This is a genomic window from Deinococcus misasensis DSM 22328 (genome assembly GCF_000745915.1).
GTDB lineage: Bacteria > Deinococcota > Deinococci > Deinococcales > Deinococcaceae > Deinococcus_C > Deinococcus_C misasensis.
Genome location: NZ_JQKG01000003.1, coordinates 1 through 57,671, shown reverse-complemented (window position 1 = coordinate 57,671; position 57,671 = coordinate 1). Strand labels below are relative to the sequence as shown.

Below are 57,671 nucleotides of genomic sequence, written 5' to 3'. Positions count from 1 at the left end.
GATTATCCAGAGTTGCAAGGCTGCCTGCAAGCTTTCCGTGAACAGGGCCTCAAACTGGCCATCGACGACGCGGGGGCAGGTTATGCCAGCATGCAACACGTCCTGCAGATGCAACCCGACATCCTCAAATTGGACATTGCCCTGACCAGAGGCATTGACCAGAGCAGGCAAAAACAGGCCCTGACTTCAGCTCTGGTGATGTATGCCCAGCAAATGAACACCGATGTGATTGCAGAAGGCATCGAAACCCCTGAAGAATTGCACACCTTGCAGAAGCTTGGGGTGGTCTACGGTCAGGGTTATTTGCTGGGGCGACCCCAGCCGGTTCGGGATTTGTTGCAAACCCATCTTTCGAAATGAACCTTATGGAACGTCAGGGGCGCACCAGAGGTTCAGACGGGTTTTGCACCAACAAACGTGCATCATAGAGGTAAACGGTTTTTCCATAAGAAACCACCGTGGCCACAGGCTCGGGGCGTTTTCCAAGGTATCCCAATTGTTTGAGTCCGGAACGTGTCACCAGATGGGGAGGAACCACGTCCAGAGACGCAAAATGGGGAAACACATCAGGTGGTGTGGGGTTGTTCATGCTGGCTCCTCTGGGGTTGCAAGTTCAAACGGCTTCTTCAAAAAACTTCAAGGCAAAAGGTGATGCCCCCACAGTCCGACCTGAAGCCCAACTGAAGTGAGGTGTTCTCAGCATACGACACCTGTTGTCACAGTTTTTACAAGATGTTTTTGCAAAGCCCCAGCCGTGAGCATCATGATTGTTACAAAGGTGACCTTTCAGGGGACCACTTGTAACCGTCTTTCAAAATCCTCACAAAAAACCCCCCTGAGAAGCTCAGAGGGGTTCGAGTTGCACTCTGATGATCAACGGCGGCGTGTGCCGTCTTCGTTCAAACGTTCTGCTTCAGTGCGGTCCGTGCGGCCCAGATCGTTTTCAAGGTCACTGGTGCTGCTGCGCAAGGAACCGGTTGCGGTCTGGTCGGCGCGCACATCCACCTCACCCGTTTTGTTCACTTCCAGCACTTCTTTGCCCACCGTTTCCGTGAAACTCTGGCGTTCGGTTTCGGTGCGTTTGCCCACCTCCACTTCTTCGGTCACATAAGCGCGCTTCTCCACATCGGCACGCTCGGCTTCCAAGTCCACACGGATGCTTTCACGGTCTGAACCCAGAGTCACGTTGCCTTCCACGGGACGCTCGCCGGTGACTTTGTGACGTTCGATCACCACTTCTTCACGCTCAAGGTCCACGTTCACGTTCTCGGTGCGGGTTTCCACCCGTTTGCCCACCTCCACGCTGCCAGCCACAAAACGTTCTTTTTCGACTTCCAGACGTTCTTCACGCAGTTGCAGGCGTGCGGCCTCATCGAGGTCTCCGGTCACAGTGTGGTCCCGGTCTTGCAGGTGTCCTTCTCCAGAAGTGTGCAGGTGTGCAGTGTCACGTCCAGCGTTCATGCTGGAGGCGAGGCTTCCCTGTCCAGAGATGCCTTGACTGAGGCCCTGTCCTTCGCTGTAGCCCTGCAGGGTGCCATGGTGACGGCGCACCACATCGGCAATTTGATCCCGGTTCACGTGCGCAGGGGGTTCAATGGCCAGCAGCACACCACCTTCATTGATGGTTCTTTCGTAGTGTTCGGCTTCTGTGCGGTCGTAACCGGCATCTGCCAGTGCACCAGCAAGGGTTCCGGTCACGCCACCCACGATGGCTCCAGCAGCAGCACCCCCGGCAGCAGCACCCAGAGAGGTGGCCAGAAAGCCCGCAGTGATGAAGGGTCCCACACCGGGAATCAGGGCAGCAGCCAGACCGAACAGGGCTCCAGCACTGGCACCCACGGCCAGACCACGGGCAGCCCCTTTGCCATCGTCGTGGGCATCAGGATCGGTGTGACCTGTGACGGCCTGGTCTCCCTGACGGGCAATGAAAGACAGGTCGGATTCATGCACCCCGAGGGTGCGCAGTTCGTTTACAGCTTCTTGTGCATGTTGCTGGTTGTTGAAAAGGGCAGTCATTCGATTCATCAGAAACCTCCAAAAAGTGAGTGGACATCGGGATTTTCCCCAATGTCTTGCATTGAAACTTGGCATTCAAATGCTGAACCCACTTTATGCACAGCAAACCCCTCAAATTGGGAGAATTCCCCAACTCTTCAGGTTTTTTAGAGGCTTCGCCAAACAAATGAGTTGATCTTGGCAGTGTGCTGAGGCAAGGTGAGTACAATGTCAGGCTTTTGGCATGTCCCTTGAAAAAGCGGTCAGCATTCAGCCCTCAGCTTTCAGCGAAAAGCGGATTCAGAGGCTTTTGCTGTAGCGAACAGCAAAAAACAAAAATGACAAGTGAAAACCCACTCAGATTTGAAGCTCAAAAGGCAGCAAGCAAACTTTCCTGCTGGCTGATCGCTGACGGCTGATGGCTCTCTGTGTTGGCATGGCCCGACAGCGAATTTGCACTGACCCTGCGTGCTGAGGAACAGCAAAAACCCTCTGGCATGACCAGAGGGCAAAACACAGCACAGGGGCTTTATTTCAGGATGTCTTCGATGTGCTGGAGTTCTTCGGGACTGAATTCCAGATGGTCCAGTGCGCCCACCGCATCTGTGATCTGTTCAGCACGGCTTGCCCCGATCAGTGCAGAGGTGACCTCCTCATGCCTGAGGACCCATGCCAGAGCCATCTGGGCAAGGGTTTGACCCCTTTCACGGGCCAGTTGGTTCAGTTGGAAAATTTGCTCCAGCCGCTTTTCGCTGATGTGCTCTGGGCGCAAGAAGTGGGCTCTGGCTGCACGGGAATCCTCAGGGATGCCTTTCAGGTACTTGTCGGTGAGCATGCCCTGTGCCAGAGGGGAAAACACGATGCTGCCAATGCCTTCATCGCGCAGGGCGGTCAGCAGGTCTGCCTCAATCCAGCGGTTGAACATGCTGTACGAAGGCTGGTGGATCACAAAAGGGGTCCCCATGCTTTTGAGGATGTGGGAAGCCTGACGGGTCAGTTCGGCGGGGTAATTGGAAATCCCCACATACAGGGCACGCCCACTGCGCACAATGTGGTCCAGTGCGCGCATGGTTTCTTCCAGAGGGGTTTCGGGATCAGGACGGTGGTGGTAGAAGATGTCCACATATTCCAGACCCATGCGCTTCAGGCTCTGGTCCAGACTGGCAATCAGGTACTTTCTGGAGCCAAAATTGCCGTAAGGCCCTTCCCACATGTCGTAACCGGCCTTGGTGGAAATGATCAATTCATCGCGGTAAGGCTTGAAGTCCAGGTCCAGAATCCGGCCAAAGTTCTCTTCGGCACTGCCCGGAGGGGGACCATAATTGTTGGCAAGGTCAAAGTGGGTGATCCCGAGGTCAAAACTGGTGCGCAGCATCTCGCGACCATTCTCAAAACGGTCAATGCCGCCAAAGTTGTGCCACAGGCCAAGGGAAATGCGGGGGATTTTCAGGCCACTTCTGCCCAGACGGGCATACGCCATGCTCTGGTATCTGGCATCTGCTGCTTTGTACATGTCCTGAGCATACCAGTCTGTCTGGCCTCCCCAAAATAGGCCATTTGAACACAGGCCGAACAAAGTCCATGCAACCGGGCAACTCTGGTGTGCGTTCAAAGAACATGGCATGCTGAAGCATCACCCATGCCCGGACCAACTGCACCCCTCCCCCTCAGGCACATCCGCCACCACCTGAAACAGGCCCATGGTTTTCTGGAGCAAGAAGAGGCCATTGTGCACATCGAGACCATCCACCACCATTTGCAGATGGCCCACCTGCACCTCTGGCGCATGGTTCCTGCTGAAAAACGACCGGAAGGTCAAAACTGGAAGGCATGGTCAGCCGTGCTTTTTCATTTCCGGCTGTCTGAGGCACGCAGCACCGTCAAGGACCTGCTGGAGCAGGACACGCTGGATCCTCAGGAAGCAGCTTGGAAACTCTGGAATTTGCACCTGACGTTGCTTCCACAACCTGCCCGCAAAGCCTGAGCGGTGTGGCCTCAGATTTGCTCAATGCGAAAATGCCCCTTGAGGGTGCGCAAAAAGTCCAGAGCATGGGGCACATCGCTGCGGATGCGCACTTCAAAACCACTGTGGGTGGCAGGGTTGATGTCGTTGTATTCTTTGCGTTGCACCTCTGGCAGCATTCCGGTCAGGTCTTGCAGGTGTTTGCGCAATCGAAACGGTTCCCAATCCTGTGCATCTTGGTTGTCGGTGATCAATCGAAATCGAAAAAGCTCTGTTTCCATGCATCATATTATCCTTTTGAAGGGTCATGAAAACGGTAAAAGGTCTTGCGGTTTGCCTCTACACACCACAGATCAGGGTTGTCATCGTTCAACAACATGCTCTGGCAGGTCATCAAGTTCACAGTGGACCGTTCAAAGCAAGCCACCCAAGCCAACATCGAAATCCTGTACTTTCGCATCGCAAAGTGGATGGCCGGCAAAAAAGAAATGGCCCTGCTCGGGCCACTTCCTTTGAATGTGCTGGAGATTACTTCTGCATCCAGAAGGTGTAGCTGCCGCTTCCAGAGTAGGAAACCACCTGGAACATGTAGTAACCGCTGGTGGCGTTGTAGGTGATGGCTTCGGTGCTGGTGGTGCCTTCAGAACGGGCGACGGTGCTCCATGCACTGCCGTTCCATTTCAGGAGGAGCAGGTCAAAGTCGGTGCCAGAGGGGCCTTGCAGCCAGCCTTTCAGGGTGCCGCCAGCGTAGTTGAAGTAGGTTCCGTTGGGCTGGTACTGGCTGCCACCGCTGGTCAGGCTTCCGGTGTATTTGGTGCAGTTGGTGCCGGTGCAGGGATCGGTGGGGGTGGGTGGGGTGGTGGTGCCACCATCACCGACGTACAAGAGGCGGTTGGCGGTGCCTTTGGGATCGGTGATCTTGTTGGGGGTGCTGTTGGTCACCAGGAAGTCACGCACCTGCTGGGGGGTCCAGGTGGGGTTGGCGGCCAGCACCAGAGCAGCAGCTCCAGCGGTGTGGGGGCTGGCCATGCTGGTTCCAGAGATGGTGTTGGTGGCGGTGGTGCTGCCAATCCAGGTGGAGGTGATGTTGCTGCCGGGAGCGAAGATGTCCACGCAGCTTCCGTAGTTGCTGAAGCTGGAACGGGCATCGGTGTTGGTGCTGCTGGCCACGGTGATGGCCACAGGGGTGCGTGCCGGGCTGTAGTAGCAAGCGTCGTCATTGCTGTTGCCTGCGGCCAGCACGAAAGTGATGCCCCGGTTGGTGGCTGCGGTGATGGCGTCATCCATGGCCTGATCCACAGAGCGGCTGCGTGGCCCGAGGCTCATGTTCACCACGGCGGGTTTCTGGGCGTTGGCGGCAACCCAGTTGATGGCCTGAATGATGCCTTGGTTGCTTCCGGTGCCGTCACAGCCCAGCACGCGCACAGCCACCAGTTTCACCCCTTTGGCCACACCCCAGGTGGTGCTGCCGATGGTTCCGGCCACGTGGGTGCCGTGTCCCTGACAGTCGCGGCCGTTCTGGCCGTCGTTGATCACGTCATAACCGATGCTGGCGCGGCCACCGAAATCCACGTGGGTGGTGTTCAGACCGGTGTCCAGAATGTAAGCGGTCACGTTGGAAGCGGTGGTGTTGTACACGTAGCTGGTGTTGAGGGGCAGGTTGCGCTGGTCAATGCGGTCCAGACCCCAGGTGGCGTTGCTCTGGGTGGCGATGGCCTCGTAGGTTTGCTTGGCTTGCAGGTAAGCCACGCGGGGATCGTTGACCAGTTTTTGCACGTTGGAGGCACTCAGTTTGGCAGCAAAGCCTTGCAGGACTTCACTGTATACCGCTTGCACCTGCACACCCTGAGGCTCAAGCCCGAGGGTCTGGACCATGTTGCTGGTGCCCAGTTTGGCGATGGACTGGCCTTTGGCCTGTGCTGCTTTGCTGAACACCACAATGTACTCACCTGAGGCGCTTTCACCGTAAATGGGTGCGGTGGAAACGGTGTTTTTCTCGGTGGGCATGGGGATCACAGCTTCGGGCTTCATGGCACTGTTGCAGGAAGCCAGAACGGCAGTGAGGCTGAGCAGGGCGGTCCAGGTGACTTTTTTCATGCAATCCTCCAGCGTGCCTGTGACAGGTGGTCACAGACGGAAATGGGCTGAGTGCCCGACTTGATTTTGAAGAGATGGGATACTCTAACTGTTTTGCACCCTCAAGAAAATCAGGGAATTTACCTAAGGGTTTCAGGTGCATTTACCGGAAAAGAAAAATACTTCGTTCTCTGAATAAATGAAGTTAAGAAACGAAACCTGAGAAATTCATGATTCCTTGCAAATTTGTTACAGTATAAGCACACCTGAACCGCTCGACAAGTCCTTGACAGCCAGAGTTGGTCGGGTTATTTTTGTTGTTTGCCCTAAAAAATTAAACTGGGAGCAATTTTAAGCAGGGTAAAAGTGTATACATTTAAGATTTCAAACCGATTCGATTTAAAAAATAAGAGGATTTTGATTTAAATCTCTTGACATTATTTTGACAATTCCAAAAGAAGCCTGAGAAAAATATCATCGTTCCAGTTTCCACCTTCGGCAAAACGGACCACCACCAGACCCTGAGAGGGCAAGATGTACATGCGCTGGTTGAATGCCCCTGCTGCAAAAACCATGTCCTCTGGTGCCCCTTCAGCCAGTTTTTGCATCCCTGAAGCATTCTGAAAAGCCCGCACAGGCACCTGATCTTTTTCATCCAGTGTGCCCGCAAAGGGCACATTCAACCAGAAATTCAGACCATAGGCAGCCAGAGCTTCACTGCCCTGAAAACACCCTTGCAGGAAACCTTCAGACAACACCTCTTTTCCGTTCCACTGGCCTTTTTGCAAGATCAATTGGCCATACCTGGCCCAATCTCGGGCGGTCATGCTGGCACTGCCTGCAAGATTGGGATTTCCACTCTGGTCCCTCTGCCAGAGGGTCTTTGCACCCAGAGGATCCAGCACCTTCTGCTGCAAATACACGGCAGGGTCCATGCCGGTTTTGCGTTTGACCAGTTCCCCAAAAACCGCCAGATGGGCATTGCCATAGGTGAACACCGTTCCCGGCGGGTGCACAATGGGAGCGTTCACGGCACTCTGGTAGAGGTTCTGGTTCAATCGGACCAGTTCAGGTCCTGCTTTGCCTTCCAGTCCACTGCTGAAATGGAGCAACTGCCGCACCGTCACCTGACTTTTGAGGGGACCTTGGCGCCACTCTGGAAGGGTGTCTGCAACCTTTTCATCCAGCTTAAGCTTCCCCTCCTGCTGCAACACCACGGCCAGAGCACATCCAAAACTCTTGCTGCCACTGGCCAGAAAATGGGGTGTGCTCAAAGCAAACCCATTCTGTCCTTCTGCAAAGATTTCCTGCCCGTTTTGCAGCACCAGCAAAGCACTGCCCCGGTTTTCGCGGGAATACTGTGCAGCCTTTTGCAGGGCGATCTGATCGAGTGCCTGAGCACTGGAAAACAGCAATGTCAGCATCAAGAGTGAACGTTTCATTCTGCCCTTTGGAGTCAGAAACCACCGCAAAAGTTCCGGCGTACACTGAAGCATGAAACCGGTCATGCTTGTGCTGGGTTTGCTCTTGCTCACCTCTGGCGGAGGAAGCATGGAACGCAATGTGTTGCTCTGGCAATTCGAGGTTCAGGGTCCTGTGAAACAGATGGTCATCGACGTGGATCAGGACACCGACAGCACAGAAGAGTCCACCCATGAAACAGTGTCTTTCAATGAAGAGGGCACAAAAGCCGTGCAGACCATCGAGCAACCTCTGGGCTTTGTACACAGTGAAGGAACATATGTGTGGAATCCACAAACAGGCATCTTGAAAACCGAGATCACCGAAGACCAGAGAAAATACGGCCTGTGGACTTCACAGTTTGATGCTCAGGGTTGTGAGGTGAAAACCCAAATTCTGCTGCACATTGACGGTTCTGCATACACCCAGCTCAGAACCTGTGATGCTCAGGGGCGCATCCTGAAAATCAAAGATTACCGCAAAAATGATCCACAGGTGGAAACCACCACACTGAGTTATCGCTCTGGGGGTCTGGTGATCATCACAGTAAAGCAGCGTGGTGGGAACACCGCACAGGACTATGAAATTCGGGATGCTCGGGGGTTGCTGCTGGAAAGCGGCAGCTGGGAAAACAACACCCCAGAACCTGCCTACCGTTACCGTTATCGGTTTGACCGTCAGGGAAACTGGGTGCAGCGCGAAGATTTTGCATGGCAGGACCGCATTGAAGCGTGGGACCCTTCACCTTTCAGGACCACACACCGCAAATTGCAGTATCAGTGAACCTCCGCAATCTGCAAAATGCTTTCGTTGCCCCGCAAGACCACCACATGGATGCCTGCCTCCATCAGGATGCCTGCCCTTCTTTCCAGATCCTGCACTTCATCAGGAGGTTTGGCCCACATCTTGCGTCCGGTTTCGCCGGGGGCCAGATAAAAACCTTCTGGGAGCACCAGCAAAGTCACTTTTGCTGCCCGACCTCTGGCATGCAGGGCGGCCTCCATCAGTTCCAGAGGGGCCGTCCGGCTGATCAGAATCACGTTGCTGCCTTGCGGAACCTCTGGCAGGGTGGTTTTCTCAGGGTCAGGATGGTAACGGGCCAGAAAAAGCAGGGCCTCCTCTGGAAGAGGTGGGCTGATCTCCCCATTCCCACTCACCGAGACCGTCAGACCCGAGTGCATCGCCTCCATGATCAAACTGCTGGCCAGCACCACCCCATGCTCCGTGAACACTTCTGACACGTCAGAATGGAGGTGGATGTGCAGGTGACTGGTGGTCATGAATTCCCATTCGCGCACCATCAGGGTGCCCCAACGTGCAGTGTGTTTCCAGTGGACCCGGTTGAGGGGATCACCCGTCTGGTACGGACGGATTCCCCTGAGGCTGGAAACATCCTCCATCCCGAGGGTGGGACTGCGCTTGCCATCCAGCAAAAGGGGACGCAGCAGTTCTGGCATCAGGAGGGGGTGGCTCTGGGGGTAAACCACCAGTTCACTCGACACCTTGACATTTAAGGTGCGTGAGAACAATCCCAGAGGATCGGTGCAGCGCACGTTCAGACCTTCCCAGATGAACATTCCGCGTTTGTTGGGGCGGACCGCAGACACGATCACCTGCTCGTGTTTTCCCCAGACCAGACCGCTCCATTGCAGGAGGTGCGACAGAATCAGGGTGCGTGGGGCCTCATCCAGAAGGTCCAGACGGCAAGGCAGCAACGCGTTCACGGTGATGTGCAGTTGCACCTCCACCTCCTGCCCGAGTCCGGTCAGGTGGGCATGCTTGCGAACCACCGTGACCTGAGGTGGAAACCGGCGGTACAGCCAGAACACCCCCAGCAACAGGAGCAGCACGTACAGAAAAGTCATGCTTCGACAGGCACCGGAAGCTCTTGCAGCAGCCTTTCAATCACCTGCAAGGGGGTCACGCCACGCAAACGGGCCTCCAGACGCACCTGCACCCGATGCCCGAGCACATGCGGAGCCAGCACCTTCAGGTCGTCTGGAAGCACAAAATCCCGACCATGAATGGCAGCGTAAGCCTGCGTGCAGGACTGCAAAGCCAGAGAGGCCCTCGGGCTTGCCCCAAAAGTGAGGTCCGGGTGTGTGCGGGTGGCCTGCACCAGACGCACAAGATAATCCCGTACATCCGCCGTCAGGCGAATATTTTTGACTTCCTGCTGTGCTTTCAACAGATCTTCAGGGGTGGTGACGGGTTGCAGGGCGTCTATGGGATGCAAGCCCACCAGACGTTCCAGCATCTGGATTTCTTGCATGGGATCGGGATAACCCACCGAGAGCTTCAACAGAAAACGGTCCAGTTGCGCCTCGGGGAGGCGGTAGGTGCCTTCCTGCTCGACGGGATTCTGGGTCGCCAGCACATGAAAAGGCACAGGAAGCTTGCGGGAGTGTCCCCCTTCGGTGACCTGCCCTTCGGCCATGGCTTCGAGGAGGGCGCTCTGGGTTTTGGGGGTGGCCCGGTTGATTTCATCTGCCAGCAGAATCTGGGTGAACACCGGACCCGACTGAAAGGCAAATTGCCCCTCCTGATAAATGCTCACCCCGGTCAGGTCGCCAGGAAGCAAATCCGGGGTGAACTGAATGCGCCGGAAATCCAGCCCAAGGCTTCTGCTGACCGCTCGGGCCAGCATGGTTTTTCCGGTTCCGGGCAGGTCTTCCAAGAGCACGTGACCTCCGGCCAGCAAAGCACTGAGCACCAGAGTGGTGGCGTGTTCTTTGCCCACCAGCACGGTCCCCACATGCTGGATCACCTCTTGCGAAAAGTTTTGAATGTGTTGGGTCATGGTTGTCCTTTCTGAAGTTCAAAATGCTGCTGGAGGGTCTGAAGGGCCTTCAGAGCCCCGGCAAATTGGGTGAGTGGAGGCAAACTGCCGTACCGCACAGGCAGGTACGCTCCGGTGATGGCCTCCACCTCTGAAACAAACTGGGGAAACACCCCCAGCACCCGTCGGGAAAATTCCAGAGGGGTCATCTCGGGGGTTCTGCCGATCCCCTGCTGTTCCATGAGGTGCAGAAAATCCAGATAAACCTTGCGCACCCCTTCAAGGGTCACAGGTTCTGGAAGCAGGTCCTGTCCTGCCTTGATGGGCAAAGCCCGAGGTTCTCTGGGCTCACGGCGGTATTTGAGGAGCACCCAAAGGGTCCCTGCCACGGGCAAAGCGAACAAGGTCCACCAGAAGTTGAAGCCTTCCTGCTCGGGTTTCTCTGGGACCTCCTGCACAGGTGCAACAGGCTCAAGGGATGGCGCAGAGGGAAGCTCCTGTGGATCCCGGAGGGGCATCTGAATCTGGTCTGGGGCTTCTGCTTCCCCAGAGGTGAGGCCAGAAGACAGGGTGCTGTAAATGGTCACGGCAACCAGCACGCCCACAATGGCCAGCAAAAGGACCGCATCAGAAGGTCGCATTTTGAAGAACTGATAGGCCCTGCCTCTGAACAAATACAAACCCAGAGCAATGCCCAGAAAAGACACCAGAAACAGCCAGTAGATGTACACAGGCAAGGTGCCATCTTGAGAGCCTTTGAGGTTCAGAGAGGTGCCTCCACGGTCTGCGGGGGTCTCTGGCACATTCTTGCTGCTTCCAGAGGGTACATTTTGGGGTCCAGCAGGACCCCCAGCCTCAGTGACCCCATAAAGCACCTGCACATTCAAATGGCGTGCCCACTGTGCTGTGGGCGGTGCAGGCACCAGAGCACCCAGCAACACCACCCCTGCAGCCGCTCCGAGCAACACCGCAGGCAGGGCAGGGCTGCGGAATTGCACCTCGGATTGGGCCTCTGAACGCACAAAAGCCGCGATCAACACACCCAGCAAACCCCACCCTGAAGGAAAAAACGCCCAGAGCAAAACCAGCACAAGCAGGGAAATGCGGTTGCCTCTGGTGATGGACAGGGCAAGCCGGACCAGCAGAATTCCAGACACGGCATGCAGCAGATATGCCCCGGACATCCGAAAAACATCCGGGTACAGCAGCACGACTGGAAACACCGACAGCACGATGGGCAAACTGAAATGCAAGTGGGCATGACCTTCTGCCCTTCGCACCAGCAAAGCCACCACCAGCATGAACAGCATCACCAACCATCCGGGATAAAGCCATCCCAGACCCACCAGAGGAACCAGCACAGCAAGATCTCGGGTTTGGAATTTCAATTTGAGCATTTCACCTCAGGAATCATGCGGAAATCCATCATATTGATGTTCTGGCCCATCTTAACGGATTTTGAGGCCTGAAGGGTCAGTCGCTGGCAGGAACAGCAGAGGGTTCCCTCTGGAAATCCAGCTGCTCAAAAGCTGCCACCACTGCTGGATCAAACATGCTGCCCGAGCAGCTCTGGATCTCCTGCAGGGCTGCCTCATGGGTGAAAGGCTCTTTGTAAGGCCGCTTGGACACCAGAGCGTCATACACATCCACCACAGTAAAAACGCGTGCCAACAAAGGGATGTCCTGTCCTGCAAGACCTGAAGGATAACCCTTGCCGTCCCAGCGTTCATGGTGGTGCAAAACCAGAGCAAGGGTTTCTGAAGGCAAATTGGGGATGTGCTTCAGCAACTCATGTCCAATCTGGCTGTGTTTTTTGATGGCGTTGTATTCCTCTGGGGTCAGTTTGGCAGGCTTGAGGAGGATCTGGTCAGAGATGGCGATTTTGCCCGCATCGTGCAAATAAGCCCCCCATCTGAGGGCATTGAGGGCTTCTCGGGGCAAATCCAATTGCTGACCCAGTTTCAGGGAGAGGTCCACCACCCGGTCTGTGTGTCCTTTGGTCTCGTAATCCCGAAATTCGAGGGCCAACCCAAGTGTGCGCAAGGTTTCTTCCCGGCTGTGGTCCAGTTGTTCCAGATGGAAGGTGCGTTCCAGAGCGTGGGTGATGCGGTCTCGAATGGCCGACAGCAACCGCAAAACATCGTGACCGATGGGAATCTCTTGCTGGGTGTGCCCCAACAGCATCAAGCCATACAGGCGTCCTTCCAGCACAATGGGAACCACCAGATGGCGGCTTTCACGTACAGTACATTCTGCGGTGCAAGGCTGAAAACGCGATTCTGCCAGACAGTCAATGGCTGTTCCTTTTGCGATGACTTCCCAGAAGTGGGGTTGCTGCAGCAGGGCTTTCAGGTGGTTTTGCAAGCCCTGACAACCCGCTTCGGTCAGGTTGCCCTGCACCACAGGGGATTTCAGGCTGCCTTGTTTTTCCAGTTCAAAAAATGCAGCAAAATCGAAAGGCATGCATTTCAAGCTGTGCTTGAGGGCCACCTCCACCACATCGGTGAGTTCGTTTTTCTGCTCCAGTTCGACCACCAGCAGCAACAAATTCAGGGTGTGCTGCAGGGCTCTGGCCTTTTCCTGCTGGGCTTCAATTCGGGCAGTGATGTCCAGAGCCGTGATGATCATGCCCTGACATTCTCCCTGAGGGTTCCAGAGGAACTTGAAGGCACTTTCTACCCAGATCACATGGCCATCTTTGTGCAAGCCACGGTGTTCGGTCACCAGCATGTCTTGATGCTGCGCAATGGCGTCCTGCACAGCTTGGTTCATCCTCTGGCGGTCTTCAGGGTGCACCATGTTCAGGTTGATGCGGTCTGATTCCTCAGGTGGGTAACCATACAGTTGCTGCATGGAAGGCGAAACGTAGGTGCAATTGAACTGGGCATCCAGCACCACAATCATGTTCACGGTGTTCTGGGTGATCAGTTGCAACTGTGCTTCTTTTTCCTGCAAAGCTTTGAAGGCAATGTGCTTCTCAGAGACATCCCGCAGGATGATCACCACATTCTGGAGCACACCTGATTTGACGATGGGAATCACGCTGTATTCACACCAGAGGGGCTGCCTGTTTTTCCCATACACCACAGCCTCACCTTTTTGAGGTTGTTGCTGTGACATGACCCGTTGTCGCATCTGCTGCAATTCCTGTACATCCGTCAGTGGGCCATGCAAGGTGGTGGTGGGCTTGCCCAAAATGTCTTCACGTTCGTATCCTAGGCGCTGAACAAAAGCATCGTTGACATACTGGATGTATGGGCCGGGCCATTCATATCTGTTGTCTGCAATGTAAATCAAATCGTGGGCTTGCTGCACAGCGGTGCTGAGCAACTCCATTTCTTGCTGGTGGCTTTTTTTGCTGGTGATGTCTCTGCCAATGGCAATGCATTCGCCGTCAGGTTCCAGCACAGCATTCCATTCCAGATGCACAATGCGTCCATCTTTGTGCAATTGGCGGTTTTCAAACATCACCAGTGTCTGGGTGTGCTGCAACCGTTCAAGGGCTTCAGAAGTGATCTGAACATCCTCTGGATGAAGAAAGGCATCCATGGATTTCCCCACCATTTCCTCTGGTCTGTACCCAAAGCAATCCCAGCAACGCAGATTGACTGAAGTGATCACCTCTCCTCTGGAGGTCACAATCAGGTCCAGAGAATGGTCCAGAATGCGGTTCATGCGCTGCTGCACTTTTTCGTTTTGCTCCCTGAGGCGTTGCTGGTGAAGCCCGAGGGTCAGGGATTGGGCCACCTGTGCAGCCAGCACAATGCTGGTGGTGTCCGGGGTGAACACCTCTGGACTGGCAGCATAGAACACCCCCACAGAGCGGTCTGGAAATTTCAGGGCACAACAGAACAGTTGCTTGAGCTGGTAATGCTCCATCAGGAAGGCTTCCACAGGTCCCCACTCTGAGGGATCGGCAGTCCACACCAATTGAACTTCAGGAGTTTGCAAAGTGCGCTGCATCAAAACGCTGGTGTTCACATCAATGCGAACCTGCATCAATACGGCAGCTTCTTCAGGCGAAAGGCCCCAGTGGGACATGGGGCGCATTCGGTTGGGGTCCTCTGGAGAGTCTTGCAAGCCTACACCTGCATGGGTGCAGTGCAGGGCTTCACCAAACAATTCTGCAAAGAGGTGCAAGGCATTTTGAGGCCATTCCAGAGCCAGTTGTGTGGCCTTGAGTGCTGGAGATGTCATTGACCGGCCTCCTCTCGTGCTGCTCCATAAAAAAGGGAAGCAACTGGGCATTCCGATTGCTTCCTCTCATGTTACTTTAAGTTTCGCTTCAGCTGAAATTTTGACGATTTGAACCGGGGTTTTCCCTCACAATGCAGGGGATTTCCCCAAAAGGTGGTCACCTCTGGTCAGGCCAGCAACAAGACTGCAGATTCTGCTGGCACTTCCACCTTCTCTGAAACGGTTTCTCCTGTTAAAGCGTTCTGCCAGTGCCCCGAAGGCAACCCCAGAGCTTTCCCTTCCCTGTTCTTGTTGAGCACAAACAGGGCCATTTCCTGCTGACCGCTTTTGTGGGTGTAGCTGCGGGTGAAAGCAAAGACATCTTCTTTGGTGTACAGCAAGCGCAAATCTCCCTCTTGCAGCACCAGAGCGTTCTTGCGCACCTGAATGGCCTTTTTCACAAATGCCAGCAAGTCATGGTCCCACAGGGCTTCATCCCACGGCATGGTTTTGCGGTTGAAAGGCATGGTGCCTTTTTCAGGCTGGTCCAGACCGATTTCCGTGCCGTAATACAGACAGGGAACGCCGGGATAGGCCATCAGGCACAGCAATGCGGCTTTCAGGAGTTGCTTGTTGCCTTCCAGACGGGTGATGGCCCGCATCACATCGTGCGAATCAAGCTGGTTGAATTGGCTGAGGGCCACACTGGCAGGCAGCACATGGTACGCATCCCACATCAGTTCGGACATCTCAGTGACATCGGGCTGGAGGGGGTGGCCTTGCAAAGACTGGTCACTGAGCCAGTCCATCAGGGGGTTTTTGAACCCGTGGTAGTTCATGGCCCCATCTTCCCCGAGGCCGTCCAGGGCCCACTCCCCATCCCAGGAACGCTCTCCGAACACGTAAGCCTGAGGGTTTTCGGCTCTGGCAGCTTTCTTGAGGTTCCTGAGGTGCTGTACGTTTCCAGCATCGGTGCCTTCATTGCCGATCATGGAGGCCACATCCAGACGCCAGCCATCAATGCCCTGCCTGAGCCAGTGGCGCACCACTGAGTTTTCCGCATTCCAGAAGTAATCGGCGGGCTCTGCAGCACTGTAATTGATTTTGGGCAGGGACCGCACCCCATAAAACGCGATGTAGGGGGGTTGCTGCTCCGGGGTGAAATTGAACCAGCTGCGCTCTGGAGCCGTTTCGTCCTGCAAGGCTTTTTTGAAGATGTGGTGGTGTTCACCCACATGGTTGAAAACCCCATCCAGCACCAGCTTCATGCCGTTGTCGTGCAGGGCGTCTCTGAGGGATTCAAAGGCTTCTTGCCCTCCAAAATGGGGATCAATTTTCAGGTAATCGGAGGTGTCGTACTTGTGGGCAGAGGGGCTCTCAAAAATCGGGGTCAACCAGAGGGCGTTCACCCCAAGGTTCTTCAGGTAAGGCAGTGCCTGCTCGATGCCTTGCAGGTCTCCGCCATAATGCCCGTGGATGTCGAGGTCCTTGGAAGGGGGCTCGGACCAATCCACTTGGACCACATCCCGGCCTTCGTACTGGTATTCTCCGGTCTGCACGTCATTGGAAGGGTCTCCATTTCTGAAGCGGTCCGGGAAAATCTGGTAGAACACTGACTTCCATGCCCATTTGGGGGCCACATGCCCGAATTCATACTGGAACCAGTCCCGAAAGGGCCTGCGCGTGTGCCCGAGGCGTGCAGCCGTGTATTCCAGCCGGTCCTCAATGGTGTAAACCACGAAGCTGTACTTCAGACGGCCTTCCTCAAGGGGGAGTTGCGCCTCAAACCAGTGGCCTTCTCCATCCAGAGGGGCAATTTTGCGGGTCGGTTTGCGCATGATTTCGCCATGTTCCAGCACCTGCAGATCGACTTTCTCTGCAGGCAGTACGGTTTTCAGGCGCAAGGTCAGGTGGGTGTGGGAACGCTCCAGATAAGCCGGAGTGTGGTTGTGCCAGACGGGAGTGTAATGGTTCATGAACGGCTCCTCGGGTGCGGGAATGTCTTCTATCACTTTAAGGACTGACACCGTGAGAGAGTCAAGGCACAAACAACCCTGCAGAAGGGCCACAGGTCTGAGCCCATCCAAAAAAGGGCTCTGGCTTTCACCAGAGCACCTTTGGGCGTGATTCAGCCTCCTGAAATCATTGGGGGTATTTCAGGCCAAATCCATAAGCGAAGAGGGGATCGTAGGTGGCATCTCCCACGTTGAGGGGCAGTTGAGCCACGCTCTTGGGCCAACTGACCGGCAGTTTTCCAGAGAAGTTGAAGTCCCCGAACAGCACATCGGCCACGCCTGTGCCTTCTGAACCGGGCAACCAAGCAGCCACAAAAGCATTGGCTTTGGCCAGTTCGTTGTTGATGATGAGCGGGCGACCCGAGACCAGCACCACCACGCACTTGACGTTGCTGCACACGTTGTCGATGGTGGCCTGATCGCTGGCCGTCAGGGTGAGGGTGCCGTTGTCCCCTGCACCTTCGGCATAAGGCTGTTCACCGACCACCACAATGGCCGAGTCGTAACCTTTGCCTGTGGCATCTGCAGCCGTGGGGGTCTTCACGTAATCTACGGTTGCTGTGGGAGCCACTTTCTTGATGCCGTCCAGAATGGTGGTGCCTTTGGTGATGGCCCCTGCACCCCCCTGCCAGGTGATGGTCCAGCCACCGCTCTGGAGGCCGATGTCGTTGGCGTGGGCTCCGGCCACCAGCAGTTTTCCGGTTTTCTTGAGGGGCAGGGTTTGCTCGTTTTTCAGCAGGACCAGAGATTCACGCACCGCTTGACGGGCCACTTCGCGGTGGGCATCCGAGCCGATCTGGTCGATTTCACTGCGGTCAGAGAAAGGTTTTTCAAAGAGGCCCATCTCAAATTTTTTGGTGAGGATGCGTTTCACAGCGTCGTCGATGCGGCTCGTGGCAATGCGGCCTGCTTTGACTTCGGCAATGGCACCGTCATAGAAGGTCTGGTACTTGTCAGGCACCATGATCATGTCGAGGCCCGCGTTGATCGAGTTGGTGATGTCAGAGTTGTAATCACCGGGAATCTGGTCAATGGCGGCCCAGTCGGAAATCAGGAAACCTTTGAAGCCCAGTTCGGTTTTCAGCACGTCTGTCAGGAGGTACTTGTGGGTGTGCATCTTGGTGCCGTTCCAACTGCTGTAGGAAGGCATGATGGTCGCCACATTGTGCTTGATGGCCTCAATGAACGGTGCAAGGTGGATTTTCCGCAGGGTGGCTTCATCCACTTCGGTGTTGCCCTGATCGATCTTGCCATTGTTGTAGGTGGTTCCACCATCGCCCACATAGTGCTTGGCAGTGGCCAGCACGCTGTTCTTGTTGTTCAGGCTGGCCCCCTGATAGCCGTCGATGATGGGGGTCATCATGGTGGCAATCTCGGGATCTTCGCCAAAGGATTCGTAGGTGCGGCCCCAGCGCTCATCCCGAGCCACACACAGACAGGGAGAGAAATCCCAGCGGATGCCTGTCGCGTAGATTTCCTTGGCGGTCACCTCACCGATTTTCTTGACCAGTGTGGGATTGCGGGTGGCCCCGAGACCGATGTTGTGCGGGAAAATGGTGGTTCCGTACACGTTGTGGTGGCCGTGCACCCCATCCACCCCGTAAAGCATCGGAATGGAGAGGCGGCTTAAGAGGGAATAGCTCTGGAAGTCATCCACCATGTTGGCCCAGTCCACAGGGTTGTTGCCTGTGGTGGGTGCAGATCCACCTCCGCTCAAGAGCGACCCAAGGGACAGGTCGGCCAGATCGTATTTCTTGCTGTTCACAGCACCACGTTCAGCCTGGGTCATCTGACCGATTTTCTCTTCGAGGGTCATTCTGGAGAGCAGGTCGTTCACGCGGAAATCCACAGTTTTGCTGCTGTCCTGATAGGGGAATTTCTCGTCGTCTTTGAGGTACAACACGGCCTCTTTGACATTGTCGAGGGTGGCCCCATTGGGATCAGAGAGGGTGACTTTCAGGGTCAGGTTGCCCTCTGCCACAGCGTTGTTGGTGCTCTTGACCGTGAGGGTTTTGGTGTCTTCTCCTGCAGCAAAACTCAGGGTCCCCGAGGCTGCCGTGTAGTTGCTGCCTGCCTTGGCGGTTTTGTCTGCGGTGGTGTACTTCACGGTCACAGGACTGGTGGGTTTCTTGTCGAGTTTGACCGTGACGGTGGCGGTTTCCCCTTCGGAGACCACCACTCTGGGGGTGCCAAAGGAGATCTTCACGGAAACAGGGGGTTTGGTGCCGCCAGGAACCAGAGAAATGTCGTCGATGTAAACGGTGTGGGGGGCAGCCTCGGGCTGTCCGTTGCTGAGTTCGAAAGTGAAGCCCCACACTTCAGAGAGGGTCACCCCGTCGTTGGGGGTTTCGCCAGAGGGTTGCCATCCACGGCGCACCAGTTTGTCGAAAGGCACCTCGACTTTCTTCCAGCCTTTGGTGTCGTCTTTGAAGGGGAACTCGAAACGCTCTGCACTGTCGATGTCTTTGTTGGGGCCTTTGTTGTCGAGCAAATCAAAACGGTAGGTTCTTCCGCTGCCTTCTCCATAAAACATGAAGGTGACGGCTTTGAAACTGCTCCAGTCGGTGTTGCTCCACTTTTTGCCCGTGGCATCTGCAATTTTGAAGTCAAACCCGCCCCAGCTTCCAGTCAGGGTGAAACTGGCCTTCAGGGCTTTGGTGTCTTTGTTCTGGGCGTTCTTGATGGTTTCTTGGGTGATGACCAGGGGGTCTTCCCCTTTTTCTTTGAAAGTGCGGATCTGTGCAGCGCTGTCCGGGGCGTCCACATCCACAGCAGATTCAAAGTTCAGAAAGACGGTTGGGGTCTCGGGATTGGGGTTGGGTGGGGTGGTGGTGGCTTGACCACAGGCCACCAGAGATCCAGCCATCAGGGCCGTCAGTAAAAACGTTTTCTTAGACATCCACTTCCTCCAGCAACAAAATGGGGGTGGTGAGGTTGCACCATCTTGCCGCGACAGCACAAAACCTCACCAAAAAACGCTGCCTGTCATGCTTTTGACAGAAGGTCGATGGGTGCATCAACAGGGGGCCGCCGCAGGTTTCGACCTGCGCCCTGAAGCACCGTGAAAAAGTTATGCAAACGTTTTTACATATCCTGACAGATGGATCCTTGTTTTGCAAGAGAACAAACCAGAGGATGAAAAAAGGGGGCAAAACTGCCCCCACACAAACATGTCACCGCATACATTTTTGCTGCCTTTCTAAAGCATTTGACAGAGAAATCAGAGGTTGATGCTTGAGGTCGTGTTGTTTGAAATAGAAGGATTCGTTTGAATCCTTCTATTTCACTGTTAAACGCAGTAAGTTCAGAGCTGCTTGGCGTACCGCTCAATCACACCGATGGTGTCCTGCAAGCCCTGCTCGGCTTGAATTTTTTTGCCCAGTGCTCTGGCCTTTTCGGTCATGGGGGGCTGACCCAGCACCGTTTCAATGGCTCTGGTCAGTTGATCTGCGGTCAGGGTTTTTCGGGGCATGGGGGCAGGACCCACCCCGAGTTGCTGCACCCGATGCCCCCAGAAGGCTTGGTCTCCGAAAAACGGCACCACCACATTGGGCACCCCTGCCCTGAGGCCCGCAGCCGTGGTGCCTGCTCCGCCATGGTGCACCACAGCACGCATGCGTGGAAACAACCAGGTGTGTGGGATGGCATCGCTGAAAAACACATTTGAAGGGGCTTCACCTTTGAACATGCCTCCCCAACCTTTCAAGAGCACAGCACGCTGTCCAGTCCTTTGCAGAGCACCCAGCACCAGTTCAGCGGTGGCTTCGGGGTCACGGTTGCCCATGCTGCCAAAGCCAATGTAAAACGGCTTTTCGCCAGCATCCAGAAAGCGTTTCAGGTCTTCAGGGGGCTGCCAATCCCTCTGGGGGTCCAGCAACCAGTACCCTGCCATGTGCACATGTGCGGGCCAGTCCTGGGGCCTCGGGAGTACAGATGGACTGATGCCATGAATCACAGGAGGCTGAACCCGGTGGTTCACCTTGCGCGGTCCCCAGAAAGGAGAAGCTGGAAGCCCGAGCACCGCGCTCCGCACCTTCTGGTCTCCGGCCCGGAAACCCTGCCACATCACCTGCTGCACCACATGGTGGGTCAGCAGGTTGAACGCCCCCATGTTGTTGCCACCAGAGGCAGGAAACAGTGCCCCCGGAAAAGCAGTGGTCGGATAAAACGGCACCACATGGGCTTCAATCAGGGGGATGTGCAATTTCTCCTCCAGATTGCGGGCCAGACTGAGACCCCCAATGCCTGCCAGCAACAACTGCATGTCTTGTGCGGCCTGCACACCCACCTGTGCCCATTCCAGAGCTGCTTCCTGCACCAGTTTTGCGGTGTGCTGGTTGATTTTGATGATGTTCCCAGTCTCGATGACTTTGCGAAGGGCAGGGTCCTGCATGGCCTCCTGCACGTTGCCCTGAACCGGCCAGAAATCCAATCCCAGAGCGGTGGCCACTTGGGCATAACTCTGGTGGGTCAGCAAACGGACATGGTGTCCTGCCTGTTTCAAGGCACCTCCCAGAGCCAGATACGGCTGCACATCTCCCTGTGTCCCAAAAGCCAGAATCAAAATGTTGAGGCTGTTCATTCTGGAAGCCCTTTCACCAGCACATCGGCCAGCAGGTCTGGAAGTTGATCCCAATCCTCCTGCAAAGACAGGTCACCCAGCATGCGCTGCACCAGCAAACCCAGAATCAGGGCGGTCAGGACAGGCATGCTCCAGTGGGGCAGTGTCCTCTGGTGGCGTTCGGCCCAGCTTTGCATCTGCACCTGAGCCCCAAGCAACATCGGCTGCAAAATTTGCTGCTGGAACCGGCTAGCGATCTCAGAATTCACCAGACTTTCCGAGACCATCACCTTGAACAGTTCACTGTGGCTGCCCTGAAAAAGCCCAAGGGGATGCTGCAAAAACGTTTTGAGCAGGCTTCGCAAATCCAGATCCTGAATGTCCAGAGGATTGATGTTTTGCTGCACATTGTGGGTGAGGTGCTCCAGCAAGCCCAACAGCAAGGCATGTTTGTTTTCGAAGTGGTAGTAGAGGGTGCCGTCTCCCATGCCGGCGGCTCTGGCCACATCTTTGATGGTGGCGGCTTTGAAGCCTTTTTCGGCGAAGATATGCGCAGCGGCCTGCAGGATGTGGGTTCGGCGGCTGTCTTTGAGGTGGTCTTGCAGGTTTTTCACCACGACACCAGTTTCGAATACTCAATCATATTTTCGAATATACATTCGAAACATCAGCCTTGCAAGTGACTTTCATGTGAAGGCCATTTCAAAGCACTCAGAACACCATCCAGAGTGCAGATGGTGTTCTGTTCAACAGCAAAAATGAAAAGGGAGGATTCAAAAGAATCCTTCCATTTCAAAAAACCCTTCCCAGAGGAGAAAATTTTTTTGCTTCTGTGAAATGCTCTAAAACGTCAGTTTGAGCTTTTCTCGAAGCACCAGACCCCTTTGCGGTCCACACAAAATTGGGGCGTTCCAGTCAGGTACCGAAAAGTCACTGTGGGGTTCACTTCAGAACGGAAAAACATCCACTTGAACTGCTTCTGCTGTGAAGTTCTGGCTTTGAGGACCAGACCTTCTCCAGAGTGCAGTTTCCAGTAACCCACAGGCTGCATCTTGCCATTCACATCCCTGTAAACCGCCCCTCCTTGCAACATGAAAGAAGTGGTTTTGGGACAGCTTTGCATGCACACCCACTGTCCATTCAGGTCACTGCTGCTCAGGGTCAGGGTGTTCACCACAGGCAGACCAATCATCGCAATCAAGGTCAAAAGCAAAACACAAAACAAAGCCCAGAAACCATCACGGTTGAATTTGGACGAAGCAGAAACACGAGGCTCGGGTCTGGAAATCGCCACTCCGGACATGTGCAACCTCCTTTGAAGATCAGGGGCCAGAACTTGGGGCGTCTGCATCCATCATGAACAACTTTTTCAGGACACAATGCATTTTCGTCACTTGACAGGTGTGCATGAAGAAAGCCATAAGATGCTCTGGTCAAAGGGGCTTCTCCCCTGCCAGAGCCTCCGAGTTGAGCTGCACCCACAATCTGGACTTTTGCTGAAATTGGAACGCCAGCGACCCTGTAAGATGGGGTGTATTTTTGCCATGATCAAGAAACTCCGTTCCCTCAATCCCTTCCAGATGATTGCCCTGACTTTTTTGATGGGCATTGTGCTGGGTACCCTTCTGTTGTCTTTGCCCTTCAGTGCTGCATCAGGGGTCAAGATCAACACCTTACAAGCCCTTTTCACTGCCACCAGCGCCCTGTGTGTCACAGGATTGGCCGTGGTGGACACCCAGAGTTCTTACAGCACTTTTGGACAGTTGGTGATTCTGTTTTTGATTCAAACAGGTGGTTTGGGCATTCTGACTTTCAGCACAGCCTTTGCCTTGCTGGCCGGAAAGCGTCTGGGGGTTCAGGACCGTCTGATGTTGGCCACCCAATTGAGTGTGGGCAACTCTGGTGAAGTGGTGCAGGTTCTGAAGCGTATTTTCCTGTATGTTCTGATGGTCGAACTGTTGGGCACTTTTTTGCTGTTTTGGCATTTTCTGCCCCTTGAAGGAGCAGCCAAAGGTCTTTATTACGCTGTTTTTCATTCCATCAGTGCCTTCAACAATGCAGGGTTTGCCCTTTACCCTGACAGCCTGATCCGCTTTGCTGGAGATGCCTACCTGAACGGGGTGATTTCGTTGCTCATCATCTTGGGAGGTTTGGGATTTTTGATTCAAGCCAGAGTGTTTTTGCATGTGCTTCATCCACGCAAATACCGACTGGACCTGAACAGTTGGATCTCATTGTGGACACCTGCCGCATTGATTGTCGGCGGCTGGCTGCTGCTGACCCTTCTTGAATGGAACAACTCTGGAACCCTGGGCAGCCTTCCCCCAGCAGACCGGGTCTTGGCAGGATTTTTCCAGAGCGTCAGTCCTCGCACTGCAGGATTCAACACCATCGATTACGCTCAGATGACCCACAGTGGGTTGCTCATCACCATCATGCTGATGTTTGTGGGAGCCAATCCGGGTTCCACTGGTGGGGGCATCAAAACCACCACCTTTTTTGTGCTCATCACCAGTGTGTGGAGCATGGTGCGGGGTCGTGGCGAGATGGTCGCCTTCAAAAAGCGCATCGATCAGGAAACAGTGCTCAGGGCAGGAGTGGTGGCCGTGATGGCCCTCAGCATCATTGCAGGGGCCATTTTATTCTTGACCGTCACCGAACAGCGCAACATTCAAACTGGAAAATTGGACTTCCTGAAAGTGGTGTTTGAAGCCTTCAGTGCCTTTTGCACGGTGGGCCTCAGCATGAATGCCACCCCACATTTCTCTCAGGCTGGACAATTGATTCTGGTCTTTTTGATGTATGTGGGCAGGATCGGGCCTCTGACTTTTGCATTTGCCCTGAGCACCAAATCCAACAAGGGCATGGTGCATTACCCAGCAGACAAAAACATCCAGATCGGCTAAATTGAGCAGGCTTGCAGGGTTCAAAGGGTTTGCTGGGTTGACTGGGTCTGAAAAGATGGAAAGCGAGGGTTTGGGATGAAAAAACAACAATTTCTGGTGATTGGCCTCGGGCGCTTCGGTTCAGCGGTGGCCACCACCCTGTACCAACTCGGGCATGAAGTGGTCGCTGTGGATGTTCACGAAGAGAATGTGGAAGAGGTCATGAATCAGGTGACCCATGTGGCCATGATTGACGCCACCGATGAAAGGGCTCTGGTGGCCATCGGCATCAAAGATTTTGATGTGGTGATCGTGTGCATCGGGGCAGATGTCAAAGCCAACATTCTGGCCACGGTGGCCGCCAAAAGTGCAGGGGCCAAATATGTGGTGGCCAAAGCCATCGATGACATGACCCGACGAGTGCTGGAAAAAGTCGGAGCAGATCTGGTGGTGCGTCCAGAGCACGACATGGGTGTCAGGCTGGCCAAAAAACTGGTGCGTCCACATAGCTTTGACAACGTGGACCTCGGGACCGACTATGCCATTGTGGAGGTCACGGCCTCAAGGCGGCTGGTGGGCAACCTGCGTGACCTGAACCTCACCAACCGTTTCGGGGTGCAGGTGATTGCCATCAACCATGCTGGGCATGTCCGCATCACCCCCAAAGCCGAAGACACTGTGCAAGAACACGACACTCTGGTGGTGGTGGGGACTCTGGGCAATGTGGAAAGCTTGCTGCAATTCTCAGAGGCTTAAGGAATAACGTTATTCCTTGAGGAAAAGACGTTTCAGACAACAAAATCAGAATCGCACCCTTGCAAACAAAGCGCTTTTCCATCTTTGGATCACTTGCCTGAGAGGGCATGGAACAGTTCTCTGAATGCCAACCCCTGCATCTGTGAGGTTCGTCGAACAAGCCGAAACAGTGCCCTTACAGATGAACCCTTTCTTATTTGTTTTTTGGTGATTTGTTTTGCACTCTGGCCTTTTGACTCATGACAAATCCCACAATTGCTCTATATAATCCTCGGGTGAAATCTATCTATGCTTTAACAATCACCGGTTCCTTGCTCCTGATGGCCTGCAATTCCACTCCAGCTGCACCACAATCCCCAGAGGGCTGGACTGCTGAGTTGCAGGTGGGCACCTTAAATCTGAACACCATTCAAAATGCAGGTTTGCCTGCCGCTTATTTTCAGAGCATTGTGCAATCTTCAGCAGGACACACCGTGCAACCCGAGGCCGTCAGCAACAACGCTTTCACCGCTTTTCTGAATTTCACGGTCAAAGGCAAACCCGTGGTCAATGATGCCACTTTGACCTTCAAAGGCAACAACAGCACCCTCAAATTGCTGCCTGGTGAACTCTGGACCAGCGGGGTATTTTCAGCCACGGGTTTGAAACAGGGCCAGAAGCTGCAATTCGAGCTTTCCCACCAAAGCCAGACCCTGAAACTGGAAGCCACTTTTGATGCCAGCAAACAACTCCCTGCTCCCATGGTGCAGTCGGTCAAATTGGAAACCGGAAAGCTGGACGTGAAGTGGTCTGCGGTGACCGGGGCCAAACATTACCGGGTGCTGATTGATCAGGACGACAATCCCCTGAATGGTCAATTGCTGGACTCGGGTGTGCTGACCACCACCACTTGGACCACCAACATCAACCAAACCCTGAATGAAGGCGGCACCTATTATGTCACTGTGCTGGCCAGCAATCTGGATTCCCGCAACAAAACCCAGAGCTACACCCCAACACCTGTGCCTCTGGTGTCTGCCGCAGCTGTCAAAACCACTGCACAAAAACCCGTGGTTCCGGGCACCCTGAGCTTTTACACCCCTTCTCTGAACTTGCAGGCCAAAGTGAACACCAAAGCTGTGGGCACCCTCACCATCCAGAGTGGAAATGCAGGGTTGGATGCCACTTTGACCACCGTGCAATCCAGCACAGCCGTCACTCAGGATTCACCTGCCTTCACTCTGGCCCCAAACAGCACCCGAACGGTGAACGTATCGGTGCAGTGCCCGGCCACCCCCTCCAACCAGAGCGCCACCTTGCGCCTGAGCACCAACGATCCCAAATTTCCTTCGGTGGACTTGCCCATCAGCGTGGAATGCCAACCCGAGGGAATGGTGAAAAACCTCTGGACCAAAAATTTGACGGAACGGGCAGAGGATGGTGCCTGGAACCCTGCGGGCACCCGTTTTGCTCTGGTGTCAGGCACAGATGTGCTGTTGCTGGATGAAACTTTCAAAAACGTGGGGCGTGTAAAGCCCAATGCGAACGTCCTCAAGAAAGTCAACTGGTTGAACGACCAGACCCTGGTGCTGACCTCCAACAGCAAAATGCTGGTGTGGGATGTGGTTGCCAATCAGGCCACCGCCACTTGGAACATCGAGATTGGAGACCCTCTGGCCCAACTTGCCACCCACCCCAGCAAGAATTGGATTGCCCTCTCTGGATTCTCGAACACTCTGGCCGAACACACCCACATCTATGACCTCAAGGGACAAACCGTCAAACTGCTGCCTGGACTGACCAACACCACTTTCAGCCCAGATGGCAAAACCTTTGCAGGCTGGACTTACACCCGTGCCACCGACAGCCAACCCGCCACAGGACAGGTGGTGTTTTACACCACAGATTCCCTCGAAGTGCTGCGCAAAGTCAATGTGGAAGCAAACCCTTACAACACAGTTCAGCTTGCATGGTCCAGAGACGGTTCACAGGTACAGGTGGTGACCTCTCCATCTGCCAAAAACAGCACGCTGTACTCGGTGAATGCCACCTCTGGAGAGGTCAAAACCACCCCTCTGGATTTCGCAGTTGCTGCCCTGACCTTGCAGACCGATCTGAACGGTCAAGTGCTGCTGTTTTCGAAAGACCAGCAGATGGTCCGATGGAATCCTGCAACAGGTCAATCCAACCGCAAGACCTTCTTTTTCGATCAAGGTGGCACCATACCTCGGGTGGTGGCCCATCCCAAACTGGGTCAATTTGCTTTGATGTCAGGAGGCAGCCTTTGTCAGGGCACCGACAACCTGTTGCTGGACCTGAATCTGAACGTGCTGAACACGCAAGGCACCTGGTACTGCCAAGGTCTCAACACCATGGGGTTCAATGCCTCTGGAGATGTGATGCATTACGGCAACCGCCAGATGCACGTTTTTGCAGGCACCACAGGACAATTGAATGCCTACTTGAATCTGGGCAACCTGCACCCTCAGGGCAAAGTTGCCAACAGCATTCACCACAATGGCAAAGACACTCTGGCGTTCCAGTTCTCCGATGGTTCTGTAGAAGCACTGCAATGGTCGACCCAAAAGTTCACCAACATTCTGCCTGCCGATGAAAATGCTCTTGGTCTGTCCATCCGGTTGGCTCCGCAAGGCACCTTCTTGATGGTGCAGTCCAGCGATGGAAGCAGCCTCAAAGTCTTTGACACCACCACCGGACAGTTGAAGCGTGAACGCACAGCCCCAATGATGCTTTCTTTCACAGGCTGGCTGGATCAAAACCGTCTGGTGTACTGGACCGAAGACAAGTTCATGCTCCTCAATGTGGCAACAGGCGAAGAAAAATTGCTGGAAAACAATTCCATCTCTCAAGCTTTGAAAGTGGCAAATGGGCAGGCTGTGTATGTCCAGGAAGGTTACCTGTTCAAACTGGATCCGGCCACAGCACAGCGCACAGCATTGCAATTGACCTACAAGCTCACCCAGAATGCAGTGCCCATCCGGGCACACCCCACAGGAAACCAAAAAGTGGTGGTGGTTTCCTTGAACCCATCCACCAACCGTTACACCACCAGCATCTTTGACCTGCAAAACGGTGAAGAGTTGCAGGTGATCCACCAGAGCCAGAATCAACCTCTGGACATCGATTCGGTGGTCAAAGAAGGCAAACTTTACGTGGCCATCCACACCGAGCACGAGAACATCAAGACTTTTGTGATCGAGTGATGCAACCCAAAAAGCCCGGAGGGATTCCTCCGGGCTTTTTTCTGTCTGTGAAATGAATCTTGTGCTTACTCGGTTCTGTCGGCTTCGCCGGGAACTTCAAGGTTCAGCACAAACTCGGTGGGGTCCAGTTCGGAGAGGCCCACTTCGCGCTCGTATTGCTGGATTTTGGCATGCAGGCGTTTCACATCGCCAGAGATGGAGCCGTAATCGAAAGTGTCCCAGATGATGGTGGGCACCTTGTCGTCTCCATCGAAGGTGGGCACTTCGCGGGTCAGTTTGATGCCCTCTTCCAGTTTCTTGCGGCTTTCGATCCCGAGGTTGCGGAAAGCCACCTGCATCACGTCTCTGGAAAAGTCACGGGGTCCGTAAATTCCGGCGCGGTAGACCGTTTCAAAGAAGTGGTCCCAATCGGGCACCAGATTCACCGCAGGCATGCTGAACTGGCCGATCACGTTGCGGATGGCTTCCAGCGTTCTCTGGGGGTAGTAGTACAGGTAAAGGCGAACCCCTTCGAGGAAGAAGTTGTAGTGGGCGGCCTCATCAATGGCGATGGTCTGGGCCACTTTGGCCAGCACGGGATCCTGAAAGCCTTGCAGGTGGGGCTTGTCGCTCTTGCCCTGCGCGATTTTCATCAGGTTCAGGTAATTGAGCTGGGTGGCCCGTTCCTGAAACACCGTGTACACAAGGTTGTGGATGGCGTCTGGAAATGGCAATTCCCATTGCACGCTTTTCAGGCGTTCTTTGTACTCGCGGATCCAGTCGGGGGTACGTTTTCTGGAAAACAGCACAGCGTTTTCCCAGGCATCGGCGTGTTTTTCTTCTTCGCTGCCCCAGCGCATCTGGAAGTGGCTGCGTCCGTGGGAGGCACGCACCAGATTCAACAGGTTGCTGGTGTAATCCGGGGCGTATTGTTCTACAGCAAAGAAGCCCTGCACCACAGTCACGACTTCTTTGGGGAGGTCCTGATTGAGATTGCGCCAATCAAAGCTTTTGTCGGCGTTCCAATTGCGGGTTTCCTGACTGCGGGCGGTGTACCAGCGGTACAGTCCAGTGAAGGCACGTTCAATCAGGGTGTCTTTTTCTCGGTTGGACAACAGGCCTGCCGGAGTGCGTGAAACGGTGGACAGGATGTTGGGTGGGGTAATGATGGTCATGAATCTCCTCTACAGCACTGCAACATGGTTCTGCCATTGCAGCATTCCAGCACACACGGTACAGCGACAAGGATGACAGATTTCATCTCTGCTTCATCCAAGAGAGGTCATCCTCTGGATTGCACCGATGAATCCAGTGTAGTCGTATAGACCATGAGCTGGGTAAAAGTTGTCTAAGGCTGAATTGGGCATCAGGGCTCATTTGAGAAACAGTTCATCCAGAGGTGAAAAGTTCTGGTACAACGGCAACATGGCCGCTCCGAGTGCTCTGGCTTTGCTGCCCAGAGTCCCCCGGCTGAGCACAGGCATGTGAAGCCCTTCGGTGTCCTGTTCTTGCAGCCATGCTTGCAAACGAACCTGCACCCTTTCGATGAGTTGAGGGCTGCATTCTCCGTCCAGGACCAGTCCTTGCAAATCCAGCAACGCTGCCGAGGCAAGGGTCAGCGTAGACAGGTGCCTCACAGCATCCTGTACCCACTGTTCAGTGTAAGGCTGGAACGGAGGCTCCAGAGCCCTTTCATCGTAAACGGCCAGTGGGTCCAGCCCAGCTTTCTTGAAAACATCTTCCAGAGGCCAGAGTGAAGCCACATCCAAGAGTTGCTGGGTTTTCCCCTCATGCTGAACGGGGAAAGAACCCACAGACCCGGCCCTTCCCGTCAAACCGGACCTGAGTTCCCCTTTGAGGACCAGTGCTCCCCCAATGAAAGTCCCGAGGTAAATGTACAGGAAATCTGTGGCGGTCTTCTCTGCGCCAAACATCAGTTCAGCAATACATGCCGCAGCCGTGTCTCTCAGGAAGGTGGTCGGCAAACCCGTGAGGCTTTGCAGGTGTTCTCGCAACTGGATGTCGTTCCAGACCTGACGGTTGCCACTTGTGGCGGTCCAGAACTCCTCCCAGTCTGCCAGATTGAGGGGTGCAGCCAGTCCAATGCCCGAAAGGCGGGTTTGCTGCTCAGGTGAAAGCATCCTTTTGCATTCCTGCACCTGCCCTTCGATCACCGGAAAAACCAGAGCCGGATCAGGATGGGTGTACATCAGGCGGAACTGGTGGCGCACCTGACCTGCAAAATCCACCATGTACACCTCCAGTTGTTCACGCCCAAGGTGCACCCCAATGGAAAACGCCCCCTCTGGATTCAGGGTGAGGGGCACAGAAGGCTGACCCACCCTGCCTTTGACGGGTTCGCCTTTGAGAAGCAGACCTTCCTGAAACAGCACATCCACCATCCCGGAGACCGTCTGGGTGCTCAGGCGGGTCAGACGGGCAAGGTCGGCTTTGGAGAGGCCGGGATGCAGGCGGATGGTGTGCAGCAAAGTGCGTTCATTGAAGGCCCGCATGCCTTCATGGTTGCTGCCCCGGTGGGCTCTGGAGGTCTCGGAAGAAGAAGGAGTGCTGGACATGGACGTGTCCCCAGTGTACTGGAAAGGAGAAAAAGAAAAAAACAGCCCAAAGCTGTTTTTCTCAGGGTGGGAAGGGAAAGTCAGTTGGGAACAACCACGCCTTTTTTGAACCGGAAGTTGGCATAGGTGCGCAGTTCTCCAGTCACCACAAAGGCGTAGGCATGCTGGGTGCGGTCGTAAAAGTCGAAGCGCTCCACAGGCTCAATTTGCATTTGCGTCACGCCCTCTTTGAACAGCACTTCGTGAACTTCTTGCTGCACCTCATTCAAGTGGCCCTCAGGGGTGTTGCAAACTTTCATGAAGCTGACCGGTTGGGTGACCGCTTCATCCAGAGGGAACACCGAAAGCACCGCTTCGCAGGCGCGGGTGAGGGACACCCCATCCAGCCGCAGGATGGGACGCCCTCTGGCAAGGGTGGTGGCGGTGAAGTTGGCATCCACCACAAAAACTTCATCGCCGTGGCCCATCTCGCACAGGATCTTGAGGAGCTCGGGGGAAAGCAGGGGGTCGATGCCCTTGAGCATGCCCCTCAGCCTTTCTTGCGGGTGAGTTGGTCTGCTGCCACAGCCAGAATCACCAGCACACCAGTGATCAGGATCTGGTACACCGAGGGCACTCCGGTCAGGGTCAGGCCGTTTCTGAACACACCAACGATCAAAGCCCCAAGCAGGGTGCCGAAGATCAGACCACGTCCGCCGAAGAGGCTCGTTCCACCCAGCACCACCGCAGTGATGGTGTCAAGGTTGTCGGTCTGTCCTGCATTGGGATCGCCCACACCTGTCCGGGACACCAGCAGCAAACCAGCGATGCTGTACAGGAAACCAGCGAAGGTGTAGACCATCAGCAGCACACGGTTGGTGGGGATGCCGGTCAGACGGGCAGCCTCGGGGTTGTTGCCGACGGCGTAAATCTGGCGTCCGGGGGCGGTTTCGGTCAGGAAAATCCAGATCAGGACGTACATCACGACCATCAGAACGGTGCCGTAAGTGATCACGGTGCCGCCAATGTTGAAGGTGTTGCCAAAGAAGGTCAGGGCAGCAGGCAGTCCGGTCACGGTCTGGGAGTTGGAGTAAATCTGGGTGATGGCAAAAGCGATGTTGTAGGTGCCCAGAGTCACAATGAAAGGGGGCAGTTTGATGCGGGTGACCAGAAAGCCGTTGAGCATGCCGAATGCCGTGGACACGAACATCCCGCACATGATGGCCAGCACGGGGGGAACCCCGAGTTCCACAGCAAACTTGGTCATCACGATGGTGCCGAGCGCCATCACCATGCCGCAGGACAGGTCAATCCCGGCGGTGAGGATCACCAGCGTCTGGCCGATGGCCATCACGCCCACCACCATCACCTGCTGGAGGATCAACGAAAAGTTCTGACCACTGAGGAAGCGGTCAGACTGTGTAGAGAAGAAGATGCAAGCCAGCAAAAGGGCCACAATCGGCCCGAGCAGGTTCATGCTTTTGATGCGTTTCATGAGGTTGAGCCCCTCATTCTGCCCTTTGGAGGCGGGATTTTGTACAGTCATGGCATTCGGCCTTTCTCTGGAGGGGGTTGCCCCCCTCCAGCGAGAATGGGTTTACTTGGTGCCCCAGCAGTTGGCAAGGCCGAACTTGGTGTCTTTGCTGGTCACACCTTTCATTTTCTTGTCGGTGATCAGGGTGACGCCGGTGTCGGTGTAACCGGAGACTTTTTTGCCAGTCTTGGCGTAGTTCACGCCAGCTTGCACGCCCAGAGAGGCCATCTTCAGGGGGTACTGCTGGGCGGTGGCAGCGATGATGCCCGCCTGCACGTTTTTCACGCCGGTGCATCCACCGTCGATGGAGACGATCATCACGTCTTTTTCACGGCCAATGGCTTTGAGGGCCTGGTAAGCTCCGGCAGCAGCAGGTTCGTTGATGGTGTAAACGAGGTTGATCTCGGGGTCTTTCTGGAGGCAGTTTTCCATGGCGGTCTGACCTTTGGCCTGATCCCCGTAGGAGTCCTGCATGCACACGATGCGCTTGTCTGCTTTGTCGGTGATGCCGAAGCCGTCCAGGAAGCCATCGTGACGGGCAATGCCCACGGGGTGACCGGGGAACAGGTCAAGGGTGGCGATCTTCACAGCTTTGTTGCCGAAAGCGGCTTTGGCGTACTGGCCGATCAGTTGTCCAGCTTTGTAGTTGTCGGTGGCGAACAGGGCGTCCACGCCGTCCTGAGGATCGGTGGGGCTGTCCAGAGCGATCACCATCACGCCTTGTTTGCGGGCTTTTTCAATGGCGGGCAGGATGGCTTTGGCATCACTGGGGGTGATGAGGATGGTTTTGGCTCCGGCAGCGACCATGTTTTCCAGAGCGGTCACCTGACCTGCGTTGTCCCCGTCGGCTTTGCCTGCTGCGGTGAGCAGTTTGGCCCCTCTGGCTTTGGCTTCCTTCTGTGCGCCTTCTTTCATTTTCACGAAGAAGGGGTTGGTCTCGGTTTTGGTGATCAGGCCGATGATGGGCTGGCTGGCGGCGAAAGCAGAGCTCACAGAGCAGAGCAGGGTCAGGGTCAGGGCACGTTTCAGGTTCATGGTCTTTCCTCCGGGAATGGCCGCACAACACAGCAGGGAACGCTCAAACCACAGGGGTGGCTTGCAGGGATAAAGCGCTGTTTGGGTGTGAGGTCGCTTGCGGTTGTGGGGTCCTGACATGGACTGTACATGATGGCCTGCAATAAATCAATGACATTGATGATTCTCTTGCTCTGCAAATTGCTGCAAGTTTGCAGCAAACGTCTCCTAAATTTTGCAGACTTGGGCTTGCAGACAGCATTTTCATCCTTTTGCACAAGCTTGCAAAGCCTGCAAGACCTGATTGACCTTTCTGCTTTCGATCAATTTGTAGCAAGTTCAATCCTTTCTGCGGGGCGTTTGCCCTGCCTGTTGAAAGCCCAGTGCTGAAAGTCCTCTGGCTTCCTGACACAGGTTAGGGCACAAAGATTCAGATTCTGTTACTGGGCCTGATCTCGCCTTCACACAACAAAAACACTTCATGAACACTTTTCGAATAACCTCTGGAAGGCCTGACCCAATGGGCCACTCGGGCAGCAAGGGCCACCAAATGCAAATGGTTTCTGCACTTTGCATTCATCGGGTACAATCAGGGCAAACCGCCTGAACCTGAACAAATGGGTCTGTCTGCCCTGGGAGAACACATGTCCACAAACCCGCCGCCGCTCCTTGAAATGCGTGCGATCAGCAAACAATTTTCCGGGGTCACGGCTCTGCAACAAGTTCACCTGTGCCTGTACCCCGGTGAAGTGCTGGCCCTGATGGGCGAAAACGGTGCCGGAAAATCCACCCTCATGAAAGTGCTGGTGGGGGCCTACCAGCCCACCGAAGGCCAGATTTTCATGGATGGCAAACCTGTCCACATGAAAAACCCTTCTGCTGCACGCAGCATGGGCGTTCACCTGATCTATCAGGAACCCAACCTTGCCGAGCAGATGCGGGTCTACGAAAACATCTTCATGGGCGCAGAAAAAACCCGCTTTGGCCTGCTCAGCCGTGAAGAGATGCGGCGCATCACCAGAGGGGTCTTGCAACAACTCGGGGCCAGCTTTGGACCGGACACGGTGGTGGAAACCCTCTCCAGAGCAGAAGGCCAACTGGTGGAAATTGCCCGGGCTCTGGCTTTCAAGCCCCGCGTGCTGGTGCTGGACGAGCCCACCGCAGCCCTCAGTGAACACGAAACCCAGAGACTCTTCGAAACCATCCACAAGTTGCGCGAACAGGGCATCGGCATCGTGTACATCACCCACCGCATGGCGGAGGTTTACACCCTCGCAGACCGCATCAGTGTGCTCAGGAACGGTCAACTGGTGGGTACCCTGCAACACCGCAGACCCCAAGAAAACACGTCCAGCATGGATCCCAGACGGGCCAGCATCAACGCTGAGCGCCTGATCAACATGATGCTCGGGCAGGCCCTCAATGAATTTCAGAAACCCGCTTCTCTGCCCATCCACCGCAAAACCGTGTTGGAACTGCGTGGCGTGACAGACGGCCAGAAAATCAAGCCCCTTTCGATGGTGTTGCGGGCCGGAGAGATTGTGGCCCTGACTGGACTGGTGGGCTCTGGGCGCACCGAACTGGCACGTCTTCTGGCCGGAATTTCCCCCATCAAACAGGGAAAACTCTGGTTGGAGGAGGCCCTTTTAAGCCTCCGTTCTCCCAGAGACGCCGTGCAGGCAGGCATTGTGTACGCTCCGGAAGATCGGGTGAACCACGGCCTGTTCTCCAACATGACTGTCGCTGAAAACATCTCTGCCGGGGTGCTGGAAAAGCATTCCAGACTGGGTTTTCTGAACACACCCGGCATTGGCAAAGAGGTGAAAGACGCCCTCAGCCAGATGAATTTGCGGCTTTCCAGCGTTCGGCAACCGGCCTCCAGTCTGTCCGGTGGCAACCAGCAAAAACTGCTGCTGGCACGCTATCTGGCCCTCAAACCCAAGGTGCTGATTCTGGATGAGCCCACCTCTGGCATCGATGTGGCCGCCAGAGCCGAACTGTACCGCACCCTCTCCGCTCTGGCCCAGCAAGGGGTGAGCATCCTGTTCATCACCTCCGAGTTGGCAGAGGTGGCCCGCATTGCAGACCGCGTGCTGGTGCTGCGTGACGGGGAACTGATGGGGGAAATCGATCCTTTGCGTGGCGAGGTGATCAGTCAGGAGCACATCATGGAATTTGCCACCGGACTGGTCAAATTCACCCCCGAGGACTGGAAGAAACGGCATCCCCTGTGAGCCTCCTTTTGCCTTGTGGCGTTCCTGCAAAAGGAACGCAATTTGCACTGCCCATGCAGGCAAGATCCCGCAAAGATCGGGTAGAATCTGAAGGAACAGGCTATGGCAACGATTGAAGATGTGGCAAGAGAAGCCGGGGTGTCCCCCAGTACAGTGTCCAGAGCGCTGAGCCGTCCGGACATGGTGTCTCAGGAAACCCGAGACCGCATCCTTGCGATTGCCCACCAGCTTGGCTATCAGGCCATTCAGCAAGCCAGACAGGCCAGACAGCAGGCATCCACCTCGATTGCCCTGCTGGTCACCGATCTGGAAAACCCTTTTTTTGCAACGCTGGCCAAAGGGGTGCAGGCGGTTGCCGACCAGCACGGCTGCAATGTGCTGCTGTACAACACCGAAGAAGACGAGATCAAAGAAGACCGTTACCTGAAACTGGCTTTGCAACAAAAAATTCAGGGACTCCTGATCGTGCCCACTCGGGGTACAGCTTCCCGTCTGAAAGAACTGGATGACCTGCCCACCGTGGAACTGGACTGCGCTTCAGGATACGCCGGAGTGGGTCAGGTCCTTGCGGAAAACGTGCGTGGCACGGTGCTGGCCACCGACCACTTGATCCAGTTGGGCCACAAACGCATCGGCTTCATCGGAGGACACCCCGAGGTGTCCAGCACCCGCGAGCGGCTGGAAGGCTACAACCAGGCGATGGCTCTGGCCGGTCTGGTGCGCGATCCCCGCTGGGTCGACTATGGTTACGGGCTGGAATCTGGCGCAGAGGAAGTGACCCGCAAATTGATGTCTTTGCCTCCTCAAGACCGTCCCACCGCACTTTTTGTCAGCAACGCAGACATGATGATCGGCACCCTGACCGCCTTGCGCTCACTGGGGTTGCAAGTCGCGCAGGACGTGTCTCTGGTGGGCTTTGATGATCCACCTTGGGCCAAAGTGATGCAGCCTCCCCTGACGGTGGTCGCCCAGTCGCCTTTTGAGATGGGAAGGGTGGCATGCGGCATCTTGATGCAGAACGTCCAGAGGGAATTTGTGCTTCCCCCTCTGAACATCCGTTTGCCCACCCACCTGATTGTGCGTGGATCAACCGCCAGACCGCGCTGAACCCAGCTTTTCCAACCATTTCTCCTCTGCTCTGGGTCCAGAGCAGGGGTTTTGTTTTGCTTGCCTCTGCAATTTGGGCTTGCAGCAAGTTTGCTGCAAGTTGTTGCTATCTTGCAGAGCTTGTGTCAGAATGGCCTCAAAGCAAACTGCTGCCACCCTGTGCTGTGGTGTCGTTGACCCATGGCGAAACATTCCCACAATCCTGCCTCTGTGTTGCCGTGATCGGTTCACCGCAACAGAGCCCCCCTGTTCCCCGAGGACCCCATGACACACCCTGAACCCATGCTGGACATGCAAGACATCTCCAAACGCTTCGGCAACTTCTACGCCCTGAAAGGGGTTCAGTTGCAGGCCTATCCCGGTGAAGTGCTGGCCCTGATGGGCGAGAACGGTGCCGGAAAATCCACCCTCATGAAAATCCTTGCAGGGGTGTACCAGAGCGACTCGGGCAGCATCAAAGTGGAAGGCAAAGTCACCCACATCAAAAACCCGGTGCAGGCCCGCAAAGAAGGCATCAACCTGATTTATCAGGAGCTCAGCATCGGGATTCACCTGAATGTCGCCGAGAATGTGTTCATGGGTTCACAGCCCACCAACAGCCTTGGTTTTGTGGATTTCCGCCGCATGCATCAGGAAACCCAGAAGGTGCTGGACAAGCTCGGGGCCAGGTTCACCCCGGACACGCCGGCCAGTGAACTGTCCATTGCAGAGCAACAACTGGTGGAAATTGCACGTGCCCTCATCCACAAGAGCAAAGTGCTGATCATGGACGAACCCACCGCTGCACTCAGCGACCGGGAAACCGAAAAACTGTTTGCCCTGATCCGCCAGCTCAAATCCGAAGGCATCGCCATCATTTACATCTCCCACCGCATGCCCGAGGTGTACGCCCTTGCAGACCGGGTCAGCGTGATCCGCGACGGAACTTACGTGGGAACCCTGATGCGCAGCGAAATCGACCCAGACCGCATTGTGCGCATGATGGTGGGCCGCGACATCACCGACTTCTACACCCGCCAAAAGCAACACCAGCATGGCGAGGTGGTCATGAAAGTCGAGAACCTTTCGGCCAAAGGGGTGCTGAAACCCTGCTCCTTTGAAGTCAAAGCCGGAGAAATCCTCGGGCTGGCTGGCGTGGTGGGGGCCGGACGCACCGAACTGGCCCGCCTGATCTTCGGGGCCGATCCCAAATCCTCTGGAGAGATTTACCTGCAAGGCAAAAAGCTGCGCATCCGTTCTCCACAAGACGCCATTCAGGCCGGAATCGGCTACCTGCCAGAGGACCGCAAAGCACAGGGGTTGTTCTTGCAGATGTCGGCTCTGGAAAACATCAGCATGAATGTGATGCACCAGAACAGCCGTCTGGGCCTCCTGAACCACGCTGCACTGGAAAAACTGACCCGCGATGCCATCAGCAACATGAACCTCAAGGTCAAAAATTCCAGCGATCTGGCGGTGGACCTCTCGGGGGGCAACCAGCAAAAACTCCTGCTGGCCCGCTGGCTGGAAATCAAACCCAAAGTGCTGATTCTGGATGAGCCCACCAGAGGCGTAGACGTGGGTGCCAAGAGCGAAATTTACCGCTTGATCGGTGAATTGGCCGCTCAGGGCGTGGCCGTGATCTGCATCTCCAGCGAACTTCCCGAGGTGATGGGCCTCTCAGACCGGGTCATCGTCATGCGAGAACGTGAAATTGCCGGTGAGGTGGTCGGGGCACAAATCGAGCAGGACAGCATCATGCGACTGGCCACAGGTGCCGAAACAGTGGCCGCTGCGATCTGAAATCCGTATCCAAAAGCTCTCCCTTTGAAAAGAGGGAGGGCTTTTCGTTGTGGTACCCAACATGGAAAACAAAAGCAGAAGGCTTAGACCTCAGACCTCTTCGGAAAGCCGGGCCACCCGATTGAACCCCGAGTGGATCTGTTCCAGCACCGTCATGATGTCCAGGTGGATGCTGCTGGATTCTCTGGATTCGCTTTTCTCGGAAAGCCGGTGCAAGTGGGAAAGGCGCTGCTCAATGAGTTTATCTTCGAAGGCGTTTTCATCCTGCACAAGGTTTTTGCGTTGCCCCAGAGAAGTCACACACACCGTGATGTGCTCTTGCAGTTCGCTGGCGCTTTCCAGCAGTTCTTTTTCCCCTTCGGTGGAGAATTTGCGTCCATGTTTCTCCAGTTTGCGGGGTTGGCGCACCAGACGTTTGCAAAGGTCTGCAATGGCCTCCAGTTCATTGACCGCCAGCAACAACGCGGAAAGTTTTTCATCGTCATAACGGGGGGTCAGTTTCCCGAGGGTGATCACCACGGTGTTCACCAGACGGTCAATGTGTTTTTCTCCGGCTTCCACCATTTCGAAGGTGTCCTTGCCTTGCAAACGCATGATCGCCGTTCCATACAGGTCCTCCACACGTTCAGCGATGTGGACCACTTCACGGTAAGCCATGCCATACACCAGTTCTGGGGTGCGGGTGTCGGTCTTTCCTGTCAGGTATTTGGGGGCGTGGGGATCGGGCGGGGTGGGAATGAAGTGCTCCAGAGCCCGCACAATCGGGGTGAGGAAGGGAACCACCAGCAACAGCACTGCCACATTGAACAGGGTGTGGGCATTGGCCACAAACCGCACCGGATTTTCAGAGAGCAGCTTGATCCAACCGGTGACCTGCACAGCAAAAACCACCACCAGAGCCCCAATCAGGACTTTCAAAACGAAATGCCCGATGGCCGCCCTTTTGGAGTCCACATTGCTTTTCAGGCTGGCCGTCACTGCAGAAACGGTGGTTCCGATGTTGGCACCCACAATCAGGGCAAGGCTCTGGATTTCGGTGATCAGACCCCCACTCAGGAAAGCCAGACCCAGCGTGGCGGTGGCATTGCTGCTCTGGAGCAACACCGCAGCCAGAAACACCCCAAACAGGGTGAGCGTCAGGGGATGGTCTGCCAGCAGGTCAATGATCTGACGGGCCAGAGGGTTGTTTTTGAGGGGTTCCAGAGAATCCATCAACAAATCCAGACCCAGAAAAAGCAACCCAAATCCCAACAGGGCCTGCCCGACGTGTCCACCCAGAAAGCGTTTGCTGCTGAAAAGCAAACTGGCAGCAATCAGGGGGTACTGGATGTTGTCGAGGTTCAGGGCCAGCAACTGCACCGTGAGGGTCCCTCCAATGCCAGCAGCAAGGGCCACCACCAGCGCCTGACGGAGTTTCAGAATGCCTGCATTGACAAATTCAACGGTCAGCAAGGTGATCATGGTGCCTGATTGGGCCACTGCGGTCACCCCGGTTCCCACCAGAGCAGCCCCAAATGTGGAACGGGTCACTCTGGCCAACGCACGGCGCATGCCTTTTCCCAGCAGGGCTTGCAAACTGTTGCCTGCCAGAGAGACCCCAAACAAAAACAATGCCAGTCCAGTCAACAACAAAAACATGGTCTGATGGTACGGTTTTCTGGATGGAGGTTCTGTAAGCGTTCAGCGGTTCTCATTGTTCTTGCAGCATCCGCACCGAGTAGTTGCTGAGGATCACCTTGAGTTTGCCCTCAAAAACACCTTTTTGCAGGGTTCCGGTCAAGTGCGCTTTGACCTCGGTGCCAGCGCTCCATCCCGCCCCAAAAAGTTTGTATTCTTTGCCCAGCACCTGCGCTTTGCTCTGAAAAGAGGTGCCTGCACCTGCTCCCTGAGACAGGGTCAAATTGAAATCCAGAGCCTCTCTGGACTGGATCGCAAAACCCGAGACATCGTAATTGTTGCTCCCCGAGAGGTTGTAAAAGACACCCCTCACCTGCAAATCCTGATCCCGGACCACCAAGACCATCCGGTAGTCGGCAGAGGTGAAGGTCCCTTTGCCTTGCCCATTGAGCACGTACGTCTGGTAGGTGTGTTTTTCGGGTTCGCTCTGGACGTTTTTGACCGGGGCATTCACGAAAACCGGAGCACAACCAGAGAGCAGCACAACAACAGGCACGAGGGGTCGCATGGGAACACCATACCAGCCAGAAACCCACTTTCCATGAAAACAAAAATGATAAATGACTCAGAAAAATCCCAATGGTTCTTTGAATGGCACTGCAAGAGAAACAACAGAACCCAAAATCAGATTTGCTACACTGTGAACACTTGAAAGCAGGTTGATTGCATGTCCTCAATGTCCTCAAATGAATCCCATCCCACCCGCATCTTGATCGTTGAGGACAGTCCCACCGACACCGACATCCTGAAACGACACCTCAAACGCTGGAGCCCCTCTGAATTGCACATCACCTCTGTGTCTTATGGGAAGGAAGGCTTGCAGGCCTTTTCAAACGATCCGGCACCCGAATTGGTGTTTCTGGATCTGGATTTGCCCGACATGACCGGACTGGACTTCCTCAATGCTTTTCCAGAGCACCACAAACCGCCTGCGGTGATCATCCTGACCGGCAGTGGCGATGAGAACTCTGCTGTGAAAGCCATGAAAGCCGGGGCTCTGGATTATCTGGTCAAAGGCAACCTGTCGGTGCAAACCCTGCAGAAAACCATTCAGAATGCCACCGACAAGCACCGTCTGCAGAAAGAACTGCACCTGACCCGCAGGCAATTGGAGTCCCTGATCCAGCAGTCCCCGATTGGAATGGCCCTGCTGGATCGGGACTTGACCGTCAGGCAGGCCAATCAGGTGTTCATTGCTGCCACGGGGTATCCCGATGTGCAATCGGCCCACCTGAGTTTGCATGACCTTTCAAACGACCTGATGCAGGGTCTGTGCCAACTGGGCAAGCAGGTGGTGGAAACCCAGAAAAGCATCAAAGCCGAGCTGGAAACCCGCAACATGTTCTGGAAAGTGCAGATTTACCCGGCCGCTTTTGATCAGGGAAGGGTGCAATGGGTGGGCCTGTCGCTGGAAGACATCAGCGAACGCAAGCACGCAGAGAAACGCCTTTCACACCTGCATGCCACCCAGAAACGCTTTGTGGCAGATGCCGCCCACGAACTGCGCAACCCCCTCACCACCATTCAGGGCAACCTCGACATTCTGGTGCGCCACCAGAGCATCCCTGAGGCAGACCGTCAGGACATCATCTCCGATGTGCAACGCGAAGCCAACCGCCTCGGACGTCTGGTGAACGACATGCTGACCCTTGCCCGTGGAGACAGTGGAGCCATCGTGCAGGAGGAGCCGGTCGAGCTTCACACTTTGCTGCTGGACAGCTGGCAGGATTTTGTGCGCAGCCGCAAATCCCACCGTTTCCAGTTGCAAAGCGTCGAGCCTGCATGGGTGCTGGGCGACCATGACCGCCTCAAACAACTGCTCCTGATCCTGCTGGACAATGCGGTGAAATACACCCCCTCTGGTGGAACCATCACCCTTGGACTGAAAAACACCCCTGACGGGGTGCATTGGGTGGTGCAGGATTCCGGCATCGGGATCAGTGAAGCAGACCTGAAACGGGTGTTTGAGCGGTTCTTCCGCTCCGATCCTTCGCGCCAGAGCACCGGGGATCCCGGCGGAACCGGCCTCGGGCTGTCCATTGCCCAGTGGATTGTGGAGCAACACCACGGGGTGATCCATCTGGACAGCACCATTGGCAAGGGAACCACCGTGACTGTGATGTTGCCTTCCCATCCGCCTGTGGACTTTAAAGATTGAGCTGTTCTGGAGCAACCAGATGGAAAATCACTGCTTGGGAGGGGTCTCGTTGAGCACCAACCAGTACATCCCGAGTTGCAGGGTGGCTTCCATGAAGCGTTCAAAATCCACAGGTTTGCGCACGTAACTGTTGGCCCCAAGTGCATAACTGGCCAACAGGTCTTCTTCGTGTTTGCTGCTGGTCAGCACCACCACGGGAATGTGCATGGTGATTGGGTTTTTGCGGATGTCCTCAAGGACTTCCAGGCCACCCACTTTGGGCAGTTTGAGGTCCAGCAAAATCAGGTCTGGCACTTCTTCGGGGTTGCGGTTCTGGTGCTCACCTCGGGCATGGAGGTAGTCGAGGGCTTCTTCACCATCGCGCACCACCACCACCTCGTTGGCCAGTCGGCTTTTTCTGAACGCCCTGAGGGTGAGGATTTCATCGTCTTCGTTGTCTTCAACCAGCAGCACCACTTTTCGCATTTCTCTTCTCTCCCAAATTGTTGTTTCCAGAGTACGAACATCTAGGTCCCATCGCAATTGCCTGTGATCAAAAGGGATTTCCCCTGAAGAAGACAACCTCCAGCCTTTGCCTGTTGCTTTGCAACACTCCAAAAAGTGTAGCAGCATTTTCTGTTTTGGATTCAGCGACCTTGCCAGAGACCCAGGGTCAGCGCAAAGTCTGACTTTTGGCATGTCACTTGAAAAAGCGTTCAGCGATCAGCCCTCAGCTTTCAGCAAAAAGCTCACCAAAAGGCTTTTGCAAACAGCAAAACAAAAAGCCACAAACGGAAAGCCACTCAGACTTTCCGTTCAACAGGCAGCCAGAAAACTGTCCTTATTGCTGACGGCTGATCGCTGACGGCTGATGGCTCTTGGTGTTGGCATGGCCTGACAGCAATTTTGCGCTTACCCTTGCCAGAGACCAAACAGGGCAGGCTTCCTTCAAGCATCCTCCTCGAAACTCACTCCAATTCCTACAGGTGACAGAGGAAACAACCTCTGGATGGAAAAAGATGTTTCATGTGAAACACCTGCACCTGTCACATTGTTGCTTTTGTTACAATTCGGTCTTCAGATTGTCCTGTGTTTTGAGATCCCTTCAGAAAGCACAGCATTTCATGAACAAACTGAATTGCAACTGAAGCCAGCACCGTTTAAGATTCATGCATGGATCGGCCACCTCTGGAGACGACATGAAACACTTCTACGTGATCGAAGAACGCACCATGACGGTGATCCTTGCCCAGAGTGCATTGCAAGCCCTTGAGCATTATGCCGTCACCCATGGCTGGCGTTTGCCTTCCGACACCTTGCGTCTGGTGAAACCCGGACACTGGCAGGCCTTCGGAGGGGAAATTCAGGTGTACGATGAAGCCCCCAGCAACGTGCCTCAGCGCTGATCCTGCAAAACTCGGGCGTAACCTTCAGGGTCGGTGGCCCCTTCGGTGTTGATCAGCAAGATCCGCTGACCCTGCACCTGTTCCCAGAGGGCTGGATGTTGATCTTTCAAGCACAAGAGACCAGCCAATCCAGCTGCTCCACTTTCGCCTGAGACCACCCCATCTCGGGCGAGCAAACGCATGGCCTGACGGGTCCAATCGTCTGTCAGGCCCACAGTCACACTGAGCCCTTTTTGCAGCAACGGCCACGCCAGAGGGGAAATGTTTCCACAGTTGAGGCCCGCCATGATGGACGGATGGGGACCGGGAACCTCTGTGGGGGTGCCTGCTTGCAAAGAACGCAACACGCATGCAGCGGAAAGGGGTTCTGTGCCCACCACTCGGGTTTGAAAGCCCTGCTGTCGGTAATGTTGCACCACCGCAGCCGCCAGAGAGCCCACCCCCATCTGAACCGACACCACGTCTGGCTCGGGTTCTTGCAGGTCAGCGAGTTGAGCAGAAACCTCTGCAAAAATGGTGCTGTACCCCTCCACCACCCATGCTGGAACGCGGGTGTAGCTGTCCCAACTGGTGTCGCTGATCACGATGTGCTGGGGTCCGGCCAGCAACGCAGCCTCCTCCACCGCCACATCATAGGAACCCGAGACCTGTTGCAAGGTGGCTCCTTCAGACAGGATGGCTTCCTGCCGGGCTGCTGCCATGTCCTCTGGAACCAGAATGTGCGCCTGAAGCCCGAGCCAGCGGGCCATTCGGGCCACGGCGCGGCCATGGTTTCCATCGGTGGCAGCGACCAATGTGAGGGGCAGGTGTTCAGAAAGCTGGCTGGAAAGCTCTGATAAGCTGGCCCAGTCCTGAAAAGGACCAAATCGGGCTTGCAACTCCTGCACCGTTGCCCACGCTGCCCCGAGGATCTTGTAGGCAGGAAGGCCCAGACGGTTCTGTTCGTCTTTCACCCACACCTGCTGGACCCCGAGCCTTTCAGCCACCAGAGGGACTGATCTGAGTGGGGTGGGCTGGTATCCCGGCAATTTCTGGTGAAAAGCCAGCACAGATCGGGTGTCTCTGGGTTCAAACCAACCGGGATTGCTCTGGAAGTGGACATCGGACCCGCTCACTGGCAGAACCCCCGGATGGTTTCGGTGAGCACCTCACAGCAAAGCTGGACGGATTTCAGATCCACCCACTCTTCAAGGGCATGGGCACCCGAGCCGGACGGACCAAAAACCACTGTGGGAATCCCTTTGCTTTGCAGCAAAGCAGACTCCATCCAGAAGGTCATGCCTGTGGTTTTGGGCACCTCACCCAGCACAGCAGCGGCTTTTTCACGCAGCAAGTCCACAAAGGGATGGTTGGAGGGCACCTCGAAGGCATCTCGAAACAAGCCTGAAGAAAAGTCGAGGGTGCCCTCTGGTTTCTGGTTGCACACCTCTTGCAGGAAAGCCTGCATCTCCTGTTCCACATCCTGCAAGGTTTCGCCGGGCAGGGTGCGCCGCTCGATGTGCAGTTCGCAGCGCTCTGGGTAACTGGACAGTTCCTGCCCCCCAGAGATCAGGGAAGCATGCACCGATCCATGACCCAACAGGGGGTGTGGGGCTCGGGTTTGCAGGGTTTTTGCGTAGGTTTCCAGCCCCAACAGCACATGCCCCATGTGCAGAATGGCATCTTTGCCCAGATCGGGACGGGATCCATGGGCAGCTTTGCCGTGCGTGGTGACCTGATGCCAGCTGAATCCCTTGTGGGCCACGCAAAGCTCCAGACCGCTTGGCTCGGTGACGATGGCAGCATCTGCATGAAGATCTTCAAGCAAAGCCTCCAGTCCGATGCTGGCGTATTCTTCATCGGCCACAGCGGTCAAAACCACGTCTCCAGAGAGTCCGAGGTCTCTGGCGTGCAGCAAAGCCACCATGCAGGCAGCAAGACCCCCTTTCATGTCGTAGGTGCCCCGACCATACATCCGGCCTCCTTCAATCTGAGGCACAAAAGGATCTGTCATGCCAGAGGTGCCCACCACATCCATGTGGGCATTGAGCAGCAAGGTTTTTCCACCACCAGAGCCTTTCACAGTCGCCAGCACATTGAAGCGTCCGGGCTGGATTTCCTGCCGGACAGCCTGAATGCCATGCCCTTCAAACCACTGCTGCACAAACCGGGAGATCTCCCCTTCCCCGGCCCCACCCGGCACCAGATCAGGGTTGGTGGAATCGATGGACACAAGTTGAAACAGCAAATCGGTCAGCAGATGGGACTCTGGAGAGGGGTTCATTTCAGTAATATATCACTGATTGGGTTGACCGTTGTCAGTAAACAGTGAACAGCGAAAAAATCTCGCCAGTACATCACACCCCTGTTTGTTTCACCCTTGAAATTGCCGAAGACAGGTTGACGCCTCACAAGTGATCTTGATGAAATATCCTTTACGAGAATTTCTCGCCACCCCATCCCTGCTTTCAATGACAACAAAACCTGATGCTGTGCAGCAAAAGGTTTTGCGCTGTCAACTGTGAATTGTCAACTGTGGACTTCCGTCAAAATCACCCTTCCCACGGCCACGGTCCAGCAGCCACCGCCAGACCCACCGCTCTGGGTCCAGTGTGCACCGCCAGAGCCACACCCACCGGGGCAAGATCGTTCCAGAGGATCGGATGGTGTTCTTTCAGGCGTTCCAGCAGGAGGTTGGCCCCCTCGGTTTCTTCGCCGTAGAGCAAGCCCACACGCAAAGGGGTGCCTTTGCCATGTTTGGAGGTCACCAGAGCAGCAATGCCCTCAATGGCTTTTTCCCATGAGCGGGCACGGCCCACATTGGAATACGTGCCAGTGGCTTTGTCTACGGTGATGATGGGTTTGAGGTTGAGAAGCCCGCCCAGCGTGGCCTGCACCCGACCAATCCGGCCCCCTCTGCGCAAATATTCCAGCGTGTCGATGGTGAAAAACAGCTCGGTTTGCTGGTGCACTTTTTTCATCCAGTCCACAGCAGTAGCCATGGATTGCCCTTTGGATCGGGCCATCATGGCTGCGTGCACTTGAAAAGCCTGCGCTGCCGAAAGCGTTCCAGAGCTGTGCAAAGTCACTTTTTTGGAAATCAGGGACAGGGCTTGCGTGGCCGCATTCAGGCTTCCTGAAAGCCCCTGTGAGATGGTCACGGCCAGCACTTCTGCAGGAGACTGTTCAAACAGTTCACGGAACTGCTCGGGGGTGGGCTGACTTGTGGTGGGGTGGGGCGTACCCTGCCTCAACCTTTTGAAAAAATCGGCTCTGGAGAGGTCAGCGGCCGAAAAAGTCTGGGAACCAAATGAAATCGAAAACGGAGCCACACGCACCCCATTGAGCAACGAAGGAAAACGGTCCAGGCCACCATCGGCGACCACTTCGAAGGGTGCAGCCTGAAGAGGAGATTGCGTCATGGCTTCACTCTACTCTGGCCCCTCAGGGAGGTATGTCCACAAAGACACACTGAAAACACAACAACAGACACAAATGGATCAAAAATGGATCAAAGTGTTTCAGACGGCTCTGGGCCAGAAAAACCCCCCACACCCGATGTGTGGGGGATTCCCGGATAGGAAGGAGTGACGTGTTGTTGGTTTATTCGTGCCAGAGTTCCCAGTGCTCAGGGGCACGCCACAGGCTGGAGAGGATCAGTTCTTTGATGAAGATGAACTCTTTGGGGAGTTTGTCGTACAGCTTCATGAACAGCTCGTCGTGGCCGGTGAGTTCTTTCTGCCATGCGTCGCGGTCCACACTCATGATCTCGTTGAACTGGGCTTCGGAGAAGTCAAGGCCCCTCCAGTCGAGGTCTTCGTAGCGGGGCACCCAGCCGAGGGGGCTTTCCAGACTGGCGGCATGTCCTCTGGCGCGTTCCACGATCCATTTCAGGATGCGCATGTTTTCGCCGAATCCGGGCCACACGAACTTGCCGTTTTCGTCTTTGCGGAACCAGTTGACGTTGAAGATGCGGGGTGGGTTGGGGATGCTGCGTCCGAAGTTCAGCCAGTGGTTGAAGTAGTCGGCCATGTGGTATCCGATGAAGGGCAGCATGGCGAAGGGATCGCGGCGAACTTCTCCAAGGGCACCGAAGGCAGCGGCAGTCATTTCCGAGCCCATGGTGGCTGCGGCGTACACACCGTAGTTCCAGTTGAAGGACTGGTACACCAGAGGCATCACGGTGCTGCGGCGTCCACCGAAGATGAAGGCACTGATCGGCACACCTCTGGGGTTGTCGTACTCAGGGTCAACGGAGGGGCACTGGTTCAGGGGAGCAGTGAAACGGCTGTTGGCGTGGGCGGCTTTGCGGCCACAGTCGGGGGTCCATTCCTGACCGGTCCAGTCGATCAGGTGGGCAGGGGCTTCTTTGGTCAGGCCTTCCCACCACACGTCTCCGTCGTCGGTCAGGGCCACATTGGTGAAGATGGTGTTTTCCTGAATGCTGGCAATGGCGTTGGGGTTGGATTCCACGTTGGTGCCGGGGGCCACACCGAAGAAACCGGCTTCTGGGTTGATGGCGTAGATTTTGCCGTCTGCTGCGGGTTTGATCCAGGCGATGTCATCCCCGACGGTGGTGACTTCCCAGCCTTCTTCCTGGAAGGGTTTGGGGGGAATCAGCATGGCGAAGTTGGTTTTACCGCAGGCACTCGGGAACGCAGCAGCCACGTAGGTTTTTTCGCCGTTGGGGTCTTTGACCCCGAGGATCAGCATGTGCTCGGCCAGCCAGTTTTGTTCTTTGGCCAGCACGGAAGCGATGCGTAAGGCGAAGCATTTTTTGCCGAGGAGGGCGTTTCCACCGTAACCCGAGCCGTAACTCCAGATGGAGCGCTCTTCAGGGAAGTGCACGATGTATTTTTCGGTGTTGCAGGGCCATGGAACATCTTTCTGTCCGGGTTCCAGAGGGGCACCGACAGAGTGCAAGCAGGGCACGAACTCGCCATCACCGAGGGTTTCCAGCACTTTGCGTCCCATGCGGGTCATGATGCGCATGTTGACGGCCACGTAAGGGGAATCGCTCAGTTCCACTCCGATGTGGGAGATGGGTGAGCCGATGGGTCCCATGCTGAAGGGAACCACGTACATGGTGCGGCCCTTCATGCTGCCATCAAACAGGGGGATCAATTTGCGTTTCATTTCGGCAGGGGCCATCCAGTTGTTGGTGGGACCTGCGTCTTTTTTGGCGAAGCTGCAGATGTAGGTGCGGTCTTCCACGCGGGCCACGTCGCTCGGGTGGGAGCGGGCCAGGAAGCTGTTGGGGCGTTTTTCAGGGTTGAGCTTGATGAAGGTTCCGGCTTTGACCATCAGGTCACAGAGGCGGTCATATTCTTCTTGAGAACCGTCGCACCAGTACACTTCGTCTGGTTTGCAAAGGTCCACCATTTCCTGCACCCAGTCGATCAGCTTGCGGTTTTGCACATAGTCTGGCACGCGTAAGTTGGGTTTGACAATCATGGTCAGCTCCTTTATGAGGGGTTTGTGTTCCCTCGACGCCATCAGATTAGACAGACGGGATTACAGACCCATTACTGCATCATAAAGGATTGACTAGACAACTAAAAGACAACCACTTGCGGGGTAACACCCTCTGGAAACCTGAAATCTCAGGTCCTCTGGTGACCCCAAAAAGCTGGAAGCTGCGTTATAACGCAAATCCTACACCTGCCAAATTCAGCCGTAAAGGGACATTCGCAAAAGAAGAATGTCCCATGCTGCACGAGGCCAGAAGTCCCTTTTGTGTTCCAATCCACCAGAGGGGTTCTCTATTGAATATTCCCCGTTGCTGGTCAAATCTCTTGGGAAACAGACGGGCTTGTTGTTGTCGCTGGCTTTCCGCCAAATTTGCTCTGATATGCACCTCAATATACATATGCACAAATCACTGGACAGACGACCCAACTTCAGTAATGCCACGGTAACACACCCTGCCTAACCTGAGAACAACCAGGAGGAAAACCCATGAAAGTGCGCGATGTCATGACGCCGCACCCCATTACGGTGTCGCCAGAAACGTCTGTACCCGAGGCCATGCAACTGATGCAAACCCACGGCTTTCGCCGTTTGCCTGTGGTGGAAGGTGGCGAACTGGTGGGCATCGTGACCGACCGGGACCTCAAAGAAGCCCTGCCTTCCAGTGCCACCACCCTCTCGATCTGGGAAATGAACCACCTGCTCTCCAGACTGCAGGTTGCAGAAGTGATGAGCGAACAGGTCATCACCGTCAAAGCCCAGACCGAACTGGTGCAGGCCGCCGAACTGATGCTCACCCACAAAATTGGGGGGCTTCCAGTGGTCAGCAGCCTCGGGCATGTGATTGGCATCATCACCGTCACCGAAGTGCTGCGTGCCTTTGTGGAGCAGCAACACGCCGCCGACTGAACATCCAGAAAGGAAACCCTACAACATGAAAGTCTTTGAAAGCATGAGCAAAGCCCCGGTGGTCGCCCACCCCTCCATGTCTGCCAGTGAAGCCTGGTACAAGCTGAAGACCAGTGTTCTGCACGTTCTCCCAGTGGTCAGCGATGGTCAGTTGGTGGGCGTCATCAAACTGCAAGACCTCGAAGCCTTCGCCCAGAGGCGCTCCAGTTACCATGCCCCGGAGTTTCTGGTGGGGGAATACCTGCTGGAAGGCTTGCTGGTGGGAGACATCATGCGTCCGCCCACCACCACCGTTCAACCCAAAGACACCCTAGAAAAGGCTGCACAGGAAATGCTCAAGCACAAAATCCTCGGGCTGCCTGTGGTGGATGAGCATGGTCGTCTGGTGGGCGTGATCACCGTGACCGACATGCTGGAAGTGTTTGCCCATCCCCATGTACAGGGGATGGCCGGTTGACCTGTTGAGCTCCGCTTTTGAGACAGGACACCTCAGAATAATCCTGAAAAAAAGGCCCTTGTCAAAAGGGCCTTTCAAGTGAAAGCAGAAAGCAATGCTGTTCACAAACGGCTTTTTCTTCAGTAATGCAGCGGTAATGGCAGGCTTTCATGCTGTAACCACCGACGAACCCACATGATGAATGTCCATGGGGTTTCGCCATTCCCTGAAGCCCCCAAAGGCAACAGGCATTGCAGGAGGCGAACAATGCTGATTCAAGAGCGCATGACCCGAAATCCCATCACCATCACCCCCACCACTCCCGCTCTGGAAGCTGCTGCTCGCCTGAAAGTCAGCAGGCTGCACGTTCTGCCTGTGGTGGAAAACGGCACCCTGCTGGGCGTTCTGAAAGACAAAGACCTCGAAGATGCTGCGGCCCGCAAAGCCCAGGAACAAGGAGATCACCTCCCCTACCTGATCAGCCGCTTTTTGCTGCAGGACCTGCTGGTGAAAGACGTGATGCAGCCCTCCACCGCCACCCTTGAGCCCGCCCAGAGCCTCGGGCAGGCCGCCAAAGCCATGCTGGAACACAACGTGCTGGGTCTGCCTGTGGTGCAAGACGACCAACTGGTCGGGGTGATCACCGTCACCGACCTGCTCTCCTCCCTCGCAGAAACCGACCAGTAAATTCAAACCACAACCATGTTGAAACAGGAAAGGAAACCCCACACCATGCGCAAAACCGCCCTTCTGATGCTGGTCCTCAGCACCACCACCCTGGCTTTCGCTGCCGACCCCAAAGGCAAAGCCACCAATGGCAAAACCCTCTACACCTCCACCTGCCAGATGTGCCACGGCGACAAAGGGCAAGGCATGGTCGGGCCCAAATTGGCTGGAGTGGTTTCCAAGTGGAAATTTGCAGACTTCAAAAAAGCCCTGCAAAAAGGGGTGGGCCCAAGCGGAAAAACCCTGACCCCCACCATGCCCAGATACGAAAAAATGCCTTTCTCTGGAACAGGCAAACCCCCAACGGACCAGCAGATCGCCGATGTGCTGGCGTACATCAAAACCCTGAAGTGACCCAAATTTGATTCACAACCTGTGTGCACAGGTTTGGAATACCGGAGGAAAGAGCATGGAAGAAAAATCACCCAAAGGAACATTGCTGGTGGTGGGCATCCTTGTGCTGACCATCGTCGCCATGTGGTTGCTGGTGTACAGCATCATGTTGAGGCAGGCCTGACATGGACCACCACATGATTGAAAAATACGAGAAGCTGTGGCTGTATGTGGCTTCCGCACTGATCGCCATTCTGGTGCTGGTCACCATTGGCAATGTGGTGAACAGTGCCATCCCATCGGTGGGCAACCACCACGACCACAGCCTGAAAAAAGTGGACCTGACCAATCTGGCGGCCACACCTTTTGCCACCCCCGGACTGAAACAAAACGCCTCTGGCGAGTATGAACTGTACATGCTGTCTCAGGCCTTCATGTTCAACCCGCCAGAAGTGAAAGTGCCTGCAGGCAAACCCATCACCCTGTATGTCACTTCTACCGACGTGCTGCACGGCCTGCAAATCGAAAAAACCAACGTGAACATTGAAGTGCTGCCCGGCGAAGTGGCCAAAGTCACGTACACCTTCAAGAAACCCGGCACCTACCGCGTGGGATGCAATGAATACTGCGGTGTGGGCCACGCCAACATGATGTCCAAATTGATTGTGGAGGAAGCCAAATGACCACCAAAACCTTCACGCCTTCGCAGGACAAGGCCTATGACACCCACCCCGAGAAGAAAATTGCCCTGTATTACACCGTCACGGGTCTGATTTTCCTGCTGGTCGGTGTGCTGATGGGACCTTTGCAAGCCCTGAACTACGCTGGCATCGACATCTACAAGTACATGCCCTTCCTGAAGTCCTACTATCAGGGCCTGACTTTGCACGGCGTGCTGAATGCTCTGGTGTTCACCACCTACTTCATTTGCGGCATCCTGCTGTACATCCCTGCGCGTGACCTGAAACTGCGCCCCAACATGACTTTCGCGTGGTTCACCTACTGGTTGATGAACTTCGGCGTGGTGCTGGCCGCGATTGCCATTCTGGGCAACAACGCTTCGGTGCTGTACACCTTCTATCCTCCCCTGAAAGGTCACCCCCTGTTCTACATCGGCGCTGCACTGCTGGTTGCTTCCAGCCTGCTGGTCGGTGGACAGGTGATCTACATGTGGACCGGCTGGAAGAAAGCCAACCCCGGCAAAATCACCCCTGTCACCGCTTACATGAGTGTCGCCACCTGGTTCATGTGGATTCTGGCCTCTCTGGGCATCGTGGTGGAAGTGGTCTTCTACCTGATCCCCTGGGCTCTGGGTTGGACCCCCGCTGTGGACCCCCTGCTGGCCCGCACCCTGTTCTGGTACACCGGACACCCCATCGTTTACTTCTGGCTGCTGCCTGCTTACGTGAGCTGGTACGCCTTCATCCCCAAACAGGCCGGAGGCAAAATTGTCTCTGAACCCCTTGCCCGTCTGGCTTTCGCCATGTTCCTGCTGGTCAGCGTGCCAGTGGGACTGCACCACCAGTTCACCGACCCCGGCATTTCCAACACCTGGAAACTGATCCAGATGTCCCTGACCTTCGCTGTGGCTGTGCCCAGCATGCTGACCGCCTTCAGTGTGGCTGCCAGCATGGAATACGCTGCACGCCTCAAAGGGGGCAAAGGCCTGACCGGATGGATGGGCAAACTGCCCTGGAATGAGCCCTCTTTCACCGCTCAGGTGCTGGCCATGGTCAGCTTCATCTTTGGTGGAGCAGGTGGGATTGCCAACGCCAGCATGTCTCTGAACTACGTGGTGCACAACACAGCATGGATTCCCGGCCACTTCCACATCACCGTGGGCACCGCCACCACCCTGACCTTCTTCGGCATGACCTTCTGGCTCTTGCCTCACCTGACCGGCAAGAAACTGTTCAACCCGAGACTCGCTCTGGCTTCCAGCTGGTGGTGGTTTGTGGGCATGATGGTCTTCGCTGTGGGCATGCACTGGGAAGGTTTGCTGGGCATCCCCCGCCGTGCACACATCGCTGCCCTGCCCAAAGAGCTTTTGGACCAGTACGCCCAGAATGCCCAGATCCCCATGGCCCTCACCGGAATCAGCGGCATGATCCTGCTTGTGGCCGCCATCATGTACTACACCGTGGTGGCCGGAACCCTGATGCAAGGCAAACGCGACGTGCAAAACGCCCCCGAGATTCCTTTCAGCGAGTCCCTGACCAACGTGGAGACCCGCAAGAGCGTGCGCTTCCTCGACAACCTCTGGTTGCTGTTTGCAGTGGCTTTCGTGATCGTGCTGGGTGCTTACGGACCCATCCTGTGGGGCATGATTTCTGACCCCAATTTGGTGCCCGGAATGCGACTCTGGTGAACCTCAAGAACCTGAAAACCCCTCTGAATTTCAGGGGGGTTTTTGCTTTATTGCATTTGACAGTTGATGGGTGGGGGGCTGGTCAATCGGGTTTGAGGGTTTTTTGCAACTGCTCCACCACCAGTTTGGCGGCCAGAGGCCCACGGATCCGACCAAATGGATGGTAATCCAGAAAGTACACCTGCTGCTGTTTGCTGACCGGCAAAGCTTTGAGGAGGGGCTGATTGAACCAGTCCTGACGGGCAGCCTCGGGGGTGTTTTTGCCTGCAGACAGCACCAGCACAGCATCTGGTTTGAGGGCACCAATGCCTTCCAGAGACAGGGTGGGCTGGTTGTTGGGCGCTGCCACCAGTTTCACCCCGAGGTCTTCAAGCACCCCGGCAGTGTAATCGTTGCCTGAAAGCACTGTGAAGGTGTTGTTGACAGCGAAACCACTGTTCCAGGCCACCATGAAGCGTTTGCTTTTCACCAGAGGCTGCACCGCTTTGCGGGCTTGCGCGATGTATTTGCGGTAACCATTGAGGGTTTGCGCTGCCTGCAATTCACGGCCCACGGCTCGGGCAAGCAAGGGAAGGGTGCGTTTCCACTCGTTGCGTCCGGTCCCCGAAAACAGCATGGTGGGCGCAATCTGACTGAGCTGGTTGTACACCCCAGAGGCGAAAGTCTCCCCAACAATCAGATCGGGTTTCAGGGCCATCAGGACCTCCAGATTGGGGTTGAAACGGTCACCGACATTGACGGGTGCAGAGGTCACCCATTTGCCCAGGTATTTGATCTGTTTGAGGGGTTCACCAAAGTTGGTGACTTCCAGTTGAGCGGCTTCCCCATAACCCACAGGTTGCACCCCCAAGGAAAGCAACAGGTCCAGAGCATGGGGACCCAGAGCAACAATGCGCTTCGGGGTTTTGTCGAGGTTGACGGTTCCAGCATCGTGCTTGAAGGTGGCTGCACTGGAAAAACCAGAGAGCAAAGCGAAGGTCACAGACAGTTGAAGTTTCACAATTATTGATAATACTAAATCGTTATCAATTTTCAAGATCAAAAAACCCCATGTGTAAGCATGGGGTTCTGAACGTGCGGACCGAATTCAGGCCACAGTGTTTTGTTCAGGGTTGCAGTCTGCCAGATCCATGAAAAACTCGGGGCACTGTCCAGTCGGTGTGAACGGACAGTTGTGGGTCATTTCGGACTCGGTGGGGGCATCCTCGTGTTTGCGTTTGCAAATGGCCTCGCCGTCTTTGATGCGTTGCGCCAGAGCCACCGTGTCCTGCATGGGGGTGTCTTGCAGTTCGTTTTTCAGGAAATGAATGAAACGGCGGTAGTGCTCGATGGCAGAATAACGGTCCTCTACGACAGACAGGCAGGTCATCAGCTTCTGGTGGTAATTCTCACCGATGAAGGGATCGGATTTGAGGGCACGGAACAGGGCATGCACGGTGTCTTCGCACTGGCCTTCGTGGCAGTACAGCATGGAGAGTTCCAGCAAAGCACGCACATACGCGGTTTTGTGTTCCTCTCTGGCCTGCTGGACCCACTCGTGGTCCATGCCGTCCAGATAATTGCCGGTGTAAAAAGACAGGGCCTTTTGCAATTCCTGCAAACGCTCTCTGCCAGAGCAGTGCTCAGCCTGAGAAAGGTGCACGTAGAAGCGGTACAGGTCGCTGCTTTGCAGGACCTCTCTGGAAATCTGGTAACGCCCGTACTGCTCTTTGATGCCATCTGGAGCACCCAGAGCGGTGCGGATCCGGTGCAGGGTGACCCGGAAACGGTTGTTGACCTGAGGGGATTCTTCCTCATCCCAGAGGTCGTGCAGGATTTCCGCTTTGCTGCGTCCCTCCACAAAGGAGAGCAAGTAGAACAGCAGCGCACGGGCAGGTTCGGAGTGGAACTGGGCTTCCTGACCGTCCAGTTGAACTTGAATCTGACCTAGGGTACGGATTTTGAGGGTGTTCATGTGCACTCCTGAGCAGCAAAGTGATGGTCCGAACAAACGGCTTTGGTTAAAAGCATGGTGTGGACAGCCCATTACCAACCCATTACTGAAGCGAAACTGGACGGGTCGGTAATGACATGGTAACACCCATGCGTACATTGGAAATAGGCTAAATGCCCTGATGGAGGCCCATACCATGCTGAACACAGTCCTTGTGCCCATCGACAATGATGCATGCAGTGAATTTTGCGTGCATTATGCTTTTGATCTGGCCCGACTGCTGGGCAGCCAGGTGGTGATCTTGCATGTGGCCCGCAACAGAGACCGCGTTGAGGCAGGCAAAGCCCTGCTGGAACGCCTCGGGCAGGGAGGTCGTTTTCCAGCCAAACGGATTTTGATGGAATCCGATCAGGTGGCCGACACCATCTTGCAGGTGGCCGACAAACACCGCGCAGACCTGCTGTTGCTTGGGCGGTGCATGGGCGATGTGCTGGTCACCCGAGAAGGCATCCGGGAACAGCTTCTGGAAAAAAGCCCCATTCCGGTGCAGGTGGTTCCCATCAACATGCGGCACAAACGCAGTTTTCTGGACCGTTTCCAACCTGGTCTTTAAAACATTTGACAGAATAAAAGATTGTCTCGTTGGAAGGGTTTCTTGAAACAGAAGGAATTGTTGACGCCTTCTGTTTCACTGAACAAACGCTGTAAAACCCAGAAAAGCGAAAGGCCCCTGAGTGACCAGAGGCCTTTTTGTTCATTTCCTTCTCTGGGAGGAGCCGTCTGAATCCTCCCCGTTCACGGATCAATGCTGTCAAGCAAATGCTGCTACAGTCACCACAGTCAGAGGTGCTGTTCAAAAGAAAGGGACGCAACTTCCATCCGCCCTGACCATGGCACCATGGCAGGGGCATCCAGAGTGAGCATGTACCCCTTGTTCCTCAGGGCACGGATGTTGAGGTGGCTGCCCACCTGACGGAGTTTTCGTCTCAGACAGGAAAGTCTGGCTTCCAGACTGTTGGATTGTGGAGATGGAGCGCCATAAATCTGGTATTCCAGCACATCCCTCTGGATCAAACGGTCGGGATTTTGCAAGAAGTACTCCAGCAATCGGGTTTCATGCTCCGTCACCAGCACATAACCCTTTTCCGTGCTGAGACGGCATTTCTGCACATCAAGCAAAGTTCTTCCATGGTAAATCACCCTGCTACCAGCATGAACGCGACGCAGCAAAATGCTGACCCGAGCAACCAGTTCCTCTGGATGGCAGGAGGCATCCAGAAAGTCATCTGCACCATTGGCCAGACACCAGATGCGCTGAACCGCAGGGGTCCCCGATCCCATGACCAGCACTGGAACATTCCACTCTGGTTTGAGGTCATGCAACAGGTACAAACCATTTCCATCTGGCAGATCAAGGCTGAGCACCAGCAAATCTGGCCGTCCATAAATCAGTCCCTGCAGCAATTCACCCAGCGAAGAAAAGCTTCGCACCTGATGCCCCTGATGCTGGAGGCAGGCACACAACGGTCCTTGCAAATCGAGATTGTGCTCAACCACCCAGATGGTCCAGGGCACACAACCGTTTGAAAAGTGGGGTGTTGTGGTCATGCAAATTCCTCCTGTGCTTGGGGTTTAAGGGTGTCAAAAGCCACCTGAGTGCAACTCAGGTTGGGCCTTTGATTGTTTTCTGAAATCAGTCTATGGAGATGGCTGACTTGAAACTGACAGCCTCTGAATTTTCTTCATCAAACCACCTCTTTTGGACACTTTTTGAACCCTTCCAGCCTTTGTAAATAAACTACATTTAATATACATATTTTAAAAACCCTTCTGGAACACTGTTTTTTTTGACTCTCTTCAGCTTGGATTCAGGATTCAGTCAGCTTCATGTAAGTCTCAGTTTCTATACTCCGCATCTCAGTACCCGACAAGTTTGGGGAACAACAGGTGAAGGCCTTCCAGTAAAGCCTGCAATGGCTTCCTGAATAACTCCAGCAGTAGAGAAATCCCCACCCGGAAGACACTCCGAGCCAGTCGACCATGCTTCTTTTTCGGAATAAGCACCCTTTCGCCCAGTTTCACCGCCCACACAAACACCACTGCCAGTAGGCATACCAAGCGTTCCAGATGCCGAGCATCCGTCATGTGGGTGTTCTCCAGCCGAAAACCCAGAGACTTGAGGTTCTTGAAAAGACATTCAATCCGGAACCTTTTCAAATAACG

The 57,671-nt window shown here is 55.2% G+C and carries 50 protein-coding genes and 1 pseudogene (1 of these 51 running past the window's edge); 20 read left to right on the top strand and 31 right to left on the bottom strand.

From position 1 onward, the window contains the following. Positions 1-360, top strand: the final stretch of a protein-coding gene (locus tag Q371_RS03430; RefSeq protein WP_051963152.1) for a sensor domain-containing phosphodiesterase. 840 nt of this gene lie to the left of the window's left edge; only the last 360 of its 1,200 coding nucleotides appear in the window; the start codon falls outside the window, past its left edge; its stop codon occupies positions 358-360. 13 nt (positions 361-373) lie between these two features. Here Q371_RS03430 and Q371_RS03425 read toward each other — a convergent pair whose 3' ends face one another. From Q371_RS03425 to mgrA, 3 genes are all read right to left on the bottom strand, one after another. After that, positions 374-589 carry a hypothetical protein gene (locus tag Q371_RS03425; protein ID WP_034336147.1) on the bottom strand — a complete coding sequence of 72 codons (216 nt, stop codon included), beginning with the start codon at positions 587-589 and terminating at the stop codon, positions 374-376. 284 nt (positions 590-873) lie between these two features. Then, the gene (locus Q371_RS26795) at positions 874-2,025 is read right to left on the bottom strand and encodes a YsnF/AvaK domain-containing protein (RefSeq protein WP_169743782.1); all 1,152 of its coding nucleotides are present in this window, start codon (positions 2,023-2,025) and stop codon (positions 874-876) included. Between the two features lie 499 nt (positions 2,026-2,524). Beyond that, entirely contained in the window at positions 2,525-3,508 is a 984-nt protein-coding gene (mgrA, locus tag Q371_RS03415; protein ID WP_034336144.1) for an L-glyceraldehyde 3-phosphate reductase, read from the bottom strand. 126 nt (positions 3,509-3,634) lie between these two features. On the opposite strand from mgrA, the gene Q371_RS03410 reads away from it, so the two are divergent. Next, positions 3,635-3,979: a hypothetical protein gene (locus Q371_RS03410; protein ID WP_034336141.1), complete on the top strand. Its 345-nt coding sequence runs from the start codon at positions 3,635-3,637 to the stop codon at positions 3,977-3,979. A gap of 11 nt (positions 3,980-3,990) precedes the next feature. Here Q371_RS03410 and Q371_RS03405 read toward each other — a convergent pair whose 3' ends face one another. The 3 genes from Q371_RS03405 to Q371_RS03395 all read right to left on the bottom strand — a co-directional run bounded on the left by Q371_RS03405 (position 3,991) and on the right by Q371_RS03395 (position 7,476). Beyond that, the gene (locus Q371_RS03405) at positions 3,991-4,239 is read right to left on the bottom strand and encodes a hypothetical protein (RefSeq protein ID WP_157442488.1); all 249 of its coding nucleotides are present in this window, start codon (positions 4,237-4,239) and stop codon (positions 3,991-3,993) included. A gap of 247 nt (positions 4,240-4,486) precedes the next feature. Beyond that, entirely contained in the window at positions 4,487-6,055 is a 1,569-nt protein-coding gene (locus Q371_RS03400) for a S8 family peptidase (RefSeq protein WP_034336135.1), read from the bottom strand. Positions 6,056-6,471: 416 nt separating this feature from the next. Beyond that, entirely contained in the window at positions 6,472-7,476 is a 1,005-nt protein-coding gene (locus tag Q371_RS03395; protein WP_169743781.1) for a serine hydrolase domain-containing protein, read from the bottom strand. 52 nt (positions 7,477-7,528) lie between these two features. Between Q371_RS03395 and Q371_RS03390 the strand changes: the two genes are divergently transcribed. Further along, on the top strand, positions 7,529-8,278 hold the full coding sequence (locus tag Q371_RS03390) for a hypothetical protein (protein WP_034336130.1): 750 nt from the start codon (positions 7,529-7,531) through the stop codon (positions 8,276-8,278). On the opposite strand, the gene Q371_RS03385 is transcribed toward Q371_RS03390, so the two are convergent. From Q371_RS03385 to Q371_RS03345, 9 genes are all read right to left on the bottom strand, one after another. Beyond that, on the bottom strand, positions 8,272-9,360 hold the full coding sequence (locus Q371_RS03385; protein WP_034336127.1) for a DUF58 domain-containing protein: 1,089 nt from the start codon (positions 9,358-9,360) through the stop codon (positions 8,272-8,274). The genes Q371_RS03390 and Q371_RS03385 overlap by 7 nt on opposite strands. Beyond that, positions 9,357-10,295, bottom strand: coding sequence for an AAA family ATPase (locus Q371_RS03380; protein WP_034336124.1), 939 nt, complete (start codon positions 10,293-10,295; stop codon positions 9,357-9,359). Before Q371_RS03380 ends, Q371_RS03385 begins: the two co-directional genes overlap by 4 nt. Continuing rightward, positions 10,292-11,671 carry a DUF4129 domain-containing protein gene (locus Q371_RS03375; RefSeq protein ID WP_034336122.1) on the bottom strand — a complete coding sequence of 460 codons (1,380 nt, stop codon included), beginning with the start codon at positions 11,669-11,671 and terminating at the stop codon, positions 10,292-10,294. The genes Q371_RS03380 and Q371_RS03375 overlap by 4 nt, the downstream gene beginning before the upstream one ends. Positions 11,672-11,747: 76 nt before the next feature. Continuing rightward, positions 11,748-14,471, bottom strand: coding sequence for a PAS domain S-box protein (locus tag Q371_RS25220; protein ID WP_051963150.1), 2,724 nt, complete (start codon positions 14,469-14,471; stop codon positions 11,748-11,750). 167 nt (positions 14,472-14,638) lie between these two features. Beyond that, positions 14,639-16,426: an alpha-amylase family glycosyl hydrolase gene (locus Q371_RS03365; protein ID WP_034336120.1), complete on the bottom strand. Its 1,788-nt coding sequence runs from the start codon at positions 16,424-16,426 to the stop codon at positions 14,639-14,641. A 166-nt stretch (positions 16,427-16,592) separates the two neighbouring features. Further along, entirely contained in the window at positions 16,593-19,364 is a 2,772-nt protein-coding gene (locus Q371_RS03360) for a glycoside hydrolase family 3 N-terminal domain-containing protein (protein ID WP_084571207.1), read from the bottom strand. Between the two features lie 405 nt (positions 19,365-19,769). After that, positions 19,770-21,047, bottom strand: coding sequence for a glycosyltransferase (locus Q371_RS03355; RefSeq protein WP_034336118.1), 1,278 nt, complete (start codon positions 21,045-21,047; stop codon positions 19,770-19,772). Further along, positions 21,044-21,640: a TetR/AcrR family transcriptional regulator gene (locus Q371_RS25215; protein ID WP_169743780.1), complete on the bottom strand. Its 597-nt coding sequence runs from the start codon at positions 21,638-21,640 to the stop codon at positions 21,044-21,046. The genes Q371_RS03355 and Q371_RS25215 overlap by 4 nt, the downstream gene beginning before the upstream one ends. Before the next feature lie 236 nt (positions 21,641-21,876). Beyond that, on the bottom strand, positions 21,877-22,329 hold the full coding sequence (locus Q371_RS03345; RefSeq protein WP_034336116.1) for a hypothetical protein: 453 nt from the start codon (positions 22,327-22,329) through the stop codon (positions 21,877-21,879). Positions 22,330-22,570: 241 nt separating this feature from the next. On the opposite strand from Q371_RS03345, the gene Q371_RS03340 reads away from it, so the two are divergent. The 3 genes from Q371_RS03340 to Q371_RS03330 all read left to right on the top strand — a co-directional run bounded on the left by Q371_RS03340 (position 22,571) and on the right by Q371_RS03330 (position 27,870). After that, positions 22,571-23,932, top strand: coding sequence for a TrkH family potassium uptake protein (locus Q371_RS03340; protein ID WP_245618210.1), 1,362 nt, complete (start codon positions 22,571-22,573; stop codon positions 23,930-23,932). Positions 23,933-24,007: 75 nt separating this feature from the next. Further along, entirely contained in the window at positions 24,008-24,667 is a 660-nt protein-coding gene (locus Q371_RS03335) for a potassium channel family protein (RefSeq protein WP_034336111.1), read from the top strand. A gap of 275 nt (positions 24,668-24,942) precedes the next feature. After that, complete coding sequence (locus tag Q371_RS03330; RefSeq protein WP_157442487.1) at positions 24,943-27,870, top strand: WD40 repeat domain-containing protein; 2,928 nt, start codon at positions 24,943-24,945, stop codon at positions 27,868-27,870. A gap of 65 nt (positions 27,871-27,935) precedes the next feature. Here Q371_RS03330 and Q371_RS03325 read toward each other — a convergent pair whose 3' ends face one another. From Q371_RS03325 to Q371_RS03305, 5 genes are all read right to left on the bottom strand, one after another. Next, positions 27,936-29,024, bottom strand: a complete 1,089-nt coding sequence (locus tag Q371_RS03325; RefSeq protein ID WP_034336108.1) for an acyl-ACP desaturase — start codon at positions 29,022-29,024, stop codon at positions 27,936-27,938. Between the two features lie 198 nt (positions 29,025-29,222). Beyond that, positions 29,223-30,425, bottom strand: a complete 1,203-nt coding sequence (locus Q371_RS03320) for an ROK family transcriptional regulator (RefSeq protein ID WP_034336106.1) — start codon at positions 30,423-30,425, stop codon at positions 29,223-29,225. Between the two features lie 80 nt (positions 30,426-30,505). After that, positions 30,506-30,949, bottom strand: a complete 444-nt coding sequence (locus tag Q371_RS03315) for an RbsD/FucU family protein (protein WP_034336104.1) — start codon at positions 30,947-30,949, stop codon at positions 30,506-30,508. 5 nt (positions 30,950-30,954) lie between these two features. Beyond that, positions 30,955-31,899 carry an ABC transporter permease gene (locus tag Q371_RS03310; RefSeq protein WP_034336501.1) on the bottom strand — a complete coding sequence of 315 codons (945 nt, stop codon included), beginning with the start codon at positions 31,897-31,899 and terminating at the stop codon, positions 30,955-30,957. A 102-nt stretch (positions 31,900-32,001) separates the two neighbouring features. Then, entirely contained in the window at positions 32,002-32,973 is a 972-nt protein-coding gene (locus tag Q371_RS03305; protein ID WP_034336100.1) for a sugar ABC transporter substrate-binding protein, read from the bottom strand. A gap of 623 nt (positions 32,974-33,596) precedes the next feature. Between Q371_RS03305 and Q371_RS03300 the strand changes: the two genes are divergently transcribed. From Q371_RS03300 to Q371_RS03290, 3 genes are all read left to right on the top strand, one after another. Continuing rightward, on the top strand, positions 33,597-35,186 hold the full coding sequence (locus Q371_RS03300) for a sugar ABC transporter ATP-binding protein (RefSeq protein WP_084571222.1): 1,590 nt from the start codon (positions 33,597-33,599) through the stop codon (positions 35,184-35,186). 102 nt (positions 35,187-35,288) lie between these two features. Next, positions 35,289-36,293, top strand: a complete 1,005-nt coding sequence (locus Q371_RS03295) for a LacI family DNA-binding transcriptional regulator (RefSeq protein ID WP_034336097.1) — start codon at positions 35,289-35,291, stop codon at positions 36,291-36,293. Between the two features lie 264 nt (positions 36,294-36,557). Continuing rightward, on the top strand, positions 36,558-38,075 hold the full coding sequence (locus Q371_RS03290) for a sugar ABC transporter ATP-binding protein (RefSeq protein ID WP_034336095.1): 1,518 nt from the start codon (positions 36,558-36,560) through the stop codon (positions 38,073-38,075). A 90-nt stretch (positions 38,076-38,165) separates the two neighbouring features. Here Q371_RS03290 and Q371_RS03285 read toward each other — a convergent pair whose 3' ends face one another. Together Q371_RS03285 and Q371_RS03280 are read right to left on the bottom strand one after the other, a co-directional pair. Beyond that, a complete protein-coding gene (locus Q371_RS03285; protein WP_034336092.1) occupies positions 38,166-39,713 on the bottom strand; it encodes a Na/Pi cotransporter family protein in 1,548 nt (515 codons plus the stop codon). 52 nt (positions 39,714-39,765) lie between these two features. Next, positions 39,766-40,260: a hypothetical protein gene (locus Q371_RS03280; RefSeq protein ID WP_034336090.1), complete on the bottom strand. Its 495-nt coding sequence runs from the start codon at positions 40,258-40,260 to the stop codon at positions 39,766-39,768. Between the two features lie 159 nt (positions 40,261-40,419). Here Q371_RS03280 and Q371_RS25210 point away from each other — a divergent pair, with 159 nt between their 5' ends. After that, positions 40,420-41,910, top strand: coding sequence for an ATP-binding response regulator (locus Q371_RS25210; RefSeq protein ID WP_084571205.1), 1,491 nt, complete (start codon positions 40,420-40,422; stop codon positions 41,908-41,910). A gap of 27 nt (positions 41,911-41,937) precedes the next feature. Here the strand turns inward: Q371_RS25210 and Q371_RS03270 are convergent, their stop codons facing one another. Continuing rightward, positions 41,938-42,375, bottom strand: coding sequence for a response regulator (locus Q371_RS03270; protein WP_034336087.1), 438 nt, complete (start codon positions 42,373-42,375; stop codon positions 41,938-41,940). Between the two features lie 211 nt (positions 42,376-42,586). Between Q371_RS03270 and Q371_RS26790 the strand changes: the two genes are divergently transcribed. Continuing rightward, on the top strand, positions 42,587-42,754 hold the full coding sequence (locus Q371_RS26790; RefSeq protein WP_157442486.1) for a hypothetical protein: 168 nt from the start codon (positions 42,587-42,589) through the stop codon (positions 42,752-42,754). A 334-nt stretch (positions 42,755-43,088) separates the two neighbouring features. Further along, on the top strand, positions 43,089-43,295 hold the full coding sequence (locus Q371_RS03260) for a hypothetical protein (RefSeq protein ID WP_157442485.1): 207 nt from the start codon (positions 43,089-43,091) through the stop codon (positions 43,293-43,295). On the opposite strand, the gene Q371_RS03255 is transcribed toward Q371_RS03260, so the two are convergent. The 4 genes from Q371_RS03255 to Q371_RS03240 all read right to left on the bottom strand — a co-directional run bounded on the left by Q371_RS03255 (position 43,286) and on the right by Q371_RS03240 (position 48,728). Beyond that, positions 43,286-44,410 (bottom strand): diaminopropionate ammonia-lyase, encoded by a 1,125-nt coding sequence (locus tag Q371_RS03255; protein ID WP_245618208.1) that lies wholly within the window; start codon positions 44,408-44,410, stop codon positions 43,286-43,288. The two genes, Q371_RS03260 and Q371_RS03255, sit on opposite strands and share 10 nt — an antisense overlap. Then, the gene (locus Q371_RS03250) at positions 44,407-45,558 is read right to left on the bottom strand and encodes an ArgE/DapE family deacylase (RefSeq protein ID WP_034336075.1); all 1,152 of its coding nucleotides are present in this window, start codon (positions 45,556-45,558) and stop codon (positions 44,407-44,409) included. The genes Q371_RS03255 and Q371_RS03250 overlap by 4 nt, the downstream gene beginning before the upstream one ends. 268 nt (positions 45,559-45,826) lie before the next feature. Then, positions 45,827-46,696 carry a DegV family protein gene (locus Q371_RS03245; RefSeq protein WP_034336072.1) on the bottom strand — a complete coding sequence of 290 codons (870 nt, stop codon included), beginning with the start codon at positions 46,694-46,696 and terminating at the stop codon, positions 45,827-45,829. A gap of 181 nt (positions 46,697-46,877) precedes the next feature. Continuing rightward, on the bottom strand, positions 46,878-48,728 hold the full coding sequence (locus tag Q371_RS03240) for a phosphoenolpyruvate carboxykinase (GTP) (RefSeq protein WP_034336069.1): 1,851 nt from the start codon (positions 48,726-48,728) through the stop codon (positions 46,878-46,880). A 504-nt stretch (positions 48,729-49,232) separates the two neighbouring features. On the opposite strand from Q371_RS03240, the gene Q371_RS03235 reads away from it, so the two are divergent. The 7 genes from Q371_RS03235 (at position 49,233) to Q371_RS03210 (ending at position 53,515) form a co-directional block, all read left to right on the top strand. Continuing rightward, positions 49,233-49,652 (top strand): CBS domain-containing protein, encoded by a 420-nt coding sequence (locus Q371_RS03235; RefSeq protein WP_034336068.1) that lies wholly within the window; start codon positions 49,233-49,235, stop codon positions 49,650-49,652. Positions 49,653-49,677: 25 nt separating this feature from the next. After that, on the top strand, positions 49,678-50,109 hold the full coding sequence (locus Q371_RS03230) for a CBS domain-containing protein (protein WP_051963144.1): 432 nt from the start codon (positions 49,678-49,680) through the stop codon (positions 50,107-50,109). A gap of 246 nt (positions 50,110-50,355) precedes the next feature. After that, positions 50,356-50,775: a CBS domain-containing protein gene (locus tag Q371_RS03225; protein WP_034336066.1), complete on the top strand. Its 420-nt coding sequence runs from the start codon at positions 50,356-50,358 to the stop codon at positions 50,773-50,775. A gap of 15 nt (positions 50,776-50,790) precedes the next feature. Next, on the top strand, positions 50,791-51,168 hold the full coding sequence (locus tag Q371_RS03220; protein WP_051963143.1) for a c-type cytochrome: 378 nt from the start codon (positions 50,791-50,793) through the stop codon (positions 51,166-51,168). Between the two features lie 55 nt (positions 51,169-51,223). Further along, on the top strand, positions 51,224-51,331 hold the full coding sequence (locus tag Q371_RS26390) for a cytochrome c oxidase subunit 2A (protein WP_084571203.1): 108 nt from the start codon (positions 51,224-51,226) through the stop codon (positions 51,329-51,331). 1 nt (position 51,332) lies between these two features. Then, entirely contained in the window at positions 51,333-51,830 is a 498-nt protein-coding gene (locus Q371_RS03215; RefSeq protein ID WP_034336063.1) for a cytochrome c oxidase subunit II, read from the top strand. After that, complete coding sequence (locus Q371_RS03210; protein ID WP_034336060.1) at positions 51,827-53,515, top strand: b(o/a)3-type cytochrome-c oxidase subunit 1; 1,689 nt, start codon at positions 51,827-51,829, stop codon at positions 53,513-53,515. Before Q371_RS03215 ends, Q371_RS03210 begins: the two co-directional genes overlap by 4 nt. Positions 53,516-53,597: 82 nt before the next feature. On the opposite strand, the gene Q371_RS03205 is transcribed toward Q371_RS03210, so the two are convergent. Further along, positions 53,598-54,515 (bottom strand): ABC transporter substrate-binding protein, encoded by a 918-nt coding sequence (locus tag Q371_RS03205; protein WP_034336057.1) that lies wholly within the window; start codon positions 54,513-54,515, stop codon positions 53,598-53,600. 87 nt (positions 54,516-54,602) lie between these two features. Continuing rightward, on the bottom strand, positions 54,603-55,469 hold the full coding sequence (locus Q371_RS03200) for an AfsR/SARP family transcriptional regulator (RefSeq protein WP_084571202.1): 867 nt from the start codon (positions 55,467-55,469) through the stop codon (positions 54,603-54,605). Between the two features lie 175 nt (positions 55,470-55,644). On the opposite strand from Q371_RS03200, the gene Q371_RS03195 reads away from it, so the two are divergent. Further along, the gene (locus tag Q371_RS03195) at positions 55,645-56,061 is read left to right on the top strand and encodes a universal stress protein (RefSeq protein WP_034336055.1); all 417 of its coding nucleotides are present in this window, start codon (positions 55,645-55,647) and stop codon (positions 56,059-56,061) included. Between the two features lie 227 nt (positions 56,062-56,288). On the opposite strand, the gene Q371_RS03190 is transcribed toward Q371_RS03195, so the two are convergent. Together Q371_RS03190 and Q371_RS03185 are read right to left on the bottom strand one after the other, a co-directional pair. Continuing rightward, entirely contained in the window at positions 56,289-57,056 is a 768-nt protein-coding gene (locus Q371_RS03190) for a response regulator transcription factor (RefSeq protein WP_051963142.1), read from the bottom strand. A gap of 309 nt (positions 57,057-57,365) precedes the next feature. After that, positions 57,366-57,671, bottom strand: a pseudogene (locus tag Q371_RS03185) (IS4 family transposase); the annotation flags it as partial.

Coding starts and splice junctions, on each gene's coding strand:
- Q371_RS03425 (WP_034336147.1), bottom strand. CDS start 589: ATGAACAACCCCACACCACCTGATGTGTTTCCCCATTTTGCGTCTCTG.
- Q371_RS26795 (WP_169743782.1), bottom strand. CDS start 2,025: ATGAATCGAATGACTGCCCTTTTCAACAACCAGCAACATGCACAAGAA.
- mgrA (WP_034336144.1), bottom strand. CDS start 3,508: ATGTACAAAGCAGCAGATGCCAGATACCAGAGCATGGCGTATGCCCGT.
- Q371_RS03410 (WP_034336141.1), top strand. CDS start 3,635: ATGCCCGGACCAACTGCACCCCTCCCCCTCAGGCACATCCGCCACCAC.
- Q371_RS03405 (WP_157442488.1), bottom strand. CDS start 4,239: ATGGAAACAGAGCTTTTTCGATTTCGATTGATCACCGACAACCAAGAT.
- Q371_RS03400 (WP_034336135.1), bottom strand. CDS start 6,055: ATGAAAAAAGTCACCTGGACCGCCCTGCTCAGCCTCACTGCCGTTCTG.
- Q371_RS03395 (WP_169743781.1), bottom strand. CDS start 7,476: ATGAAACGTTCACTCTTGATGCTGACATTGCTGTTTTCCAGTGCTCAG.
- Q371_RS03390 (WP_034336130.1), top strand. CDS start 7,529: ATGAAACCGGTCATGCTTGTGCTGGGTTTGCTCTTGCTCACCTCTGGC.
- Q371_RS03385 (WP_034336127.1), bottom strand. CDS start 9,360: ATGACTTTTCTGTACGTGCTGCTCCTGTTGCTGGGGGTGTTCTGGCTG.
- Q371_RS03380 (WP_034336124.1), bottom strand. CDS start 10,295: ATGACCCAACACATTCAAAACTTTTCGCAAGAGGTGATCCAGCATGTG.
- Q371_RS03375 (WP_034336122.1), bottom strand. CDS start 11,671: ATGCTCAAATTGAAATTCCAAACCCGAGATCTTGCTGTGCTGGTTCCT.
- Q371_RS25220 (WP_051963150.1), bottom strand. CDS start 14,471: ATGACATCTCCAGCACTCAAGGCCACACAACTGGCTCTGGAATGGCCT.
- Q371_RS03365 (WP_034336120.1), bottom strand. CDS start 16,426: ATGAACCATTACACTCCCGTCTGGCACAACCACACTCCGGCTTATCTG.
- Q371_RS03360 (WP_084571207.1), bottom strand. CDS start 19,364: ATGTCTAAGAAAACGTTTTTACTGACGGCCCTGATGGCTGGATCTCTG.
- Q371_RS03355 (WP_034336118.1), bottom strand. CDS start 21,047: ATGAACAGCCTCAACATTTTGATTCTGGCTTTTGGGACACAGGGAGAT.
- Q371_RS03345 (WP_034336116.1), bottom strand. CDS start 22,329: ATGTCCGGAGTGGCGATTTCCAGACCCGAGCCTCGTGTTTCTGCTTCG.
- Q371_RS03340 (WP_245618210.1), top strand. CDS start 22,571: ATGATCAAGAAACTCCGTTCCCTCAATCCCTTCCAGATGATTGCCCTG.
- Q371_RS03335 (WP_034336111.1), top strand. CDS start 24,008: ATGAAAAAACAACAATTTCTGGTGATTGGCCTCGGGCGCTTCGGTTCA.
- Q371_RS03325 (WP_034336108.1), bottom strand. CDS start 29,024: ATGACCATCATTACCCCACCCAACATCCTGTCCACCGTTTCACGCACT.
- Q371_RS03320 (WP_034336106.1), bottom strand. CDS start 30,425: ATGTCCAGCACTCCTTCTTCTTCCGAGACCTCCAGAGCCCACCGGGGC.
- Q371_RS03315 (WP_034336104.1), bottom strand. CDS start 30,949: ATGCTCAAGGGCATCGACCCCCTGCTTTCCCCCGAGCTCCTCAAGATC.
- Q371_RS03310 (WP_034336501.1), bottom strand. CDS start 31,899: ATGAAACGCATCAAAAGCATGAACCTGCTCGGGCCGATTGTGGCCCTT.
- Q371_RS03305 (WP_034336100.1), bottom strand. CDS start 32,973: ATGAACCTGAAACGTGCCCTGACCCTGACCCTGCTCTGCTCTGTGAGC.
- Q371_RS03300 (WP_084571222.1), top strand. CDS start 33,597: ATGTCCACAAACCCGCCGCCGCTCCTTGAAATGCGTGCGATCAGCAAA.
- Q371_RS03295 (WP_034336097.1), top strand. CDS start 35,289: ATGGCAACGATTGAAGATGTGGCAAGAGAAGCCGGGGTGTCCCCCAGT.
- Q371_RS03290 (WP_034336095.1), top strand. CDS start 36,558: ATGACACACCCTGAACCCATGCTGGACATGCAAGACATCTCCAAACGC.
- Q371_RS03285 (WP_034336092.1), bottom strand. CDS start 39,713: ATGTTTTTGTTGTTGACTGGACTGGCATTGTTTTTGTTTGGGGTCTCT.
- Q371_RS03280 (WP_034336090.1), bottom strand. CDS start 40,260: ATGCGACCCCTCGTGCCTGTTGTTGTGCTGCTCTCTGGTTGTGCTCCG.
- Q371_RS25210 (WP_084571205.1), top strand. CDS start 40,420: ATGTCCTCAATGTCCTCAAATGAATCCCATCCCACCCGCATCTTGATC.
- Q371_RS03270 (WP_034336087.1), bottom strand. CDS start 42,375: ATGCGAAAAGTGGTGCTGCTGGTTGAAGACAACGAAGACGATGAAATC.
- Q371_RS26790 (WP_157442486.1), top strand. CDS start 42,587: ATGTCACTTGAAAAAGCGTTCAGCGATCAGCCCTCAGCTTTCAGCAAA.
- Q371_RS03260 (WP_157442485.1), top strand. CDS start 43,089: ATGAAACACTTCTACGTGATCGAAGAACGCACCATGACGGTGATCCTT.
- Q371_RS03250 (WP_034336075.1), bottom strand. CDS start 45,558: ATGAACCCCTCTCCAGAGTCCCATCTGCTGACCGATTTGCTGTTTCAA.
- Q371_RS03245 (WP_034336072.1), bottom strand. CDS start 46,696: ATGACGCAATCTCCTCTTCAGGCTGCACCCTTCGAAGTGGTCGCCGAT.
- Q371_RS03240 (WP_034336069.1), bottom strand. CDS start 48,728: ATGATTGTCAAACCCAACTTACGCGTGCCAGACTATGTGCAAAACCGC.
- Q371_RS03235 (WP_034336068.1), top strand. CDS start 49,233: ATGAAAGTGCGCGATGTCATGACGCCGCACCCCATTACGGTGTCGCCA.
- Q371_RS03230 (WP_051963144.1), top strand. CDS start 49,678: ATGAAAGTCTTTGAAAGCATGAGCAAAGCCCCGGTGGTCGCCCACCCC.
- Q371_RS03225 (WP_034336066.1), top strand. CDS start 50,356: ATGCTGATTCAAGAGCGCATGACCCGAAATCCCATCACCATCACCCCC.
- Q371_RS03220 (WP_051963143.1), top strand. CDS start 50,791: ATGTTGAAACAGGAAAGGAAACCCCACACCATGCGCAAAACCGCCCTT.
- Q371_RS26390 (WP_084571203.1), top strand. CDS start 51,224: ATGGAAGAAAAATCACCCAAAGGAACATTGCTGGTGGTGGGCATCCTT.
- Q371_RS03215 (WP_034336063.1), top strand. CDS start 51,333: ATGGACCACCACATGATTGAAAAATACGAGAAGCTGTGGCTGTATGTG.
- Q371_RS03210 (WP_034336060.1), top strand. CDS start 51,827: ATGACCACCAAAACCTTCACGCCTTCGCAGGACAAGGCCTATGACACC.
- Q371_RS03200 (WP_084571202.1), bottom strand. CDS start 55,469: ATGAACACCCTCAAAATCCGTACCCTAGGTCAGATTCAAGTTCAACTG.
- Q371_RS03195 (WP_034336055.1), top strand. CDS start 55,645: ATGCTGAACACAGTCCTTGTGCCCATCGACAATGATGCATGCAGTGAA.
- Q371_RS03190 (WP_051963142.1), bottom strand. CDS start 57,056: ATGACCACAACACCCCACTTTTCAAACGGTTGTGTGCCCTGGACCATC.